The 57,671-nt window shown below is 68.1% G+C and carries 38 protein-coding genes and 2 pseudogenes (1 of these 40 running past the window's edge); 17 read left to right on the forward strand and 23 right to left on the reverse strand.

Annotated features, from left to right (window positions below):
* The 4 genes from AOK08_RS00830 to AOK08_RS00845 form a co-directional block, all read right to left on the reverse strand.
* Window positions 1-626: SCO6881 family protein (locus AOK08_RS00830; protein WP_422125713.1), on the reverse strand; the 626-nt coding region annotated here is incomplete at its 3' end.
* Between the two features lie 27 nt (window positions 627-653).
* Window positions 654-1,343, reverse strand: a complete 690-nt coding sequence (locus AOK08_RS00835; protein WP_055522606.1) for a hypothetical protein — start codon at window positions 1,341-1,343, stop codon at window positions 654-656.
* Window positions 1,343-1,651 (reverse strand): DUF6112 family protein, encoded by a 309-nt coding sequence (locus AOK08_RS00840; RefSeq protein WP_055522607.1) that lies wholly within the window; start codon window positions 1,649-1,651, stop codon window positions 1,343-1,345. The genes AOK08_RS00835 and AOK08_RS00840 overlap by 1 nt, the downstream gene beginning before the upstream one ends.
* An 86-nt stretch (window positions 1,652-1,737) precedes the next feature.
* Window positions 1,738-2,883: a C40 family peptidase gene (locus tag AOK08_RS00845; RefSeq protein WP_055522608.1), complete on the reverse strand. Its 1,146-nt coding sequence runs from the start codon at window positions 2,881-2,883 to the stop codon at window positions 1,738-1,740.
* Window positions 2,884-3,462: 579 nt separating this feature from the next.
* On the opposite strand from AOK08_RS00845, the gene AOK08_RS00850 reads away from it, so the two are divergent.
* A complete protein-coding gene (locus tag AOK08_RS00850) occupies window positions 3,463-4,221 on the forward strand; it encodes a DNA-methyltransferase (RefSeq protein ID WP_046704351.1) in 759 nt (252 codons plus the stop codon).
* Between the two features lie 177 nt (window positions 4,222-4,398).
* Here the strand turns inward: AOK08_RS00850 and AOK08_RS00855 are convergent, their stop codons facing one another.
* Window positions 4,399-4,890, reverse strand: a complete 492-nt coding sequence (locus tag AOK08_RS00855; RefSeq protein WP_055522609.1) for a hypothetical protein — start codon at window positions 4,888-4,890, stop codon at window positions 4,399-4,401.
* 250 nt (window positions 4,891-5,140) lie between these two features.
* Window positions 5,141-6,259, reverse strand: coding sequence for a 3'-5' exonuclease family protein (locus tag AOK08_RS00860; protein WP_046704349.1), 1,119 nt, complete (start codon window positions 6,257-6,259; stop codon window positions 5,141-5,143).
* 198 nt (window positions 6,260-6,457) lie between these two features.
* On the opposite strand from AOK08_RS00860, the gene AOK08_RS45390 reads away from it, so the two are divergent.
* From AOK08_RS45390 to AOK08_RS00885, 6 genes are all read left to right on the forward strand, one after another.
* The gene (locus tag AOK08_RS45390; protein ID WP_157876507.1) at window positions 6,458-6,604 is read left to right on the forward strand and encodes a hypothetical protein; all 147 of its coding nucleotides are present in this window, start codon (window positions 6,458-6,460) and stop codon (window positions 6,602-6,604) included.
* 137 nt (window positions 6,605-6,741) lie between these two features.
* Window positions 6,742-7,911 carry a protein kinase domain-containing protein gene (locus tag AOK08_RS00865; protein ID WP_055522611.1) on the forward strand — a complete coding sequence of 390 codons (1,170 nt, stop codon included), beginning with the start codon at window positions 6,742-6,744 and terminating at the stop codon, window positions 7,909-7,911.
* A 95-nt stretch (window positions 7,912-8,006) separates the two neighbouring features.
* Window positions 8,007-11,099 carry an SNF2-related protein gene (locus tag AOK08_RS00870; RefSeq protein WP_241826749.1) on the forward strand — a complete coding sequence of 1,031 codons (3,093 nt, stop codon included), beginning with the start codon at window positions 8,007-8,009 and terminating at the stop codon, window positions 11,097-11,099.
* Complete coding sequence (locus AOK08_RS00875) at window positions 11,096-16,630, forward strand: hypothetical protein (protein ID WP_055522613.1); 5,535 nt, start codon at window positions 11,096-11,098, stop codon at window positions 16,628-16,630. The genes AOK08_RS00870 and AOK08_RS00875 overlap by 4 nt, the downstream gene beginning before the upstream one ends.
* Window positions 16,627-23,373, forward strand: a complete 6,747-nt coding sequence (locus AOK08_RS00880; RefSeq protein WP_055522615.1) for a DEAD/DEAH box helicase — start codon at window positions 16,627-16,629, stop codon at window positions 23,371-23,373. Before AOK08_RS00875 ends, AOK08_RS00880 begins: the two co-directional genes overlap by 4 nt.
* On the forward strand, window positions 23,370-25,676 hold the full coding sequence (locus AOK08_RS00885) for a UvrD-helicase domain-containing protein (RefSeq protein ID WP_046704345.1): 2,307 nt from the start codon (window positions 23,370-23,372) through the stop codon (window positions 25,674-25,676). The genes AOK08_RS00880 and AOK08_RS00885 overlap by 4 nt, the downstream gene beginning before the upstream one ends.
* Window positions 25,677-25,706: 30 nt before the next feature.
* On the opposite strand, the gene AOK08_RS00890 is transcribed toward AOK08_RS00885, so the two are convergent.
* The 3 genes from AOK08_RS00890 to AOK08_RS00900 all read right to left on the reverse strand — a co-directional run bounded on the left by AOK08_RS00890 (window position 25,707) and on the right by AOK08_RS00900 (window position 30,239).
* Window positions 25,707-26,750: a PDDEXK family nuclease gene (locus tag AOK08_RS00890; RefSeq protein WP_241826750.1), complete on the reverse strand. Its 1,044-nt coding sequence runs from the start codon at window positions 26,748-26,750 to the stop codon at window positions 25,707-25,709.
* Between the two features lie 290 nt (window positions 26,751-27,040).
* Window positions 27,041-27,967 (reverse strand): DUF5655 domain-containing protein, encoded by a 927-nt coding sequence (locus AOK08_RS00895; RefSeq protein ID WP_046704343.1) that lies wholly within the window; start codon window positions 27,965-27,967, stop codon window positions 27,041-27,043.
* Between the two features lie 307 nt (window positions 27,968-28,274).
* Window positions 28,275-30,239, reverse strand: a complete 1,965-nt coding sequence (locus tag AOK08_RS00900) for an ATP-binding protein (protein ID WP_046704342.1) — start codon at window positions 30,237-30,239, stop codon at window positions 28,275-28,277.
* 249 nt (window positions 30,240-30,488) lie between these two features.
* Between AOK08_RS00900 and AOK08_RS00905 the strand changes: the two genes are divergently transcribed.
* From AOK08_RS00905 to AOK08_RS45395, 3 genes are all read left to right on the forward strand, one after another.
* The gene (locus tag AOK08_RS00905; protein ID WP_157876508.1) at window positions 30,489-31,544 is read left to right on the forward strand and encodes a hypothetical protein; all 1,056 of its coding nucleotides are present in this window, start codon (window positions 30,489-30,491) and stop codon (window positions 31,542-31,544) included.
* A complete protein-coding gene (locus tag AOK08_RS00910) occupies window positions 31,541-32,638 on the forward strand; it encodes a hypothetical protein (protein ID WP_055522621.1) in 1,098 nt (365 codons plus the stop codon). Before AOK08_RS00905 ends, AOK08_RS00910 begins: the two co-directional genes overlap by 4 nt.
* 95 nt (window positions 32,639-32,733) lie before the next feature.
* Window positions 32,734-32,910 carry a hypothetical protein gene (locus AOK08_RS45395; protein WP_157876509.1) on the forward strand — a complete coding sequence of 59 codons (177 nt, stop codon included), beginning with the start codon at window positions 32,734-32,736 and terminating at the stop codon, window positions 32,908-32,910.
* Between the two features lie 101 nt (window positions 32,911-33,011).
* Here AOK08_RS45395 and AOK08_RS42510 read toward each other — a convergent pair whose 3' ends face one another.
* From AOK08_RS42510 to AOK08_RS00925, 6 genes and pseudogenes are all read right to left on the reverse strand, one after another.
* Window positions 33,012-33,251: a DUF397 domain-containing protein gene (locus AOK08_RS42510; protein WP_079053732.1), complete on the reverse strand. Its 240-nt coding sequence runs from the start codon at window positions 33,249-33,251 to the stop codon at window positions 33,012-33,014.
* Complete coding sequence (locus tag AOK08_RS00915) at window positions 33,251-35,659, reverse strand: tetratricopeptide repeat protein (RefSeq protein WP_198539063.1); 2,409 nt, start codon at window positions 35,657-35,659, stop codon at window positions 33,251-33,253. The genes AOK08_RS42510 and AOK08_RS00915 overlap by 1 nt, the downstream gene beginning before the upstream one ends.
* 77 nt (window positions 35,660-35,736) lie before the next feature.
* Window positions 35,737-35,817 carry a hypothetical protein gene (locus AOK08_RS48635; RefSeq protein WP_338400106.1) on the reverse strand — a complete coding sequence of 27 codons (81 nt, stop codon included), beginning with the start codon at window positions 35,815-35,817 and terminating at the stop codon, window positions 35,737-35,739.
* 82 nt (window positions 35,818-35,899) lie between these two features.
* A pseudogene (locus AOK08_RS48640) lies at window positions 35,900-35,947 on the reverse strand (hypothetical protein); the annotation flags it as partial.
* Complete coding sequence (locus tag AOK08_RS00920; RefSeq protein ID WP_079053733.1) at window positions 35,944-38,334, reverse strand: tetratricopeptide repeat protein; 2,391 nt, start codon at window positions 38,332-38,334, stop codon at window positions 35,944-35,946. The pseudogene AOK08_RS48640 and the gene AOK08_RS00920, both read right to left, overlap by 4 nt.
* A complete protein-coding gene (locus AOK08_RS00925; RefSeq protein ID WP_055522627.1) occupies window positions 38,331-38,750 on the reverse strand; it encodes a hypothetical protein in 420 nt (139 codons plus the stop codon). Before AOK08_RS00925 ends, AOK08_RS00920 begins: the two co-directional genes overlap by 4 nt.
* Before the next feature lie 535 nt (window positions 38,751-39,285).
* On the opposite strand from AOK08_RS00925, the gene AOK08_RS00930 reads away from it, so the two are divergent.
* The gene (locus tag AOK08_RS00930; protein WP_241826751.1) at window positions 39,286-41,313 is read left to right on the forward strand and encodes a tetratricopeptide repeat protein; all 2,028 of its coding nucleotides are present in this window, start codon (window positions 39,286-39,288) and stop codon (window positions 41,311-41,313) included.
* Here AOK08_RS00930 and AOK08_RS00935 read toward each other — a convergent pair.
* Complete coding sequence (locus AOK08_RS00935; protein ID WP_241826752.1) at window positions 41,310-42,923, reverse strand: CDP-glycerol glycerophosphotransferase family protein; 1,614 nt, start codon at window positions 42,921-42,923, stop codon at window positions 41,310-41,312. The genes AOK08_RS00930 and AOK08_RS00935 overlap by 4 nt on opposite strands.
* 215 nt (window positions 42,924-43,138) lie before the next feature.
* Here AOK08_RS00935 and AOK08_RS00940 point away from each other — a divergent pair, with 215 nt between their 5' ends.
* Window positions 43,139-43,627 (forward strand): hypothetical protein, encoded by a 489-nt coding sequence (locus AOK08_RS00940; RefSeq protein ID WP_241826753.1) that lies wholly within the window; start codon window positions 43,139-43,141, stop codon window positions 43,625-43,627.
* A gap of 619 nt (window positions 43,628-44,246) precedes the next feature.
* Here AOK08_RS00940 and AOK08_RS00945 read toward each other — a convergent pair.
* Complete coding sequence (locus tag AOK08_RS00945; RefSeq protein ID WP_157876510.1) at window positions 44,247-44,444, reverse strand: hypothetical protein; 198 nt, start codon at window positions 44,442-44,444, stop codon at window positions 44,247-44,249.
* Window positions 44,441-45,628: an ATP-binding cassette domain-containing protein gene (locus AOK08_RS00955; RefSeq protein ID WP_063793974.1), complete on the reverse strand. Its 1,188-nt coding sequence runs from the start codon at window positions 45,626-45,628 to the stop codon at window positions 44,441-44,443. The genes AOK08_RS00945 and AOK08_RS00955 overlap by 4 nt, the downstream gene beginning before the upstream one ends.
* A gap of 229 nt (window positions 45,629-45,857) precedes the next feature.
* Here AOK08_RS00955 and AOK08_RS00960 point away from each other — a divergent pair, with 229 nt between their 5' ends.
* The gene (locus AOK08_RS00960; protein ID WP_055522638.1) at window positions 45,858-46,310 is read left to right on the forward strand and encodes a hypothetical protein; all 453 of its coding nucleotides are present in this window, start codon (window positions 45,858-45,860) and stop codon (window positions 46,308-46,310) included.
* Window positions 46,307-46,657 carry a transcriptional regulator gene (locus tag AOK08_RS42525; protein ID WP_079053734.1) on the forward strand — a complete coding sequence of 117 codons (351 nt, stop codon included), beginning with the start codon at window positions 46,307-46,309 and terminating at the stop codon, window positions 46,655-46,657. The genes AOK08_RS00960 and AOK08_RS42525 overlap by 4 nt, the downstream gene beginning before the upstream one ends.
* Window positions 46,658-46,863: 206 nt before the next feature.
* Here AOK08_RS42525 and AOK08_RS42530 read toward each other — a convergent pair.
* The 5 genes and pseudogenes from AOK08_RS42530 to AOK08_RS00985 form a co-directional block, all read right to left on the reverse strand.
* Window positions 46,864-47,502: pseudogene (locus AOK08_RS42530) on the reverse strand (ABC transporter transmembrane domain-containing protein); the annotation flags it as partial.
* Window positions 47,480-48,094, reverse strand: a complete 615-nt coding sequence (locus AOK08_RS00970; protein WP_055522642.1) for an RraA family protein — start codon at window positions 48,092-48,094, stop codon at window positions 47,480-47,482. The pseudogene AOK08_RS42530 and the gene AOK08_RS00970, both read right to left, overlap by 23 nt.
* A gap of 16 nt (window positions 48,095-48,110) precedes the next feature.
* The gene (locus AOK08_RS00975) at window positions 48,111-48,368 is read right to left on the reverse strand and encodes a beta propeller repeat protein (protein ID WP_055522644.1); all 258 of its coding nucleotides are present in this window, start codon (window positions 48,366-48,368) and stop codon (window positions 48,111-48,113) included.
* A 205-nt stretch (window positions 48,369-48,573) separates the two neighbouring features.
* Window positions 48,574-51,144, reverse strand: a complete 2,571-nt coding sequence (locus tag AOK08_RS00980) for an ABC transporter permease (RefSeq protein WP_198539064.1) — start codon at window positions 51,142-51,144, stop codon at window positions 48,574-48,576.
* 5 nt (window positions 51,145-51,149) lie between these two features.
* Window positions 51,150-51,914 carry an ABC transporter ATP-binding protein gene (locus AOK08_RS00985; protein ID WP_055522649.1) on the reverse strand — a complete coding sequence of 255 codons (765 nt, stop codon included), beginning with the start codon at window positions 51,912-51,914 and terminating at the stop codon, window positions 51,150-51,152.
* A 120-nt stretch (window positions 51,915-52,034) separates the two neighbouring features.
* Between AOK08_RS00985 and AOK08_RS49085 the strand changes: the two genes are divergently transcribed.
* The 3 genes from AOK08_RS49085 to AOK08_RS00995 all read left to right on the forward strand — a co-directional run.
* Window positions 52,035-52,199, forward strand: coding sequence for a class III lanthionine synthetase LanKC N-terminal domain-containing protein (locus tag AOK08_RS49085; protein WP_479683309.1), 165 nt, complete (start codon window positions 52,035-52,037; stop codon window positions 52,197-52,199).
* 604 nt (window positions 52,200-52,803) lie between these two features.
* A complete protein-coding gene (locus AOK08_RS00990) occupies window positions 52,804-57,279 on the forward strand; it encodes a LamG-like jellyroll fold domain-containing protein (protein ID WP_241826754.1) in 4,476 nt (1,491 codons plus the stop codon).
* A 137-nt stretch (window positions 57,280-57,416) separates the two neighbouring features.
* Window positions 57,417-57,671, forward strand: partial view of a polymorphic toxin-type HINT domain-containing protein gene (locus AOK08_RS00995; protein WP_079053738.1) — the beginning only. It continues 6,567 nt past the right edge of the window; only the first 255 of its 6,822 coding nucleotides appear in the window; it begins with the start codon at window positions 57,417-57,419; the stop codon falls past the right edge of the window.

The raw sequence follows: 57,671 nt of genomic DNA on the forward strand, positions 1-57,671 counted from the left end.
CGGTCTTCGCCGGATCCGGCGAAGACCGCGAGGGCGACCATGATCAGGACGCCGACCTTGCGGGCGACCATCACGCCCCAGTACATGAACGCGCCGATTGCGCAGCCGAGGGCGACCAGGGCTGGGACTGTCCAGCCGAGGCCGTACATCGCCCCCAGGTTGTTGACCTTGATGACGCGGCGGATCGCATCGTCGACTGAACTGTTGGCTGCTTGGAACAGGCCGTCAGAAAGGGCGTCGACCACGGTGATGGCGACGGTGGTGAAGGCGACGGCGCAGAAGGAGAAGAGGACGCCGGTCATGGTGCCGATCGCGGCTTGGGCGAGGGCGCGTTCGTCCCGTCGCCAAGCCGCGGACATCAACTGGATGCAGAACGTACCGACGGTCAGGGCGAGTCCGATAGGTAGCAGCAGCTCGTAGTTGTCCCGGAACCAACCGGCGTTGAGATCGATGGCGGTGGTTTCGTTGACGGCCTTGGCGGCGAGGTCGGCTGCGCTGGCGGCCAGTTCACCCGCTGACTTCGCGATCCACGCCCCGATGCCGTCGGTGACGGTCCCGGCGGGGTTGGTGGCGAAGTCGACGGTGTCGCAGACGGTGCCCATCAGCGGAAGGTCGCAGACTCCCATGGCGGTACCTCCTTTCTGGGGTGGGGGTCAGGGCGCGACGGTCGGCAGGACACCGGCCAGGGCACAGGGCTGGGAGGGGCGGCACTGGACCGCGAGGGTGGTAAGGCGGTTCTCGGCGCCGCCGTGCGGCGAGCCTTTCCAAGCGATCGACTGTTTGCCGGAGACCGTCACGGCGTAGACGTACGCGGTGGTGATCGCCCCCGGGTCCGCCTGCAGGGCCTGGGTGAACGAGTCGGGGAAGTGCGCCTCGTTCACCGTGGCGGTGGCGAACTGGCCGTTGGCGGCCATCTCCTTCCACAACACGGGCGAGGGGACCAGTGCGTCGACCGAGGCGGCGTCGGCGTACTTCTTCTCGCTGGTCAGCCACTTGTGCAGGGCGGCCAGCAGCTCATGCTGGGAGTAGGCGCGAGTGTCGTAGGACCACAGTGCTGCGGCTGCCGCCTTCCCGAAGGTGATCGGGTCGTGCGTGGACGGGGGAACGGGCAGGGCACTGCGGCTCCCGTGCGGTGGTGACGAGGCGGAAGCGGAAGCGGTCGGGGAGGAGGGGGAAGCCGAACTCGCCTGCGGTGCAGGAGCCTTGGAAGAGGTCCTGCCGTCGCGGGTGAGGTAGGCGGCCAGGCCGGCGAGGGCGACGAGCACCACTAGAACAGCGGTGCCGAGCAGCGCCCGGCGGCGCACGCGCGATGCGCCGCCGGGGTTCGTGGAGCGGGGGGACATCAGTGGACCTGCGTCCCCAGCGTGCTGAAGAACGCCACCACACCATTCGCGGCACCCAGCAGGAGGGCCGCGCCAGCGCTGACCAGCACGCCCTTCTTGCCGCTGGCCTCGGCCTGGTGTCCGCCGGAGTGGTGGCCCCAGGCCCATACGCCGGCGCTGACGGCAAGCGCGCCGACCACGGCGATGATCCCGAAGAGGTTGATCGAGCCCATCACCTGCTTGAGGACCGAGAGGCCCGGCAGCCCGCCCTCGTTCGGTTTGATTCCGGGGTCGTAGGCGAGCTGGACGACCTTGTCGGCGAGGTACATCGTTGTGAACTCCAGTTCGATTTAAGGCACACCAAAGCCCGCGAAGGCGAAGTGGCAGTGCAGGAAGGGGGAGGGGGAAGCGCCGGTCAGACGACCCGGCGGGCCGCGAGAATCTGCGGCTTCCAGGACGCGAGGGTCGCGAGGCGGACCACGTCGCCGGTGTGCGGGGCGTTCACGATCAAGCCCTGGCCGACGACCATCCCGACGTGTTCCGGGACTTCGGCAGTCCCCTCGGTGAAGACGAGGTCACCGGGCTGGAGAGCGTCAACCGATACCGGCTTGCCCTCCTTGACCTGCGTGTACGTCGTCCGTGTGAGGGTGACGCCGGCTGCCTTGTACGACTGCTGCATCAGCGAGGAGCAGTCGCAGCGGCCCATGGGGTCGGGCCCGTGGGAGTCGGTGCAGCTCCCGCCCCATTGGTACGGAGTGTCGAGCTGGCCGAGCGCCCAGCGGATCGCCGTCTGGACCTTGGGCGGAGCGTCTGCCGGGATCTTGTATCCGGCCGGCAACGCGCCGGGCGGGATGGTTCCGAAGTCGGTTCCGTCCCCGTCGGCCGTACAGCTGCCTGCGGTACTCGGCGGAGGACTGGCCGTACTGTCCGAGCCGGATGGCGAGGGGCTCGGCGACGTGTCGTCGGCCTTCGGCAGCAGCGGCTCGATCGCCTGATGCAAGGCGGTGGCCAGGGGCTCCCACTTCGCGTAAGCCTCGCGGAAGCCGGACTTCTGCACCGCCTGGGCGGCCTGGGTGACGGAAAGGGACTGCCAGCCCGAGACCTTCTCCAGCGCCTCGTAGAACTTCGTCGAGGCGTGCACCGGGTCGAGGATCTCATTCGCGGTGCCCCATCCCTGCGACGGACGCTGCTGGAACAACCCGAGGCTGTCGCGGTCGCCGTAGGTCAGGTTCCGCAGGCCGCTCTCCTGCAAGGCGGTCGCCAGGGCCACGATCTGGCCCCGGGCCGGGATGTTCATCGCGACACCGGTGGCCTGGATGGTTTTGGCGTTGGGCACCTGCTCGGCCGGGTCGTCTAGGCCCGGCACAGAGACCGTTTCCTTGCCGCTGCCGTCCAGGATCGCCTTCACCTGAGTGGCGACGGCCGAGGTATCCACAGCCTGTGCACCGCCGGTCGAGCAGGAAGCCGAGGCACTCCCGGCCGCGATACCGAGGATCGGAACGGCCAGCAGCAGTGGACCGGTGGCGACGAGACCGACGACGGTTCCGGTGGTCTTCTTCATCGCCGCTGCCGTTCGCCGGGGCGGACAGCCCGGCCGGGCAACGGAGTTAGGTCAGGGCGTGGGCGTATCAGGGCGTGCTGCATCGCAGCGGCTCCTCGCGGTTCGTAGGAGGCGCGGTGCCGACTTCTCGTGCAAAGCCGTCGGCACCGCGCCGATGTGAATCCGCCTCTCAGGGCGGGCCCGGGTCAGGGGAGTTGGTAGCTCCCGGACGCCGGTCTCAGGTCATGCGCGGCAGCCGGCCGCGCTTGTAATCTCAGGCGGTGCACCGGGTCTCCTCACGGCTTCGGGAACGGGGGGCCAACGTGCCCTCCGGACCGCGCTATTGGACGCGGCAACACGGATCAGCACAGGTCAGCGGGGGTAGAGCCGGGCTCCGCCTCGGTGACACGGCGAGACAGTAGATCGGGATTCCGGCCGCACCAAACGACCGCCGAACCCAGGCCCGGAGTACGACACGGGCTCGTTAGGCGCGGCCGAAAAACGCGGCTAATCTCCGGCGCAACCCAGCTCCGAACGGCCGATGTTGACCGCCGTCCGGAGCGGGCCCAGTCCCGTCGTGCCCTGAAAGAGGCCCCGCACATGAGCTACACGCTGCACCGAGGCGACGCCCTCACCGTGCTGAAGACCCTCCCGGACGAGAGCGTCAACGCCGTCATCACCGACCCCCCGTACAACTCCGGCGGACGCACCAGCTCGGACCGCACCGGCCGCACCGCCCGCGCCAAGTACGTCACCAGCGGATCGGCGCACGACCTGCAGAACTTCCCCGGAGAAAACCGCGACCAGCGGAGCTATCGAAGCTGGCTGACCGCGCTGCTCACCGAGGCGTACCGGGCCGCGACCGAGCACTCCGTCGCCATGGTGTTCTCCGACTGGCGACAGGAGCCGACCACCAGCGACGCCCTGCAGATGGCGGGCTGGACCTGGAGCGGCACGATCCCCTGGATCAAGCCCGCCAGCCGGCCCCGCAAGGGCGGGTTCAAGCAGTCGGCCGAGTTCATCACCTGGGGCGTCAAGGGCAGCCTCGAAAAGGACCGGGACCTCTACCTGCCCGGCCACTTCATCGCCTCCCAGCCCCGCAAGGACCGCGTCCACATCACCCAGAAGCCGGTCGAGATCATGCAGCAGCTCGTGCAGATCTGCCCCGAAGGCGGCACCGTCCTCGACCCCTTCACGGGCAGCGGCTCGACAGGCGTCGCCGCCCTGCGCGAGGGCCGGCAGTTCGTCGGCGTCGAGCTGTCCTCGCACTACGCCGACGTGGCAGAACAGCGACTGTTGCAGGCAACGCAACACACTCTGACTCAGGACGACTTCGTCCTGGCCGGGCCGGAGGCATGAGCATGAGAGCGACCAGACCAGGGCCGACGGACCGCAGACGCCAAAGGGCGGCTGGTACATCGAGGAACCGATGCACCAGCCGCCCTTCCGCTTGCGTCAGGCCGCCTCGAACGCCCGCCGAATCAGCGGCCCCGCCTTCTCCAGGTCGGCCGCCGAGGCGATCCGCACCTCGTGCGCTCAGGCAGCGTACATATCTCTCATGGGTGCGATGTAGGCGGCTTCGATGAAATCGAGGAACTTCGTGAGGCCCTCGTCTTCGAGCATGTGCCCGATGCAATACATCATTTGATAGGTGACGCTCAGTTCCTCGCTGGGTTCTTCCCCGAGGTGCTTGTCGGCGGCTCGCATCTCTCGGTGCGGAGTGCGATCAAAGAGAGAATTCCTTTCCTCCTGTTCTGGGGTCCGGGGGCCAAAGGCCGCGATGAAGAAGTCCAGTGCCCTCCTGAAATCGTCCGCGCCGAGCAGGTTCTGGATCGTCCGCATCATCTGGTAAGTGGCTTCGAGCGCCGCGCCGCTGTCGCTGAGGTGCTCATAGGCAAGGGCGGAGATCCGAAGCGAGTCCTGGCGGCGGCTGCGCCGGCGACGAACAGGAAGCGGCTCGGACGGTGCCTCGGAGTGCTCCGTGGTCAGGTGCGCGAAAGGCATGCTGTTGGCGATTTGGGACGTCATGCCCCTTCGATATCGCCCTGCCACTCTTGTAACGGGGTGTTGAGGCCTATAGAGCTGCGTGTCTCGGGCCGGTTCGTCCATCCGGTGTCGGCGTCGGCTGAACTTGGCCGTCGTCGAGATCCGGACCCGTGCATGCCCCACGGCAGAGGCTGACGCACAGAGCACGAGGCCCGGCTCCCGGTAATGCCCCGGGTCACCTGGCCTCACTTCTGAGAGCCCGCGGCCCTCAGCATCTCGACCACCGTAGCGGTCAGCCGACGAGGGCGCCGAGGCGTCCGCGGATGCGTGCGCGGTCGTTCTTGAGCTCCTCGAAGCGGATGAAGCCGGTCGCGGAGCTCTCTGATTCTCGCCGTGCGAGGCGGTAGGCGGTCGTCCACTCAGGGTGGGTGTGCTGCCAGAGGGCCCATGCAACGGGTTCGCGCAGGGGCTTGGTGAGCTTCTTGCCGGTCAAGCTGCGGTGGCGGACGTCCGTGTTCTGCTGAACGCCGAGATATTGGCAGGCCATGTAGAGGTCCTCGGCCTTCAGAACTCGGTCGGCAGGGATCTCGCCTGCGTCCTGGAGTTTGTCGGCGATGAGCCGGACCGGCTCGGGGGCAGGGATGTAGGCGGCGGCCAGGTTGGCCAGTACCAGTGCATCTCTGCTCGGGACGGTGGGCCGCATGATGAGGCCCTCCGCCCGGATGCGGTCGGCCCATTCGGTTGCCTCGACCTGGGGCTGGTCTCCGGTGAGTTCGGCGATGTGCTCGATGCCGAGGTTCGCGGAGCCGGCGGGGGCGCCTGGGCGAGTGTCGCCATCGTGGTGTGTCCAGGACGGCTTCCCGGGTCCCCAGGCGAGGGTGCGGGTGGTGACCATCGCCTCCCAGATCCGGGCGACCAGTGCGGCGTCCTCACGCGGGTCGGCGTCGTGCCGGTCGGGCGACATTCCTGTGGCGCCGGGCCGCAGGCCAGGGGCGGAGGTGGGGAAGCGGAGCTTGCGCCGTGTCTCGCCCAGGTTCTCCTTCGCGAGGTCGTCAAGGTTGCAGCCGTTGGGGAAGGGGCCGCCGCGGACTCGGTGGGCGAAGACGAGTGTGTCGATCGTGCGGTCCAGGAGCTGGCTGGGGATCGGGGTGACCATGGCGGCGGCCCGCAGGTCAGCGGTGAGGATGCCGTGCCCGACGACCAACTGTTTGCCGTGGAGCGCGTTGATCAGGGCGCTTGCGGGGTGCGGCCCGGTGATCAGTTCGTCCCCGGTGATCCGGAGGCGTTCGCCGTCGAAGTCGGCGTGGACCAGCCCGGAGCGGCCGATGAGCCAGCCCTCGGGTGGGGCGGCGGCGACGCCGCGTCCGTGAGCGCGGGAACCGCGCTCGTAGTCGACGTCGCAGAAGGTCAAGGAGATAGGGCGCCGACGCCGTTGCTCTGGTCGTCCGGCCCGTCGGCGTTGTGCTGCTTTCCCCACTCTTGCTGCCCCTCTCGTCCGTTCTCATCCGTAGGGGCATGGTTGCAGCCGTCACTGACAACGAGATGTCGATCAGGTCGGTCGATGTCAGCGTGGGATGCCAGGCCGGCCGGGAAGGGAAAGGTGAGAGTCGTGCTGGATCTGGCGGATGGCCGGGTGCTGGTGCGCGGGAGTCACCGCTGGCCTTGGCCGGCGACGGTCGAGACGGTCCTGTACGGGCTCGCGGACCGTTATGACGAACGGCTCGTGGTGATCGATGGTTTCCCAGCTACTCCTTGATCAGGGCCTCGAACTCGTGATGCGTCGAATCCAGCCACGACAGCCTATGGCCCAGACCGTGAGCGACTACGCTTGATAGGCGCCCCGGAGCCTGACTGGTGGCTGTATGGGCATGCATGAGGAGTGCTGAACAGAAGATGACGGGGACGCCCGAGCGGATCGGCCGATACACCGTGGCCAAGGAACTGGGCTCGGGCGGAATGGGGGAGGTGTACCTCGCCTACACCCCGGGCGGTGACCCGGTGGCGGTGAAGCTGATCCGGAGCGACAAGCTGGATCCCCTCACGCGTGCGCGGTTCGAGAAGGAAGCGCTGATAGCGCGCACCGTGATCGGCACCAACAGGGTGGCGCGTTTCCTGGACGCCGACCCGTTCGCGGACCGGCCCTGGCTGGCCATGGAGTACGTGGCAGGGCGCACCTTGTTGTCCTGCGTCGACGAGGACGGTGTCCTCCCGCTGCCGCTGGTCGCCAGCCTCGGCGTGCTACTTGCCGAGGGACTGAGCGCTGTGCATGCCGCTGAGCTGCTGCACCGGGATCTCAAGCCTCAGAACGTGATCATGGGCAAGGAAGGTCCCATGATCATCGACTTTGGGCTCGGCGCGTTCATGGACGCCGCGAAGGAGTCCCTGTCGCACAGCGGCATGATCATTGGAACGGTGCGCTGCATGCCGCCGGAGCAGGCGAGCGGGAATCCGAAGGTGACACCGGCGGCAGATGTCTATGCGCTGGGGACGGTATTGCTGTATGCGGCGGCCCGCCATTATCCGTACGACGGCGCGGCGTGGGAGGCCGTGGCCGTGCAGGTGGCGAACCCTGACATCGGCCCGGACCTGAGTGGCGTGCCGGAGGGGCTCAAGCCGCTGATCACCTCGATGCTGGCCCATGCTCCAGAAGGCAGGCCGACGCTCGGCGCCGTGGCCAAGGCGTGCGGGTCGTTGCTCAAGTCCGCCGGGCTGGTGCCGGCCGACGCGCGATTGGCGTTGATCGCGCAGACTACTGCGGGCGGTACCCCGGATGCGGCCAAAGAAGCGTTGTCTCCGTCGTTCGAGAAGCTGCTTGAGGACCAGGTCAAGATCGTCGAGGGTGGTGGCCCGGACTCACCGCTTGATGGTCCCCCGAGTGTTGCTGAGGGCGGCGAGACGGATTCGGAAGGCGCGGATCAAGGCGATCCCGAGCCCGCGTCTCCTGAGCCGATTCCGACCCCTGAGCCAAAGCCGAAGGCCCGGTCTGCGGGCGGGCGGCTCCCGGCATCGAAGCGGGTGGCGGATGAGCTGCGGGCGGCGTACGCGGTGGATACCGCGCTGTGATGGTCACGCTGTCGGTGCCTGGTGAGAAGCTTGGCGGAGGCGTGTATGGGGCGAGCCTGGGCGCCGCTCGTATATCTCGTTAGGAAGCGAACGGCGTGGGACGCGCCGTGTGTGAGGAATCGGAGTGGACGTTGGGCGTCGAGGCGGAAGCCGTGGGCAGTCAGAGCGATGCGGTGAAGGATGCCCAGGAGCCCGCCGAAGCCCTACCGGAGGAGTGGTCTCCGGAGTCGGGCGGCTACGCGCCGGGTGCGCAGGTCTTGGTCCGTGACGACCTCTGGCTCGTGCGCAAGTGCACGCTCACGGAGCACGACGGGTGGATGGTCGAGGTCACCGGTATCTCCTCGTTCGTCCGTGGCATGGACGCCGCTTTCTACGACCGGCTGGATGCGGTTCAGGCGCTGGACCCGCGCGAGACCGAGCTGGTTCCGGACGACTCCCGGAACCACCGCCGGTCCAGACTCTTCCTTGAGGCGATCATGCGGAAGACGTTCTTGCCGCAGACCGAGCACGGACTGGCGCTGGCGGACAACTTCCTCATGGACCAGCAGGTTCACCAGCTGCGGCCGGCGGAACTGGCACTGTCGATGAAGAACCCGCAACCGCGGATCCTGATCGCGGACGTGGTGGGTCTCGGCAAGACCCTGGAGATCGGGGTGCTGCTGGCGGAGCTGATCCGGCGCGGTCGCGGCGAGCGGATCCTGGTGGTGACGCCGCAGCATGTGCTGGAGCAGTTCCAGCGGGAGCTGTGGACCAGGTTCGGGATTCCGCTGGTGCGCCTGGACTCGACGGGCATCCAACGGGTGCAGCAGGACATTCCCGCGGGCCGTAACCCGTTCGCGTACTTCAAGCGCGTGATCATCTCCGTGGACACGCTGAAGAGCGATGTGTACGCGCACCACTTGGAGCACACCGACTGGGACGCCGTCGTCATTGACGAGTCCCACAACCTCGTCAACCGGGGTACGAAGAACAACGCGCTGGCCCGTCTGCTGGCGCGCAAGACCGACGCACTGGTCCTGGCCTCGGCCACCCCGCACAACGGCGACGCCGCCTCGTTCGCCGAGCTGGTCAGGATGCTGGACGAGGCGGCGATCGCCAACCCGTCCCAGTACGAGGTGGAGGACCTCAAACACCTTTACATCCGGCGTACGAAGACATCGGACGAGGTGCGGGAGTCGATCAAGGACGACGTCTGGGCTCGGCGCGGTCCGTCCAAGCCCATCCCCGTTGCGGCCACCGAGAAGGAACTCGCGGTCTTCAAGGAACTGGCTACGCGCTGGATTCCTGCCAGCACGTCGGAGCCGTCGGCCAGCAGGCATCAACTCGTTCCGTACCGGCTGCTGAAGTCGTTCCTGTCGTCGCACAAGGCCCTGCTGGCGACGATCAAGACCCGGATCGGAAACCTCGACAATCCGCCGCCTGACAAGCCCAAGAACGGCGCTAAGAAGTCCCGGCCCGAGGACCCGGCGGTACGCGAAGCGGCACGGAAGACCGAGCGGGCCGCGCTCGTCGACCTGCGGCACCTCGCCGAGCAGATCGAGGACCAGGACTCGGCGAAACTGGCAGCGCTGCTCGACGAACTGCGCGACATGGAAGTCGGACCGGGCTCCGATACACGAGTGGTGGTGTTCTCCGAGAGCATCCCCACGTTGAAGTGGCTTGCCGAGACCGTGCCGACCGCGCTCGGCTTCAACCACACCACCAGCCCGGATGAGAAGAAACCTTGGCTGGGATTCGGCGGAGCGGTGCAGGTCATGCACGGCGAGGCCAGCACCGATCAGGAACAGCAGGACATCGTCGAGAAGTTCGGGCTCCGCGACGATCCCGTACGCATCCTGTTCACGGGCGATGTCGCCTCCGAAGGCGTCAACCTGCACCAGCAGTGCCATCGCCTGGTCCACTACGACCTGCCGTGGTCCCTGATCCGCATCGAGCAGCGTAACGGTCGTATCGACCGTTACGGGCAGGAGCACCGACCCGAGTTCCGCGCGCTGATCCTCACGAGCGACATCCCGTGGCGCACGGACGAGACGACCGGGCAGCCGCGAACCCTGGACGACCGCCTGGTGGGTGAGAAACTCCTCCTGCGTGAGGCGGAGGCCCACAAGATCGAAGGGTCGGCCGAAGCGGTCACCGGCCTGTACCGGGCCAAGGACGAAGAGAACCGCCTCACCCAGGACCTGATCGCGGGCCGCACAGTCGAGGAGTCCATCAAACAGTCCCAACAGGGCGGGGCTGCCTTCCTCACCGGGCTCCTCGGCCAGGTGGGCGCCGTCCACGAACACCCCGAAGTCGCCCGAGCAGTGGTGCCCAAGCTCTTCCGGTCCACGGCCGACTACTTCGAGGAGGCGCTGCGGCAGGTCTGCCACCCCAATCCGGAGGATATGTTGTCGCTACGGCGCGACGACGACGGCACCATCGCCTTCGAGCCTCCGCGGGACCTGCTGTACCGGCTCAAAGCACTCCCCAAGTCGTACCTGGACGAGCAACAGATTCTGCCGCGCAAGACCGAGCCGGGACGGGTGCGCATCACCTTCTCCAAGAAGCTCGCAGGCGCGCGCCTGAAGGCGGCACGGGAGACGACCGCCTCCCAGTGGCCGAACGTCTCGTACGTCACCGACGTTCACCCTGTCCTGGACTGGCTCACGGACAAGGTGCTCGTCGAGATCGGCCGGCACAAGGCCCCAGTGCTTGCCGCCACCGTGGACAGTCCGACCTTCCTTGTGCAGGGCATCTACTCCAACGCGCTCGGCAAGCCCACCATCGTCGAGTGGATGGGTGTCTCCAACCTGCACGACAACCCGGTCGTGGACACGCTGACCGCGGATGTGCTGGAGCGCTATGGCGTCGGTCCGAACATGCCCGGCCGCGCCGAGCCCCGCGACATGCCCGGACTCAGCGCGCTCGTGCCCGATGCGATCGAGGCTGCACATCGTGAACTCGTCGCTCTCGAAGCCGAGTACCGCAAGCAGATCGAGGAGACCCTCGATCCTTACCGCAAGCGGGTAGCCGATTGGAAGCAGGAAGCACTCTTTGCCAGTGCGCGCCCGAACGAAGCAGAGCTCGACCGGACGGCCGGGCGGCGGCTGAAACTGGTCAAGTCCCTGCAGACAGCGGGCGAACCGATGTTGCGCCTGCTCGCCGTCCTCGAACCAATCACCGCCGCTGAAGAAGGCACCGAACGATGAGTACTGACTTCGACTCCTTCACCAACCGCGGCGAGTACCTGTCCGCGCACTACTTCGCCGATCAACTCGGCGCCGACTTGAAGAAGGGCCTGTTCGCCACCTGGGCACTGCGCGAGGGTGACGAGAACGACCCGCGGAAGACGCCGCGTGAGTCGCTGCGCGCCCTGCGTACGCCCTACCTCAGCGAAGAACTGCGCGGCTACTTCGTCAAGACCACCCAGGCCGACGCCGGCGACGAAATTCGCCTCGCCACGTACAACAACCCCGAGTGGACCAAGCGGCTCGCCGAGTGGCACCAGATGGTCCTGCGCGCCCTGGGGTACGACACCACACCGGTCGAACTCACCGTGCACCGCGCAGGACGCGATCACACCCTGCCCGTCGCTTACCACGGCCACGGCATCGTCGCTCTCGACTGCGGCTGGTCCCCCGACAATGACGCTGCCCTTGACACTGACGGCGCCGGACGCCTGCTCTGGCCTCTACGCGTCAGCGCCAGCGAGTCGTACGAGGCGGGCGCGGCTCTGGTCTCCTGGCTGTTCCAGAGCGAACTCGGCGAGGCAGGCGGCCCGCATCCACGATTCGTCCTGCTCATGTGCGGCGGCGTAATCCTGCTCGCCGACCGCCAGGCCTGGAGCGAGGGCCGCTACCTCGCGGCCAATCTCGACGCCGCTCTGGAGCGCAACGACCGCACCCAGCAGGGCGAACTCGCCACCATCGCTGCCCTGTTCAGCATGGAGACGCTCCGCCCCGGCGAGAACGACCAGAGCCGCGCGATCGACGGTCTACTCAAGTCTTCCAGTGACAGTGCGGCCGGTGTCTCCAGCGAACTCCGCTACGGCCTGCAGCGTTCCGTCGAGATCATCGCCAACGAAGTCCTGGCTCGGATGGCTGAGCCGAAGAACAACGTCACACCGGCCGACATCGCGAGTACCAAGATCCCCTTTGCCCGGGAACTCACCCGAGAATCCCTGCGCTATCTCTACCGCATCTTGTTCCTCCTCTACGCGGAGGCCCGCCCCGAACTCGGTATCCTCCCCGCCGATGACGGGACGTACGAGGCCGGCTACTCCATGGCCCGCCTGCGGGAACTGGTGGAGCGCGACGAGGAACTCGTCGAGGAGGAGGCCAAGAATGGCTTCCATCTTTTCCAGTCCCTCGACGTCCTGTTCAACAAGGTCAACTTCGGGCACCGCGCGTACGGCACCGAACCCGACGACGACCAGCCCGGCGACGATGAGGAGACCCGCAAGGCCAAGGCGGCCCGCCGCAGCGAAGACCGTGGCCTGCGCTTTGAGCCGCTGCGCAGCGAACTCTTCGAGCCCGCCGCTGTTCGCCTCATCGGGACCCGCGTCATCGACCCGCGCAGCGACGAGGACGATGACCCGCGCTGGCTCGACCTGCAGTTGCGTAACTCTGCTCTGCATGAGGTGCTGCGCCTGCTGACCATGAAGAAGGGCAAGCGCGGCGAACGCGGCGGCTTCATCTCTTATCGCAACCTTGGCATCAACCAACTCGGCGCCGTCTATGAGGGGTTGATGTCATATACCGGCATCATCGCAGAGGAACTACTGTGCGAGGTGGCCAAGGGGGGCGACCCGGAGAAGGGTTCCTGGCTCGTCCCTGCGGACAAACAGAGCGACTACCCGGAGAAGGCCCTCGTCCACTACAAGGATGAGGACGCTCGCAAGGGCCTGCGTGGCGTCAAGAAGTACGAGAAGGGCTCCTTCGTCTACCGGCTAGCCGGCCGCGACCGGGAGACCTCCGCCTCGTACTACACCCCCGAGTCACTGACCAAGGTTACGGTCGAACTCACCCTCAAGAACCGCCTCGACCAAGAGCGCGACGAGCACGGCAAAGTCATCAGGACGCGGGCGTCGGAGCTGCTCAAGTACAAGATTTGCGAGCCCGCGCTCGGCTCTGGCGCGTTCTTGAACGAGGCAATCAACCAGGTCGCCGACGAATACCTGCGCCGCCGCCAGGACGAACTCGGGACTGCTATCCCCACCGCTGACGCGGTCACCGAGAAGCAGAAGGCCAAGGCGTACGTCGCGTTGCACAACGCATACGGCGTCGATCTCAACGCTACCGGCGTCGAACTGGCCGAAGTGTCGCTGTGGCTGAACACCATGCACCCCGGCATGCGCGCCCCCTGGTTCGGCCTGCACCTGCGCCGAGGTAACTCGCTCGTCGGCGGGCGGCGTGCGGTCTACGCGGGCGACGACGTCTCCGGTACAGAGAAGGCGTGGCTGAAGGCGAAGGGCGCTATGGCGCCTGCTCCGCTCCCGTTCCTCAAGGGCGGCGAGCCACAACCGTTGCCTCAGGACGCGGTGCACCAATTCCTGCTGCCGAGCCCGGGCTGGGCTGCGGTCACGGGCTCGAAAGAGGCCAAAGAGCTTGCCAAGGACGGCGTCGAGCAACTCGCTTCCTGGAGGAGGGGACTCCTGAAGCGTCCGAAGCGCAGTACCGCCCATCTCAACAAAGACGGCAGCCATACCCGGCTCCCGGGCGGGAGGCTGAAGCCGGAAGCGACCTCGCAGTTCACGCGGCTGAGGGATGCTGCCCGCAGAGTGGAATTCCTCTGGTCGGCCGTCATCAAGCGCATGGAGCTCTCCGAGCAGGCGATCGCACGGCGCATCGACGTCTGGCAAGCCGATCCGAATGACCCCGAGTACGCCTTCCTCCGACGCCCTGAGCAGGCCGTACCGAAGGAGAGGGTCCTTGAAGACCTCTTCAACGCCATCGACACCCCGTACTGGCGGCTGAAGACGGTCATGGATGCGTGGTGTGCCCTGTGGTTCTGGCCCGCAGACAAGGCCGGACTGCTGGACGGTACGGACGGTGAATACACGCCACGGGAAGTGATCGACGGCGCCGACGTCCTCAGTGAACTCGGGGGAGTACCGCTGGTCGGTGGAGAGGCTACAGACGAGGCGTACGTCGAACCGCGCGCGTCGCAGAAGGTCCCCGCGGCGACGGCTCAGCCGCGCTTCGTCGAAGCTACGGCGACGGCGTTGTTCTCGCTGGGCGCTGAGCAGACATCCTTCGACGACCTCGCCGAGGCCGAGGAAGCGGAGCAGGCTGCCGAGCCCAAGGAGAACCGACCGAAGTCCAGGAAGAAGACCGCGCCGAAGCCCAAGGTCGTAGTGCGACGGCAGATGATCCCGCTCAAGGACCTGGGTGACTGGCTGGACTTCCTGGAATCCATGCTAGGAACCGCCGACCTCCCTGAGGGCACACTCTTGGACAGTTTTGACTCCTTGGATGCTCTCAAGGAGTTCGAGGAGACCCTCCCGGGCTTCATGGGCATGGACACTGCCAACCCCGAAGATCGCTACCCGTGGCTGCGGGTAGTCAAGGACATCGCGCGGGAACAAGGCTTTCTGCACTGGGAGTTGGAGTTCGGGCTCGTCTTCGCGCGGGGCGGAGGATTCGACCTTCAGGTGGGTAATCCGCCGTGGGTACGGCCGGAGTGGAAGGAGAACTCCGTCCTTGCGGAGTACGAGCCGTGGTTCATGCTCACGGAGAAGCCTCCGGCGGCGGAGAAGAACCGGCGACGCTCAGCCGAGCTGGCCAAGCCCGAGGTGCATTCCTACGTTCTCGGCGAGTTGACCGCCACGGCCACCACGTCCGACTATCTGGCATCACCACAGGTGTATCCGCTCATCGCGGGAAGCCAGCCCGATCTCTATCGCGCGTTCATGTGCCAGACCTGGGACCACACCGCTGCGGGCGGCACTGTCGGACTCGTCCATCCGGACACCCACTTCAGCGGTGACAAGGAAGCGGGCCTCCGGGAGGCGGCATACCGGCGGCTGCGGGTACACGGAGACTTCGTGAACTCGGGCAACCGTTTCTTCCCACCTCCGGTGGGCCGGTCCAGCCACTTCGGGGTGCACATCTACGGCGAGCGCGGTGAGATCGACTTCGACCACCTGTCCTGGCTGTTCTCCGTCGACGCACTGCGACTCTCGAGCACGCACGACGGTAGTGGCGACGCGCCTGGTGTGAAGTACGCCGGCGACTGGGACGAACGCCCACATCAGCAGCGCGTCGTTCGGGTGACGCCCCATACCCTTGCGCGGTGGCTGAAGCTGTCCGGTGAGCAGGATGTGCCCGTCGCGCAGGCGCGGCTGCTCACACCCGTGAGTACGGCGGAGGACCCGGCCGTTGACGCCTTGGCGGCGTACCCGCTGCGGCTGGGGGCACTCGACCCGCGTATCACTGGTGGGTTCCACGAGACGGGTGCCAAGAAGTCCGTGTATGGCCCCGGCAAGAACAAGCCGCTCATCGACTACAACAAGAACAGGGAAGGGCGCGAGGACTACCATGCCGACTCCTGGGACGAGGTCATCCTCAAGGGTCCGCAGCTGGGCGTCGCCAATCCACTCTTCAAGCAGCCGAGCCAGGGTGGCGGCGAAGTTCGGGGGCTGAACCACCTAGAAATCCCGTCGGACGCGGTGCCGGAGTCGGAGTACCAGCAGGTCGCGGATGACGCGACGTATGTGGGCGAGCAGGCCAAGTGGCTTGATCACGAACTGCTCGCTCGAATGCGCTTGGATGCCGTGGTGCACTTCTTGGCGCGATCGGAGATCGCGTTCTCCTGTGGCCGCTCCCCGAGCGAGGTGTCGGACGTGGAAGTGGACCGCCGACTGGTCGCGAAGGCAACTAGGCCGTACACCGAGTTCTACCGGCTGGCATGGCGCGAGCGGATCGCGGCCGATACGGAACGTGGTTTGTACGTTGCGTTGATTCCGCCAGGAGCCACGCACGTCCATTCAGTCCGTTCCGCTGCACTGGACGATGTTCGTAGCTCAACGCTGATGGCTGGCTACTGGGCCGCACTGCCCACGGACTACTTGCTCCAGACAACGGGTGTGGGGCACCTCGACGTAGCGCAGGCCCGTCGTCTCCCGGCGCTCGTCGCCGCGCACCCTCTAGCCCCTGCGCTGCTCCTCCGCACGCTTCGACTCAACTGCCTGACCACTGCTTATGCCAGCCTCTGGGAGGAGCTTTACGACTCCACCTGGAATACCGACGAGCCCTGGGCCCACAATTGGGCTGGCATGAAGACGGAGCTCCACGCCGTAACCCCTACTTGGCAGCGTGACACCCCCCTTCGCACTGAATACGCCCGTCGTGCCGCGCTGGTGGAGATCGACGCTCTGGTCGCTGTCTGGCTCGGCATTGACGCCGACACTTTGATCATCATGTATCGGGCCCGTTTCGACATCATGCAGGGCTTCGACCTGGTCACCTGGTTCGATGCCAACGAGCGCAAGATCGCTGGTGACCGCTACACCTACGGCCATGGCCAGGAGAAAGAGCACTTCACTCAGCTCCAGACGTACCTGGCCGACAAGGCCGATCCCAAGACCGCCCCCGTACCCGACGGCTACAGCGCCCCCTTCTACAAGGCGAACCGCGAGGCGGAGATGCGTGAAGCGCACGCCTACTTCCAGAAGCGGCTCGACGATGCGATCGCCAACGGCAAGTGGGACCCGATCAAGCAGGAGGTGCCGACGCCGTGAGGCCGACGCTTCAGGCGCGGGGGCTCAAGGAGAGCCTGCTGCAGTACCTGTCGACCACGTACGCCCTGACGGACGAGGGCGCGCGCGAGGCGCTGCACCGGTTCCTCGGGGACGAGACGTCGGGGATGTTCCGGGGGCCGTATCTGCGGATCCGGACCCCCTTCACCACTGACGGCGACGAGTGGCGCAAGCACCTGGAGTGGCAGCGCGAGGGGTTCACGCCGTACGCGCATCAGGCGGTCGCGTTTGCGCGGCTGACGTCCGCGAACGAGCACACGCCGCAGCCGACCCTCGTCACTACAGGTACGGGCTCCGGCAAGACGGAATCGTTCCTCTACCCGGTGCTGGATCACTGCCGTCGTGAGCGGGAAGCAGGAAAGACCGGCGTCAAAGCCGTGTTCCTGTACCCGATGAACGCGCTCGCGACCGACCAGGCGCAGCGCATCAACGAGCTGCTTACGCAGAACAGTGAGCTGGGCAAGCTCTGGGCTGGTTTGTACATCGGGGACCAGGCGGCGACGCGGTACGAGAAGGTGCGCACGCGGCGCTCGGACATGCAACTGGCGCCGCCGGACATCCTGATCACCAACTACAAGATGCTGGACCTGCTGCTGCAGCGCGAGGACGACGCCCCGCTGTGGCAGGAGGCGGACATCCGATACGTCGTGGTGGACGAGTTCCACACGTACGACGGCGCGCAGGGCACCGACGTGGCGATGCTGCTGCGACGGCTGGCGTCCGCGATCGGGGCGTCCGAGAAGGGGCGCCCGCTGGGGACCATCTGCCCTGTGGCGACGTCGGCAACGCTCGCGTCGGGGACGGATGACGACGGCGTGGCGCGACTGCTGGAGGTGGCGACCGACGTCTTCGGTACGGAGTTCACGGCGGAGTCGATCGTCGGGGAGAACCGGCTGTCGGTGGAGGAGTTCATCCCACTCACCGATGTGAAGATGCAGGGGCTGCCCACGCCGGATGAACTGCTCGCGCTGCCCGATCCCGCTACGGGCGAGGAGGCACTGCTCGACCTCATCGAGGCGGTGACCGGGGTTCGCGACCGGGATCCCTTCCTGCTCGGCGAGAACCTGAAACGCCACCTGTTCACCCGAGCGGTGATGCAGGCGCTGGACGGCGAGGTGAAGAGCGGCCCCGAGGTGCTGGATGTCATGTGGCGGGCGGGCGCGGCCGGTTGGGCGGAGGCGGTGGCCCGGCAGCCGGAGAAGGCGGCCGAGGCGCTGGCCCGGTTCGTGGCGCTCCTGTCGTACGCGCGCGACCCGAAGTCGTCGTCCGGGGAGCCGCGCCCGTTCGTCCATGTCGAGGTGCACCAGTGGGCCCGGTCGGTGTCCCGGCTGCTTCGCGGCGTGCTGCCGTGGCCGAAGGCGGAGTTCCGCTGGGACGTCGCCGGGATGGCGGACGCGAGTGCGACGGACAGCGGCCGTTCTGCGCCGGTGACCACGGCCACGTCTGGGCAGACCGCCAATCTGTTCCTGCCGGCCGTCTACTGCCGGGACTGCGGGCGGTCGGGCTGGGCGGTGTTCTCGCCGGAGAGCGACGACCACGACGTCCAGTTCGACACGTTCAAGATCCGGCGTGCCTCGCTCGGCCAGGACAAGGCCCGGGTACGGAACCTGGTCGCGGCGACCGAGCGGGAAGCCAAGGAAGGTTCCGGCGCGGCCCCGATGTCGAGCGCCGGCCGGGGTGCGGGCGGCGCCTCGGCGGGACAGGGCGCCGGCGGCACGCTGATGGTGATGGACGGCGCACGCAAGCGGCTGCGACTACCCGATCCCCTCAACGACTACGACAAGGACACCAAGGAGCCCCGGCTGACGGCCCGAGACTCGGCGTTCGTCCTGGTCCACTTCGGCGGCACGGTCGCGAACACCGCGGCCAAGGAGGACTGGTGCCCGGCGTGCGGCGAACGCAACGCGATCCGTTACCTGGGCACCGGGTCGGCGGCGATGGCCGCTGCGTCGATCACGCAGCTGTTCACGGGCGGGGAGCTCGTCAAGAAGCTGCACGAGGACAAGACGCTGATGTTCAACGACTCGGTGCAGGACGCCGCGCACCGGGCCGGATTCGTCGCCAACCGCTCGTACACCTTCTCGCTGCGCGCCTTGCTGACAGGGCACCTGCGCCACGACGAGCCGACGGCCCTCAACGACCTCATCGCGAACGTGGTCGAGGCCACCACGGATGAGGAAACCCTCGCCGCGGTGGTGCCGCCGGATCTGCACGTCTACAAGGGAGTTGACCGGCTGCTGTCCGGACAGGGACGCGGCGGCAGCATGCCCACGTGGCGGCTCATTGGACAGCGCCTCGCCTTCGAGGCCCTGATGGAATTCGGGTTCCGCTCCCGCAACGGCCGCACCCTGGAGCTGACCCGCACCGCCGCCGCGCAGGTGCGCATCGACGATCCGGAAGCCGTGGTGGCGCTGGTCCGGCGGATCCACGAGGAGTGCGTACGCGACGGGGTGCCGCTGATCGCGCAGGACGACGCGCGGTATCTGGCCTTCGTACGAATCTTCCTGGAGCGGCTCCGCACCCGGGGCGCGGTCGCCCACAAGTGGCTCGACAAGTACGTGGACGAGGCGGGCACCAGCCGGTACTTCATCTGGGGCAAGCGGGCACCGGGCATGCGGGCTTTCCCGGCGCGGGTCGCAGCCCCGGTGTTCTTGCTCAGCCAGCCCAAGAACGGCAGCGAGTTCGACTCCGCTACCGGTCGGCTCTCCTGGTACGAGCGCTGGGCCGGGCGCTGCCTGGAGCTGCCGCGCGAGATGGCGCCGGAGTTCTGGTCCCGGCTGCTGCCTGAACTGGCCGCGCTGGGGCTGCTGTCGGTGCGGACCCCCCGCGACACCTCGCTCAACGTCTACGGGCTCAAGCCCGGCAACATCGAGGCGCAGCTGCTGGACGACGAGCAGGTGAGGCACGCGTACGTACGCTGCCCGGTCTGCTTCTGGGAGCAGACGGTCCACCCGTCCCTGCTGGACCAGTGGCACCAGCAGCCCTGCCCCTCCTACCGCTGCCGCAGAGGCCGTCTGGTGGCCGGCGACCGGCCTGAGGGGCTGGGGGTGCACCACCGCGATCGCGATTACACCCATGACTACTACCGGCGCCTGTACCGCGGCGCGGGCACCTATCAGGTGGTCACCGCCGAGCACACAGGCATGCTCACCCGCCCGCAGCGTGAAGAGGTGGAGAAGGCCTTCAAACGGCGCGAGGGCTTCAAGGACCCCAACGTGCTGTCCTGCACCCCGACGCTGGAGATGGGCATCGACATCGGCGACCTGTCGGCGGTGGTGCTGGCCGCGCTGCCGCGTCGGCCCGCCTCCTACGCCCAGCAGGTGGGGCGGGCCGGGCGCCGTACCGGCAATGCGTTCTTGCTGACGATCCCGGACCGCAGACGCCGTGACCTGTACTTCCTGGAGCGCCCCAAAGACCTGATCGCCGGCACCATCGTGCCGCCGGGCTGCTACCTGTCGGCCATCGAGATCCTGCGCCGCCAGTACCTGGCCCACCTGCTGGACCTCACCGCCGCCGGACGGCTGGTGCGCGCGGACGGCATCGTGCTGCGCGCCCTGCCGCACAAGGCCCCCCGTCTGTTCGGGCCGTCGGGCTACCTGGCCGACCTCGTCGATATGGCCCTTGCTCAGGGCGAGGAACTCGCCGACGGGTTCCTGGAATTGTTCCCTACCGGGGTCAGCGACCAGGCCAAGGCCGATCTCCGGGCGTACGCCACACACGGGCTGCGCGCCGCTGTGGAGGAGGCCGAGCGGGAGTGGTTCCGAAGCCAGCAGGCGCTGCGGGCTCGGCTGAAGGAGATCGACGAAGCCCACGACGAATTGCACGACACTGATCCGGACCAGGCGCGGCAGAAGGCCGAGCTGGACGCCGAACGGCGCGGCGTCGGGCGGCATCTGATGAACCTGGGCGAGACCACGGCGCAGACCGCGCTGTGCGACCTGGGACTGCTGCCCAACTACGCGCTGATGGATTCCACAACTGTCCTGTCGGCGACCTTGTACGGGGAAGAAGGAGTGGACGCCAAGACAGGAAAGGTGAAGTACAGCTCCGACACCTACGCCTACGAGCGGCCCAGGCGTATCGCGCTGGAAGAGCTGGCCCCCGGCAACACCTTCTACGTCAACGGCTACAAGCACCAGATCAGTGGTCTGGAGATCGCCACTGGCGGCCGGCAGGAATGGCGCACCTGGCGGGTGTGCCCCGGCTGCGGCTACGTACGCACCGAGGACGCGGCCGAGGACCGCTCGCCGTGCCCGCGCTGCAAGACCGCCCACATCGCGGACGACGGCTCGTGCCTGTTCCAGATCGTCGAGCCGGCCACCGTCACCTCGCGCGACAAACGGGAAGATGCCCACATCCGCGACGACAAGGACGACCGCGACCGCCGCTCCTACAAGGTCGTGGACGCCGTGGACATCCCGGTCGAGGACATCGAACCCGGCTCGTGGCGGCATGCATCCCAGACGTTCGGCGTCGACTACTGCCGCAGCGCCATGATCCGGCGGATCAACGTCGGACCGGTCCGCTATGACGCCCCGACCCGCGACGACTTCGCCGGACAACGCGTACGGCTCAACCCGTTCCACGTGTGCACGGCGTGTGGGGCGGCCAGCGCGGACGGACAGCCCGTCTTCGACCACGACACCGACGCCCTGGACTCCCTTGCCGCCCGCAGCGGGCGCCTCAAGCACCACCGCCCGTGGTGCCCGCTGCGCCGCGGAAAGAAGACCGACGCCCGCGAGGAACCGGTGCTGCTCGCCCACCGGTTGCAGACCGAGGCGCTGCGGGTGCTGATCCCGGCCGCCACCGCGGACGTCGACTCCAAGGTGCATTCCTTCAGGGCCGCGTTGCGGCTCGGCGTGGACCTGCACTTCGGCGGTGACCCGCAGCACCTGGCCACTACCGTGGCGTCGATGCCGGACAACGAGAGCGGGGAGCGCCGCTGGTTCCTGGTGCTCTTCGACTCCTTGCCCGGCGGCACCGGCTACTTGGACCGGCTCACCGACCCCACCGCCTTCCGCGACACGCTCATCAAGGCGTACGAGATGCTGAAGGACTGCCCGTGCGCAGAGGAGCAGCGCAGGGCCTGCCACCGCTGCCTGCACCGCTATACGCCGGAGCCCCTCCAGGACATCGTCTCGCGCCAAGCCGCGCTGACCATGCTGGAGTCCCTGCTGTTCACGAACGACGGCGAGGACGGGTGGGAGACCACCGAGGTCGAACACACCGGGCTGGTCGGCCTGGATGCCCAGGTGGAATCCGACCTGGAGGCTCGTTTCCTGGCCGCGCTGAGGGACTGGGTGAAGGTCACCGGCGATGCCTCCTTGGACGAGGACGGTCACGCCAGCGGGCATCTGCGCTTCACCGACGGCCCTGGAGTGATGCACTGGCGGCTGACCGCGCAGCAGCAACTCCGAGGCACCGTCACCGATTTCACCTTCACCCGCATTGACGGCCCGGCCCAGAGCGTCAAGGTCTACCTCGAAGGCTTCCGCTTCCACGCCAGCCGTGAACACAACCAGATCGCCACCGACGCGGCGAAGCGCACCCTCCTGCGCGCCGAAGGGGAGACCGTTTTCCAGATCACCTGGGCGGACATCGATCTCTTCGAGAAGCGCCCCACTCGTACGCAGCCCGTATGGCCGCCCTACCGGGGCACGGCTCAGGAAGGGGCCAAGAGTGCGTACGAGCAGTACGGCGGACAGCGCGCCCACTTCGCCAACGCCGTCTTCGCCAACCCCATCGACACCTTGATCGCCTATCTGCGGGACCCGGATGCCGACCGTTGGGCCCGCCAGGCCCGCGCCCTGGTCACCGGGCTGACGGCCCAGCCGGGCACGGTCCCGGTCGCGGCGACCGGTCGCCGCAGCGAACTGGTTGCAGCCCTGCGCGGCGAGCTGGCCACTTTCTCTGCCGCCGAGCGCCACGACAAGCCGGTCGTGCCGGATGCCGCAGGTATCGGCCCCGTCCACGTCTTCCGCACGCAGGATGAGAGCGGGCTGCCGATCATCTTCGCCCTGGATGCGGCCGATCCCGAGGCTCTGAAGTGGACCGCGCTCGCCGTGCTTGATGATTCCGCGGCTGTGTTGGACACGGACGAGCACAAGGAGCGCTGGCGGTCCTGGTTGTACTGGACCAACCTCACCCAGTTCCTGTCCCTGGCCGGCGGTGATGGTGTCCAGCTCGCCACCAGCAAGGCGGCCGACTTCGAGGTTGAGGTCCTCGCGGTCTGCGGCGGGCTCGGTGAACTCGACTCACTCATTGGCGCCCCCTCACCCGCCGTACCCAAGGCGAACGCGGTCGTGGTCAAGCCCGTCGACCCCGACCCCGTCCAAGACTCGGCCGCCGAAGCCGCCGTTGCCCAGGTCCTCCGCGACGCCGTCTGGGACGAGGACATCCTGGAGATCCTGCGCGAAGACCCCGACGAGTGGCCCGACCTGCTCCGCCTCGCCGGGATTCTCGCCGACCGAGGCAAGAAGGCACCTGTCTTCGGCTACGAACTGGGCAACAGCAGCCGCTGGCCAGCTGACTTCGCCTGGCACACCAACGGCATCAAGATCGCCGTAGTCTCCGCCCACCAGGGCGAGGACGACGACGAGGCGCAGCGACGCGACGCCGCGTACGCCGAGGACGGCTGGACAGCACGCACCGCCGCCGAATGGCTCGCCCGCCTCGACGAACTGCTCGACCAGCTCCCCGACACGGAAGAAGGCACTCCCCGATGACGGCCCGGCTCAGCCTGTACCGCAAAGCCGAACAGGAGCTGTACAAGCTCGACCGCTCGGTCAAGGCCCAGTTCTACGACTTCTGCCACGACTTCCGGAACAAGCCCGACCTGCCGGGACTGAGGAAGAAGAAACTCAAGGGCGACTCCCGTATCCACTCGGCCCGTGTCTCCCAGGACTACCGGGCCCTGCTCACGCAGACCGGAGTCGACGCGGACGGCACCGAGAGCTGGCTGGTCATCGCCGTCCGTCACCGCAAGGACGTCTACGAAGAGCTTCAGGTCGCCGTCAACCGCGTCACCGGCGAGATCGAGTTCGTCGACCTCGCCGTCGTCGGCGACAGCGCCCTCCGCCGGGCCGGCATCACCCTCACCCCGTCTGAGCCGGAGGCACAGGCCCCCAAGCCCGCTCCCAAACCGGAGCCCGAGCCGACGGTGCCACCGCTGTTGGCCGAGTACGACGCCGAGCAACTGCGCGAACTCGGCGTCGCCGAGCAGCTGATCGAGCTGGCACTCACGGTGACCATCAGCGCCGAACTCGACCAGCTCGTCGAGGGCGCCCCGCTGCTGTCGAAGGACATCCTGTACGGCCTCGCCGCCGGAATGGGCATCGACGACGTTCGCAAGGAGATCACCGGGCCGGTCGAACTCGACCAGCGTCCCGATCCCGACGACTTCGCCACCGCCCTCTCCCGCACCAAGGTCACCACGGTCGACGACGCCGTTCGCGTCGTCATTGAAGAGGGCGACTTCCGTGCGTGGAAGGTCTTCCTCCACCCCACCCAGGAACGCATCGTCCACCGCCACTACACCGGCCCCGCCCGTGTATCCGGCGGCCCCGGCACCGGCAAGACCATCGTTGCCCTGCACCGCGTCAAGCACCTCGCCGAACAACTGCCCCCCGGCCACAACAAGCCGATCCTGCTGACCACGTTCACCAAGAACCTCACCACTGATCTGCGGCTGCGTCTCGCCTCCCTCATCGAACCCGACCTCCTTGCCCGCATCGACATCGCCCACATCGACCAGCTCGCCGCGCGTGTCCTAGGCGAGAACACCGCCCCTGGACGCGGCAAGCAGCGGGTCTACGATCATGTGGCCCTGAACGAGATGCGCCAGCTCCTGGCCGAACTCGACGACCGACGCTTCGAGCCGGAGTTCCTCCTGGAGGAGTGGGAACAGGTCATCCTCGGCCAGTCCGTCCCCACCCGCTCCGACTACTTCAAGGCACGCCGCGCCGGCCGAGGGCGCGCGCTGACCCGCCCCGAGCGCAACCACATCTGGAAGCTCATCGAGCAGTTCACCGCCCGCCTCGACAAGCTCGGCGTCGAAACCTGGGGCCAGGCCGCCGAGCGCGCCGCCCGCTTCGAGATCGAGCGCGCCGCGAAGATCAGGAAACGCCGCGAGTACAAGGAAGAGATCGGCGGCAAGGACCTCATCCACCGCGACGCCAGCTCCGGCATGCGCTACATCGGCTACCGCTACCGGCACATAGTGGTTGACGAGGCACAGGACCTGCGCCCCGCGCATTGGAAGATGCTGCGGGCCATGGCCGACCCCGAACAGCCCAACGACATGTTCGTCGCGGGTGACACCCATCAGCGCATCTACGATCACCAGGTCGCTCTCGGGGCCCTCGGCATCAACATCCGCGGCCGAGCCTCACGGCTGACCCTCAGTTACCGCACCACGAAGGAGATCCTCGCCGAGGCCCTCCGCGTCGTCGAGCCCAAGAGGAAGAACGAGAAGGTCACGTACGACGACCTCGACGACGGCACCGACACGCTCGCCGGTTATCGTTCCGTTCTCCACGGCCCCAAGCCGGCCTTCAGCCGGTACAACACCTGGGACGACGAACTCGCCGGACTCGCCACCACCCTGAGCACCTGGCGCGAAGATCTGTCCACCGACGACAAGGGCGCCCCCCTCGACCCCAGCGGCCGGATCGCCGTGTGTGTCGCCGACCGCGACATGGTCAGCCAGACCATGTACTACCTGGCCACCAAGGCGGGCATCACCTGTGCCGAACTCACCAAGGACGGCCCCAAGGGCGACGGTGAAGTCCACGTCGGCACCATGCACCGCTTCAAGGGACTCGAATACCAGCGCCTTGCCATCGTCGGCGCGAGCGACGGCATCATCCCGCGCACCAGCGTCGTCGAGCGCTACCGCGCCGAAGACCCGCCCCGCTACGAACGCGAGCAGCGCAAGGCTCGCTCCTTGCTATTCGTCGCCACGACCCGGGCACGCGATGCCCTGAACATCAGCTGGCACGGCAAGCCCAGCCCGTACCTGCCGATCTGACGCGACGTACGGCACACCCGGGCCGAATGCCTACGTGGCCCCGGCCCGGGACAGGGAACTCGCCTCATAGCGCAGCTGGTAGGCGCGTACGCCGGTGCCGTTCATGCGGTAGAGCGTGATCGCCGACAGGAACTGCTCCTTGACCTCCGCGGTGCGACGGCGCTCCTTCTCTCCGATGCCGCTGATCCACTCCTCGATGTGCTCCGGGAGCTTGAAGGTCAACTCATAGGCGCCGACCGCGTCCGCGGGTGACAACGTCCACTCCGCCGCGGCCCCCATGCCCCGCCGCCTGATCCGCACCGTATGGTCGGGCTTCGCCTCCGCGTACTTCAGGAACTCTCGGTGATCATTGGCGGCGAGCGGCAGGATGAATGGCGCGGCAGGGAAACCGAGCAGCAGCTCCGCGTCACTGTGTTGCCGCAGCACAGTGGCGAACTGCTCAATCACGGTGCCGGCGGCCTGCTTGAACTTCCCATCGGGGATCGAGACCGATGGCAGCAGGTCCAGCGGGGACGTCGCCAGCGCCTTTCTCAGCTCCGCGCGCATCCAGTTCAGTGGAAAGGGGGCCGACTTCGGCAGATGCTGCTGTGCCGCGCACAGACTCGTCGCCGTAGCTCCGATGTGGCCGAGCAACCAGGCGAAGGAAGCACCCGACAGGTCCACGAGAGAGATCTGGTGGGCGAGCGCGTACTTCTGGGCGTCGGGGGTGAATCCGCTCGCGGAGAACAAGGCGTACGAGTACTTGTACCGCTGCCGGGGCCGCGTCCCGGCGCCTGTCATGAAGTTCTCGTTCACGTCGTGCATGACACCGTGGGCGTTCCGCACGACCTCCAGCTCGCAGCGTGTCTGGTAGTACTTGGCTTCCAGGAACAGCCGCACCGGCATGGAGAACGCCGGGGTGAAGGCGAACTCCCCGAGAACGTCGACCTGGTGGAGCGCGCCCCGCCCTCGAACCCGGAGAGTCTGGCCCTCCGTCACCAACTCGACCGGGTCCTGATCTTCGTGAACGAGAAGCCGATAGCCGCTGAAGCGCAGCAGCCAGGCCAGTGACTCTTCCAGTAAGTAGCCCCGCAATGACGAGTCCTTGAGCACCCTTGCGCTCCCTTCCTCTGAGCCGATCATGCACAGACAAACGTGATGATCTCATTCGGCCGGTGGGAAGAGACGGTCACGTTATGGGGGACGAGTACTGGACTGCACCAGTTGAGTGAAGGCTCCAAGCGGAGCTGACCCAGGGCGACTTCGCCCTGACCGGGCCGGAGGCATGAGCATGAGAACGACCCGGCCGGTGCCGACGGACCGCAGAAGCCAAAGGGCGGCTGGTACATCGAGAAACCGATGTACCAGCCGCCCTTCCTCTTGCGTCAGGCCGCCTCGAACGCTCGCCGGATCAGCGGTCCCGCCTTCTCCAGGTCGGCAGCAGAGGCGATCCGCACCTCCAGGTCACCCGTGCCGAGGTGGCCGATGCCGCGCATGTCGCGGGAGAAACCCTCCTCCAACTCGACCGTGTCCGGGTCGACTCTGAGATAGACGAGGATCACCTCGTGCTTCGGGCGGAAGATCACCGAGGCGAGGTTCACCATCCGCCGGTAGGCGATGTAGTGCAGCAGCGGAGCCACCTCGACCTCGCCCCACGCGGTCAGGGCCTCGTCCAGCTCGCCGTACAGGTCCCGCAGACAAGCGGGAGCCGCGCCGGGGGTCGCCTGGACCGACGGCTTCCCGGCACCGGCCGCCACCTCCCGCTCCCGACGCTGCCGCCGAGCCGGAGCCGGGCTCGCAGACCCAGGGGCAGACTCGATTAGCAGCAGGCTCAGCAGCCCGCCGTCGAAGACGCGGTAGCGCACCAGGTCGATCCGCTCGCGGAGACGGTGCACCGCGACCCGGTCGTGGTGGGAGAAGCTGGCCGCGATACAGACCATCCGCGGGTTGCGCCAGTCGATCGCCTCGGCCGCCTCGGCACCCAGCTTCTCCTTGACCAGGGCCTCGAACTCGTGACGTGCCGAGTCCAGCCACGACAGGTAGGAGACGGCCTGCGACATGACCCCGCTATCTGCACCTTTCTTGTACTCGATCAGCACCGCGGTGTTGTTCTCGTCGAGCCCGAGCGTGTCGATCCGGCCCCGGTGCCAGGGCCCGGTCGGGTACTCCGACGCCAGGAAGCGGATGCCGAGCATCGCCTCCATCCCCGCCTCGATCCGACGCTGAAGCTCCACCTCCAGCGCCACCGTCGAACCCCGCAGCTCGACGTCCTGGCCATCGGCATCCAGCCGGAACAGCTTCAGGTCGGTCACCAACGTCCCCCTCCTGCGATCACTACAGGAGGATCAATCGATACCGGTACCGCACTATTCCGGCCGGAAGAACGTTGGAGACCGTATCGACCCAAGGATGACGGAGCGGTCGGGCGGCACGCACCGTTCAGGGGACGGCTCGCCGGTGTCAGTGTTGGTCCATCCGGTGTAGGGCCAGGGCTGATATGTCCTCAGCTGGCGGGATAGGCCGGTTCATCGGCTCTGGGGCCTGATAGGCCGTTTGTCGGAGTGGAAGCTCGTGGCACCTCAGGAATGAACTGTCCTGCGCCAAGATCGACGGGCGGTCTCAGGCGGGCGGCAGCAGGGGCACGATGTCGGCGTCGGCATGCATACGTTCGGCGTAGTCGATGACGTCAGCGTTGCTGGATGCGTAGTCCAGGCGCGACTGCTGAGCTCGCAGCCGTGCCTCGCATTGGTCAATGACCTTTCCCCAGCGGATGACCCAAATCCCGACCCGGCCGTCGTCGACTAGGCAGTCCTCGGGCAAACTGTTGCCAGCCACCTGCCATTCGACATCCGGGTGGATGTCGTTGCCAACGAGCCAGAAGTCCCAGCGGGTGCTCTTGTCGTGCTTGTAGCGCTCATCCATGATGACCGCGCGTGCGTAACTGGTGACCTGCTGGACCTCTGTAGGTCCGAGGACGACGTTGGGGCGCTTGAGCTCGACCACGAGATGACGGTTGGAAGAGCCGTCTCCGCCGACGCAAGACAGCATCAGGTCCAGACGGCCGCTCTGTCCGTTGCTGCGTACGGCCGGCGTGCGGCGCGAGCGCGGCACCCGGGAACCGTCCAGGAGATGCCGATGCCGCTCCAGGGCTTCGGTGAGACCGACCTCCGAAACGGCGGAGGTGTACTCGTCGCCGAAAATCCAGAGCTGCTTCTCCAGCATCCGGTGGAGCTGGTCCTTCTCGCGCAGCGCTGCGCGAGAGACGTACTCGAACAGGAGCTTGCGGATGGTGGCGAGAGTGTCGATCCGGTCGACGAGGAGGGCGTTCGCCGCGATGAGGTTCGACAGACCGGCGCGGTTCACCAACGACTCCAAGCGGTCCTTCTGCTCAGTAGTTAGGGCGAACAACTCGTCCATGACCCGGGGCATCGCGGCCGGCTGGCGGCGCAGTGCCTCACGCAGCAACACCAGCTGGGTGTGGCGTGACTTCTTGGAAGCTTGGTTGATATGCCGACTGACCAGAACGGCGACCTCGTTGAAGACCTGGCGCTCCGCGGCTTCCGTTGCCGTGCCCGGTTCACCGCTGTAAGGGTAGGTCTGCTCGTCGATCCATTTTTGCACCTGCTCCAGGGCCCGCTCGTGCTCGCGCTTCTTGAAATGCCTGCGCATCTGGTCGCGAGCAGCGGCGACGACCAGGCCCAGCGGTGAGTCGGGGTGCTCCCATTCTCCCTCCATGGTGTCCAGTTCGGAGACCATGGCGGCACCGGTCCACAGGATGTAGGCGGTGAAGTGGAAGTCCGGCGCCTGGACGGCGGTGTTCAGCGTCGCGCGGTGGACTCCCTCGGCGTCACAGACCAGTAGCTCGCGGCGGGCTGGCTTGGTCTTCCACTCCACGACGCGCAGAACTGGACCCGCGCTCGCATCCGCCTCCTGGCGCAAGCCCGGGACGGACAGGGGATAGGCGGCCTCAAGCTCAATGGCCTCCTTCGGGTTTAGCGCGACGTCCTGCCAGGTGATGGCGACACGCGGATACTTTTCAAGGTACATCGCGAATTGGTTGGTCAGGGCTGAGCGCACCGCCGCGGTGTCGGTCAGACGCGTCTTGCGGGGAGCCTCGCCGATGATCCGTACCACGGTGCACAGATCGTCGCTGGTCTTGCCACCGTCGGTGGTCTCGAAAGCGCTTAGCTCGCTGAAGGCGACCGAGGTCCGGTGCCGGTCGACCGTCCCGTCAGCGACGGTCTCCCATACCGCCTGAGAGCCCAGCGCCAGGACCCGGAAACGGCCGTAGCCGCGCCGGCCGTGAAGTTGCCGGCCGCCCTGGGTGCCGAGGGCGTTGCGCTTCCACGAGCCTCCCATCCCCGAGAACGCGGAGGGCACAGCTTCGCTGGGGATGCCGTGGCCGTTGTCCCGTACCTCCACCGCACGCACGCCGCCGAACTCATCGCCCTCGACCGAGACGGCGACCGTCGTAGCATCGGCATCCAAGCCATTCCAGATGAGCTCGGCTACTGCACCGACCGGGTCGGAGCGTCGTGCGACGTGCTCGATGAAGTCGGGCTTCACCTCGATCGGAATCCGCATCCCCGCAGCTTCCCACGCACAGACACGAGTTGGTCAGCGTCATGCACGTCATGGCGCGCGAACCTTCCACTGCGGCTGCTCAGTCCAACACTGCTGCCGGATGCTGGACGAAGCTGTCAAGCATGCGGCGCGGGCGAGAGCTGCGACCTCAGGTGGCCCTTGAGTGTCACACGTCACACTTCTTTTCTGCTGTTTGGGGCTGCTCCCACCGCTAGAAGGTGAAGGGAAATTCAGCAGGGAGGTAACTCGGTGGAGTCCGGTTTCGATGAGGGGCAACTTCTGAGGCGTTGGGCGGTGACGCGCCGGTTGCGGACGCGCCCGGCGGTAGTGGTGGAGGCTTGCGGAGCCTGCGGTGTCACTGCGCCTCTGGAAGTCCACAACCCCGAATCGGCGCACATCATGGCTTCGGTGCCGGTGGAGGGCTCTGCGGCCCATGCGGAATACACCGACAGACTCCTCATACTGTGCGCCAACTGCCATGTCCTCATGCACTCCCCGGTGCGTGTCGAGGAAGTGGGCGAGGAAGCCCTGGCCTCGAACGACCAAGCGCTTGAAACGCTGTCGGGCCAGACACGCGAGCGTCTCGGCCAACAGGTGTTCAGCCCGGTCTGTGTGGCAGGGGTGGAGGCACTTCGGCGCTGGTTCAGCGGTGACCAGGAAGCCGTCGTGGAGTTCGGTGCTGTCTGGCTCGGGCTGGGTGCGCAGTACAAAGAGGCAGTCGAGACGGCCCTGATGGGCGATTGGTTGGTCGACGTCGATGTCACGGACACCGATGCGGTGGTCTCTTCGCTGAAGCGGGAGGTCTCACGAGCACGAGATGCTCTGAAGCCCTTGTGGGACCGCATGGTCGGTGGCCAGTCCGTTCGTATGCTCGGGGCGGACTGCCTCCGTGGTGACCGTGGAGCGATGGCCGACTCGCTCGTTGAGGATCGCGCTCTCTCGCCGGATCTGCAGGTGATCCATCGCCTGCTTCCCGTGGGCCACGATCCGTGTGCCGCGGAGCTCCTTGAGACGCTGAAGCCCGGGGATCGGAGTGTTGCTCTGATGTACGCCCAGGGCGCCGGCACGTGGGCGGAGGTGGGTGCACTCGTCGGGACGGGTTTTTCCGGCGGGTTGGGGGAGCGAGTGCGCCGCATGCTGAAGTCCAGGGGAGACGAACACGTCCGACGGGCACGCGAAGTCCTTCGGACGTCGGGCGCGTGCCAGTGCAGGCACGCGGGATCCGATGCCGATGACTCGGGTGGGAACGTTGGCTGGCGGGGCGAAGGCACCGGTGCCGGCCGCGCAAGGGGGAGGGGCGTATGAGCGAGGTAGAGGTGGCAAGGGGCCAACTCGCGGATGATGCAGCACTGTTGATGGGCTGCGCGATCTACTGCGTGTTCCTCGCGCCGTTCATCGTGCGGCTGGTCTGCCCGATCGGTCTTCGCTGCGCGTCGTCGGTCCGCGATCGAAGGGACGGCCGTCGAGGGGGCGGAGGCGTCGTTGCCACCTGTGGGGTGCTGCGTAGATTGGACGAGGCCGTGGAGGCGTTCCAGCTTCCCTTTACCTGCAGACAGACGGTCAGGGACCGATTGCTGGAAGGGTGGGTGATGGCCGGTACCACGGTGGTCTTCATCGGTGTGCCTATGCTGGTTCCCTTTGCGAGGGCGACCCACGATGTTCAGGCGCTGACGACCTCGGAGCAAGGCGGGGCCGATGGGGCTCTGGCCGTCGCCTTCGTCGTGTTGGTCTTCTTCCTCGGAGCAGTTGGGGGCGCCGCGCGGTTCTTTGCTCCGCGCCTTGAAATCCCTGCGGTTCGGTCGGCGTGCAATGCGTTGATCACCGCCCATGGGGTGCACCGTGGCCGGGCGACCTCGAAACAACTGGACGCTGCGGTCAGCGGTCTGAGCCGGATCCTGGTCCATCGGGCGCAGAAGGACGAACGTCGCTGGCTGCGCGCCGAGATGACGGTGCACGCGAGACGGGTGCGGGAGACGCTGCGCGCAGGCAGCCGGGAACTACTCACCGACGGCACGCCGGCGGCAGCCGCGTTGGCAAGGGAGCTCGGCAAGATTCTGCATGGCCTCTCCGCCACGACGTACGAAATGCTGCTCGACGAAGAGGACTTTGTGCCCCGTACTGAGCGAGCCGAGCCGCCCAGAAGACAGGCTGCTCTGCTCATGGGGTCGGGCATCGTGGCCGCGGTGGGGCTCGCCTGGGCGCTGTCGGTCCTGGGGCTACCCGAAGAGGTGACCGTGGTTGTTGCCTTGCTGGCTCTCGCCGCGCCAGCTCACCTCTGGGGTAGCCCAGGGTCGGCCCGAGTCCGTGACCTGCTGCGGCTGGTTCTGGGAGACCCAGGGCAAATGCCTGCAGATCCTCCGCCGCCGTCGCAGTCGACTGCACGGGACACCCAGAGCTGACGGGCTAGGTGCTCTGATCAGTGAACCCTTGGGAGCGGTAGACGGAGCGTCGGGGCTCTCCGACTCGAGGAACTGGTTCTGCGGGGACCCGGACGATGGTGGACGTGCTGCTGCGCTGGACACGGATCCGACGTCGTACGCCGACGCGGGACATCGCCGACTTCGACGGTGGGCAGCCGCTGCGGGTTGTCGGGTTCACACAGAGTATCGGTGGGAGGGTCGAAGTCTCGGTCGGCAAGGGCAAGCAGGTCGCGCCGCTCAGACAGGGCTAGCTGCGACTCGCCGTGGATGCGTGGTGAGGCGCTTGTAGCCCTGCTGAGCTGAGCGGCGTCACAATCGCAGCACAGGAATCCTCCGTACTCCACAGGCATGTCTACGGTCTACCGGCCCGCCCTAATGGGTAGGTTGTCGCCTTCACCAGGCCGCCCGTGCGATAGGCGTGCACGAACGGGACCCATGATTCGGCTTGGAAGATGATCATCCGGCGATGCGGATCTTTCGAATCGCGGACAACGGCTTTACCCAGCGGGGGGGGGGTGAGAAATTCCATGCAGTTGTTGTTGTGGCCGCTGTAGCTGCTCTTGATCCATATACGGCCCGGGGCGGTGTCCATCAGCGCTGCACATCCTTATCATGCCCGGTCCCGGTCCCGGGCGCGTCGTCGTCTTCGGAATTCGGCCCGAAGGCGTCCTGGTGGGCTTGTCGGCAGGCGCGTGTGTCGGGGTGTTCGTCGCCCAGGATACGGATGCACGCCTCAAGGTTCAGTACGGCCAGAGGGCGTGCGGCGGCCAGGTCGCCGGCGCCAGTGAGGATCCGGATCAACTCGGTGCGCATGGCCAAGGTGTGCGGGTGCTCGGGGCCGAGGACTTCCTCGCGGGTGGTGAGAACGGTGCGAGCTGCGGTTTCGGCCTCCGCCCAGCGTTCCTGGCCGAGCAGGATGCTGGCGAGCAGATCCCGGACGACCAGCGCGCGCGGGTGCGTGGATCCGAGAGAGTTTTCCCGTTCGGTGAGAGTGGCGAAGGCGAGGGCCTCGGCTTCGTCGAGATGTCCCAACTGGTAAAGCGCCCAGGCCAGGGTGTGTCGTGCCGCGAGCGTGTACGGACTGACAGGACCGTGGGCTGCCTCACTCGTTGCGAGGTTGGTGCGGGCGAGGGCTTCGGCCTCCTCCCAGCGCTGCTGCTCGCCGATGGCTTCAGCCAGGCAGGCGGTGCTCATGATCGTGTTGGGGTCGGCCGGACCGAGCACGCGGCTCCGGCCCTCAACCGCGCGGCGCAGGTAGAGCTCGTCCTCCGCCCACTCGCCCAGCCCGTACAGAGCGAGGCCGAGGGCGTGGGCGCTGTCGAGCGTCTGGACATGGTCGGGGCCGAGTTGTTCCTCGCGGTCGCGCAGGATCTTACGGTGCAGTGCGACGGACTCCGCGAAGCGCCCCAAGTCGGCCAGTGAACAGGCAAGTTCGTATCGGTCGGTGAGCAATTCGGCCCCCGTGGCGGTGGACACGGACGGGGATACGCGCACGGCAGCCTCCGCCAGGACGTGTGCGGTGGAGTAGTCACCGCGTTCGCGGTTCTGGTCGCGAAGGTACCGGACAAGGCCGAGTGCCTGCGGGACGGCGGCAGAGTGGGCCGCGGTGGTGCGGTGCAGCAGGTTCAGTGTGTGGGGTGTGAACAGGCGCAGGGTCTGGGTGTCGAGGTAGGAGCCCTCTCCTTCGCCGTGACGCAGCAGGTCGTCCAGGAGCTGGGCTGCGGCGGCGAGGACGGTCTCTCGCTGGTCGAGCGGGATGCGCGCCGCCACGGTGTCCAGGAGGAGGCCGTGCGCCTGGACGGACTGTACTGAGGGCCGGCCGACGTCTCCCGGGACATCGAGGACCGACACCATGGACTGTGACATCAGGCCGCGCAGCGCGGAGTCCGCCTTCTGCGCGGGCAACGGCGGCTCGGCGCCGGCCAGGCCGGTGAGGCGCAGGCGCTGGGAGTGGAGCAGCCCGAGGGGCAGGGGATCGGGCGCGAAGCATGACAGCAGCCACATCAGTGTGGTGGCCTCGGGGACGCCGCGGTCGGCCAGGGCGGTCAGCGAGATCTGCCACGTGGAGCTGATCAGCCGGCGCAGATCACGCTCGTCGGGGTCGGCGGCTTCGTCCAAGGTGCCGCCCGGGTCGTCGCGCAGGCGCTGGAGGAACTCGTCCACGGTCACGGTGTCCAGGAGCCGCCGGCCGAGGTACTTGCCGGCGAGGGTGAGTGCGAGGGGATGGCAGCCGAGGCCACGCGCGAGTTTCTCCAGTGCGGCCTGGTCGTAGCCGGTGACGTTGAGGTCGCGCAGGACGTGTACGGCGTCGTCCAGGCCGAGGGCGTCGAGGCGGCGCCGGTCGGCGTCCTGCCACAGGGAGGTGCCGCCGTGCCGTGTGGTGACGAGCACGGTGCCGCGCCGGGCGGAGCGCAGCCAGATGCCGTCGCTGAACACGGCCGGGTCGTCGGCGTTGTCGAGGACGAGCAGCCATGGTTCGGGGGAGGCTTCCAGGTGCTGCCAGACGAGGTCGGCGGCGGGGCGGCGTCCCTCGCGGGCTGCCTCCACCTGGTCGGGGTCGGCGCCGCGGTCCAGGGCAACGGCCAGCATGCCAGCGCGGAAGGCGACCTCGGCGGCCGCGTTCACCCACAGACCCACCACGCCGTACGTGGCCACGGCCTCGTCGAACATTGTCTGGGCGAGCGCTGTCTTCCCGCTGCCCGCGGTGCCGTGCAGGACGAACTCGTGGGGCGAGTCGTCCGGGTGGCCGATGGCGTGCAGCAGGTCGCGTCGTACGTCATCGCGATCTCTGACGGGAGAAGGCGATCGCGCGGCGAGCGGTACGCGGACCGAGTCCGGTCCCGAGCGCTCGGACGCCGTGCGGCCGGGCTTCCCGCTGTGGTGGGCGACGTATTGGCCGATCTCCACGATGTACTGGTCCCGGGCAGCGCTGACCCAGCGGGCGTGATCCTGTACGGAGACTTCGGCAGCGGCCGGATCCGGCATCGATGGTCTGGGCACTCCCACCGGGTTACCGCCGCGCCGTCGTGTCCGGTGCCCGGCCCGAGTGCCGTGTACGGTCGGCGCCCAACTCGTTGTCAGTGGTCATGGTCGACGAACTCACCTCGCTGCAGGGCCTGGACGAAGGACACCCATGAATGATCCAGAAAGTCGATCACCGGGCCTCTGGGCGTCTTCGAGTCGCGAATCGGAGCCCTTTTCGGCGGGGGGGGGGGTGAGTATTTCCACGCACCCGTTGTCGGCGCCGCTGTAGCTGCTCTTGCGCCATACGCGTATTCGTTCGGTCACGACTCGCCGTCCTCCTGGTCAACTTCCCCGCGGTGAACCGGCGTTCGCCCAGCGGCTTCGAGCGCGGCCTCGTACTCCGTACGACAGGACAGCGTATCCGGATGGTCTTCTCCCAGCACCCGCACGCAGACCTCCAGCGTGCGGGTGACCAACTCCCTTGCCTCGGGTGCGCGTTCAGCACCGCGGAGAATCCGGGACAGCACGATCTCGATGGAGAGGGTGTGCGGATGCTCCGGACCGAGAACGCGCTGACGGACAGCGCGCACCGTCTGCGCCGCGTCCAGGGCCTCCGGCCACTGACCGAGGCGGGACAGGACATCCGCCAACCGTTGCCGGGCGGCGAGTGTCCGCGGGTGGTCCACGCCCAGCACCCGCTCGCTGCCCTCCAACGTGGCACGCGTATGGATCGCGGCCTCCTCCCGCTCCCCGACACCGGCGAGCACCCAGGCCAGAGCGAGCCGACTCAGGAGGGTGTGGGGGTGGTCGTCGCCGAGGGCCTGCTCGCTCACCGCTAGGTTCCCGGCCGCGAGTTGACGGGCTTCGGCCCAGCGCTGCTGCTGCCCGATCGCCTCGGCCAGCCGGCCGCGGCTGTCGATCGTGTCCGGATGCGTGATGCCCAGGACGCGGGCGCGCCCGTCGGCGGCCCGGCGCATGTACTGCTCGTCCTGCGCCCAGTGGCCGAGGCCGTACAGGGCGATGCCCAGGGCGTGGGCGCTGTCGAGCGTGTCCGGGTGATCCGCGCCGAGGAGAGCCTCCCGGGCCTCCAACGTGGCCCGGTGCACCGCGGTCGCCTCGTCGAAATATCCGAGCGCGGCCAGCGCCCGACCGCGCTCGTGCTGGTCGGCAGTCGCGTCCGCAGATTCCTGGCCGCGAGTGACGCGGGCCGCTTCGTCGGCGAGCGCACGCGTCGTGGAGTAGTCGCCACGGACGTACGACTGATCACGCAGATCGCGGACGATGGACAGTGCCGCCTCGGTGGCCGCCTCGGCGTGGCGCGCGGCGGCGTGCGCAAGCAGGGCTGAGGCATGGGGAGTGAACAGGCGCAGGGTGTGCGCGTCGACGTAATGGTCCGAGTCCGTCGAAAGGAGCCGCCGCAGGAGGCCTGCGGCGGATTCCAGCAGCAGCGCCCGCTGGTCGACCGGGATGCGTGCCGCGACCGTTTCCAGGAGGATCGGGTGCGCCTGCACGCTGCGCACGGCGGCACGTTCGGCCCCGGCGGACGCGTCGAGGACCGAGACCAGGGAGTGGGTCACAAGCTGTTCGAGCGCGAGGTTCGCATGTTCGCCGGTGAGCGGTGGAACGGCGTACGCCAGCGCGGTGCCGTCGAGACCGGCCGGCGCGAGCACCCCGACCGGCAGCGGCGCCGCGGCGAAGCACGACAGCAGCCTGAGCAGCGTCGTCGCCTCGGGAACACCCTGCTCGGTCGATGCGTCCAAGGAGATCTGCCACGTACCGGTGATCAGCCGGCGTAGTTCCTGTTCCCCGGGCTCCGCTCCGTGATCGAGCAGCGACGGGTCGGCATCAAGACGCTTGAGGTACTCATCCACTGAGACCGGCTCCAGAAGTTGACGGCCGAGGTAGGCGCCGGCGAGCGACAGTGCGAGCGGGTGACAGCCGAGCCGCCGCGCCAGCAGCTCCAGCTTCGCGAGGTCCTCCGTGCTGACCGAGAGGTCACGCAGCACGTCGACGGCGTAAGAGACGTCCAGAACATCGAGTGCGTGCTTGGCGGCCCCACGCCACTCGGCGGCGTCCCGGAGCCGACTCGTGATCAGTACGATGCCGCGACCGCTGGAACGCAGCCAGGCGCCGTGCCGGAACACGGAAGCATCGTCCGCGTTGTCGAGGACCAGCAACCAGGGCTCGGGCGAGCGGTCCAGGTAGTGCCAGACGAAGTCCGCGTCCGGCCGACGGCCTTCACGTGCGGCATCGACCTCCTGCTGCGCGGCTCCGCGGTCGTGCGCCACGGCCAGCATCCCGGAACGGAAGGACGAATGGTCGGAGGCGTTGACCCACAGTCCCACGACTCCGCAGCCGGTCACCGCCTCGTCGAACACCGTCTGGGCCAGTGCCGTCTTGCCGCTTCCCGCCATCCCATGCACGACGTGCAGACCGTTCGCCGCGGTCGCCGGATCGCGGATGTCCTCCAGGAGTCCGCCTCGTACGTCGAGGCGGTCACGCAGCGGGGAACTCAGCGGAGCGACCAGGGGAGTGCGGACCGACTCGGGGCTCGCCCATCCCAACCCGGCGCCTAGTGCGGGCGGTTGGGACTGCTGGACGGCGTATTCCACGATGATCTGGTTGCCGGCGGCCTGGTACACGCGACTGTGGCCTTCGGCGACAGCCCGCAGCACATGGTCGCCTTGCGGAGCGTCCGGATGTTCCCTCATCGCTCGACGATGTGCTGGTCGCGGCCGGCCTGATAGACCCGCGCGTTCCCTGAGGCCTGTGCGTGCATCCGCACGGAGGGAACAGACGGCTGCTCGACCTCGGGCAGAGACGCACGTGCCTGAGCCAGAACTTCCTCAAGTTCCCGGGCGACGGACGGGTCGGCGGCCAGCAAACGCCTCAACCTGCGACGCCAGTCCCGCTCCAGGTCCTCAGCACCCGCCGAGTCGCCCTCGCGCCGGGAGGTAAGGATCTCCTCGCGGGTTTCCTCCAGCGCCGTGTCGATCTCGTCGGCCTGCGCGGGGCGCGCACGACGCCACAGTGCCACCACACCGTCGCGTGTCCGCTGCCACGCATCCGTGGCCATCAGCGCAACGACGGTAGTTCCAGCGGTCTGCGCCAGCACTTCCGGATCCATGGCCGCTTCCCCCGTACCTCTTGACACGTGACGACGATGATAGGCATCAACGTGCCGACCGAGAAGATGATCTGGCCCAACGGCACTTGGACAGCGCACAGCTTGGCCGAAACACATGTCTGGCCAGCGCCGTACCGGCGCCGCGCCCGCCACCGACTCGGCACCGGCGGTCCGGGATGCTCGATGTGCTCAGCTCACGGAACTGTGCGACCGACCGGTGCCGATGCTGACATGCCTCCGCAAGCCGCCGTAGAGCGATGGTCGGGCCGCGTTCTTCGTGACGCACGAGTATCCGGACCAGACGGATGTGGTGAATCCGGACGGCAACCCGGCGACGTTCACAACCGAACGTCCGTTGACCTGGCCGTCACCAAGACCTCGACCGCACCATCATCGTCAGCTCGGACTTGCTGTCTCCGTGGCGGTCCGGGGCTCCGGGTCTTCGGGGATGCCGGACACCGGGCGGTGAAAGTCTCTAGAGTGCATGATCGTCGGGCAGTGCGTGCAGGGCACTGCGGATGACCGAGGGGGCCGTGTGAGGGTCGAACTTCCGCCGGAGCCGCTGAACTTCGTCAACCGTGACGAGGAGCAGGAACGTGCCGTGCGTGCGGTGATGGAATGGCGGAGCCGGTCCCGCCCGCCGGTCATCGGGCTGCGCGCTCCGACCGGCCTGGGAAAGACAGAGCTGGCCAACCGGATCGCCCGTACTCTGTGCGACCGTTTCCCGTTCACCGATGGTGTGCTGTCCGCCGACCTCGACGACTTCCGGGTGGACGGCACGCTGGACCCCGGTGATGTGCTCTCCCGGTTGCTGAACTCCCTCGGTGTGAAGCCGGACAAGGTGGAGGCCCAGTACACGGCCCGGTGCGCGCAGTACTGGAATAGGACGTCCGAGTCCGAGGCGAAGTTCATCCTCCTGCTGGACAACGCGCGCTACGCCTCGGAGGTCGTCCCCCTGCTCCCGGCGTCGGGCGGCAGCGTGGTGATCGTCACGAGCCATGGTCCGCTCCACGAGTTCGAGGCCGGTGCCGTGGAGGATCTGCCTCTGCCGCCACTGGACGAGCGGGCGGGGACGGAACTGTTGGAGCTGATCGTCCGTGACAACCGGCTGGCCGCCGATCCGGAGGCGGCACGGGCGGTGGTCCGGTTGTGCGACGGTCTGCCCGCGGCGCTGCATGTGGCGGGCCAGTTGGTGCGTGCCCACCAGCTGCGTCCGCTCTCCCGTCTTCTCGCCGATCTCCGGGCGGAGTTGGACGAGAAGGGCGTGTCCGGCGTGGAACACCTCTGGGACACGGCCTACGCCGCTCTGTCCCGGCCGGCGGCCCAGCTCTACCGGTTGCTTCCGCACCATCCCGGCGGGACATTCACACTCCACTCTGCCACCGCGCTCTTGGGACTGGGACCGGAGGTCTGCCAGGATGCCCTGGACGAGCTGAACCGGACCGGATTACTGGACCTGCGTCTGCTGTCGCTGACGGAGGCCGGCCAGATGAAACTGCTGGGACCGCTGCGCGCACACGCCCTGCGCCGGTCCCGCCGGGAAGCGACGGACGCGGAGGTGGCCGAGGCACAGGTCAGGCTGCTGCGTTGGCTCGTACGGCAGGCTCAGCTGGCCGACCGGTTCGCCGCCGGCCGTCGACTGACCGTCGTGGATGTTCTCGACGAGGTTCCCGGTGTGCCGGACGTTCCGCTGGAGGATCCGGAGGCGACCGAGGACAAGCGAGCCAGGACTGCACGCGCCGAACGTGCTGCCCACTGGCTGTACGAGGAACGTCATGTGGTGTTCGCATGCTCGCGCCTGGCTCACGCGCGCGGGATGGACACCGAGGTCGTGGCCCTGTCCGAGCCCGTGTGGACGCATGCCCTGGATCATCCCCATCAGTCCGAGGTGACCGAGGTGTTCCGGCGTGCCGTCGACTCGGCGGTCCGGCACGGAGGGAACGCGGGATGGCTGGTGCGAACGCGCTGCCAACTGGCCAGGCCGCTGTGGGAGTCGGGCGAACTGAGCGAGGCCCAGGTCCAGATCGACAGGGCGATGTCCGCTGCCGATCTGCTGGGCGACTCCGAACGTGACCGGAAGCTCGCCGCGTCGGCCGTCGAGCACCGCGGCATGCTCAAGGGCGTGCGGGGTGAGTGGAGTTCTGCCCTGGACGACTTCACGGGTTCCCGCGATCTGCACCGGGCGATCCCCAATCCCTACGGCATCCTGCTTCAGACCTATCGGATGGGCGAGGCGAGTGCGAAGACGGGTGACCTTGGGACGGCGTGTCGTCTGCTGTCCGAGGCACATGCGGGGTTCGTGGCGATGAAGAACCGAGAGAGGCTTGTTGGGCGCTCGGCGTTCGCACTTGCTGGCGTCCTGCACCAGCTCGGCCGGACGGACGAGGCCCGTGCGCTGTACGACGAGTCGCTCGGACGTGCCGACCGGCGACGTTCCGGCTTCGACCTGGCACGCGTCCACGACGCGCTCGCCGAACTGGACACGGCCGAAGGGCACCTGATGGAGGCCGAGGCACACCGTACGACGGCCCGGACCCTCCGGCGGCGCAACGGCCTGGTCTAGATCGTCTGGGTTGCTTCGGTGTCCGTGGACGGCCGGAGGACGACGCGGAAAGTCCGCACTCCGACGAGGCAGTTCAGCACGGTGCGGCTGTCCGGGCCGGGCTGGAGGGAGACCAGCCGGGCGTGTACGGCCGACAGCGCGACGGCCGGGTCGATGCGTACGACCCGGCCATCCTCGGACCGGGGTTCGGCCTGGACGGCGTACGTCCGCTCATGACCGCGGACTCTGAGCAGGCACCCGCCGGACGGCAGCAGGGCCGCGGCCGAGCGGCAGCCCGGGTAGGTGGCCAGGGTGTGCCGGGTCCATCCGTCTGCGGTCCAGGCCAGGTCCACGGGGGCGGCGGTCGCCGGGAGCGGGCGACGGTACAACAGGCCTGCGGAACGGGCGAGTTGTTCGCTGGCGGCGCCGTGCTCAACGGCCAGGTGGTGGCCGGGTGGGCCGGTGCCGGCCGGGTGCCGGGTGATCCGGACGCCGTCCACGGTGGTCTCCACGTGGACGGCGAACGCTGCGGGGACACGCGCGGCGGGCGCGGGCAGGGGAAGCGGCCGGGGGGTGATGGCGTGAGCGGGTGGCGTGACACCGAGCAGGGCGTAGACCTCGGTGCGCAAGCGGTTCACGGCATCACCGGGGGGCGCGAACGCGGCCTGGGCGGCGGTACGCCCGGGACCCGGCCGGTACGCCCGCAGTGCGTCGATGATGTCCTCGGCGCGTCCCAACTGCGGTATCCGGTCGAGGAGTACGCCCATCGGGCTGTTGGGGATCAGTTCTCCGCCGCCCGGGTGGACGCTCACGACGGGGCGGTCCTGGGCGGCGCAGTAGTAGAGGGCGGCAGATCCGTGGTCGGTTATCAGGGCGTCGGCGGCTATCAGGACGGAGGCCCACTCCTCGTGTGAGTCGGGCAGGATCATCCCCGCGTCGAGGGCCGGTGCGAGGCGCTCGGTCAGCTCGTACGTGCCGAGCAGGCTGCGTTCGTTGGGGTGGATCACGAATGCCAACTGGTGCTCGTCATGCGGTAGTTGGGCCGCGAGCAGGGCGGGCAGTCCGGGGTGTCGCCGGATGAGGGACTCGGGCCCCCAGGTGGAGGCCAGGACCAGTAGCTTGCGGGCTCCGGTGCCCAACGCGGCCCGGTAGCGGTCGCGTAGCGGTGTCGAGGCGAGGACGCGTTCCAGAGTGAGATCGCCGATCACCTTCGCGTGCCGGGCCGCCCGCGGGTCCGTGGTGGCCACCCTGGCGACCTGATCGGGATGGGCCAGAGCGTGCAGCGCTATTGGCGCGTGGTGGTCGGTTCGTCGCAGATACGCCGGGTCCAGTCCGGATGCCGAATCGGCCGAACCTTCATCGGGGATCGACTTGTTGAAGCCCGCGCCGTGCGGCAGGAGGACGTGCGGGCCGTGCAGCAGCCTCAGGTCGCCCTTCGGGCTCGCGGCCAGGACCAGGTCGTAGGTGCGACTGCATGCTTCGCGCCACGGCACCGTGCGGCCTCCGAGGGCGGCGATCGCGGAGAGAGCGTCCGTTCCGAAGTCGGAGCCGGGGACGAGGGTGAACAGGCGGGTGATCCGATCGTCACCGGAAAATATCGGGAGAACGTCGAGCAGGCGATACAGGGCCACCGCCGACCTGGCCGCGAACAGAACCGCTCGCCCGTCGCCCGTCGCCCGAAAGTATCCAGTCTATCGGGGATCGGCGTGCGGCAACAGCTGTTTCCGCAGGTCGGGGCGGTTTTTTCCGCGTCGTCGGGCGACATGGCCTGATCCTATCGCTCGGCGTTCGAGGGTTGTCGGGAGTGATCCACGCCGCACATTCGGCACGGGTGGTGTGGCAGGCTGTGGCTGATCGCGAAGATGGCTGCATGAGTGACTGGGGAATCGCATTGATTGCCGCGGGATCGGCGATCGCGGGCAGCGTCGTCACCGGCTGGTACGCCCGCAGCGCCGGCATCCGGCAGGCCGTTGCGGCACGGCACGCGGGCGACCGTCAGGCGGACGCGCTGCTCGAATCGGTTCGCATGACGCTTCGCGCCGAGTCCGGCCACCGTGAGTTCGCCCTCCGCCGCCAGATCTACGCGGAGTTCCTCGGAGCCGCGGACGCCAAGATCCTCACCGAACGGAACGGGCGGGGCCAAGCAGAGGACGACGTCCTGCTGCAACGCACCTTGGGCGGAGTACTCCTGGAAGGTCCGCCGACTGCCGCCGCCGCTGCGCAACACCTCGTCGATTGCCTGCGACGCCATGAGAGACCCGACGAACTCACGCGCGCGAAGCTGGCCTTCGTCTCTGTTGCGCAGGCATGCTGCCGGTCCGGTGACCTCCCGTAGAACTTGCCCAGGTCCCCTGCCGGGTAAGGCGTGTCCGTGGCTGGGTGACAAGGGCTTCGTGAGCGGGGTGCAGGACCCGGTCACGGGGCTGACGCGCCTGGGGGCGCGGGAGTACGACGCGACGATCGGGCGCTTCGTCGCTGAGCGCACGGTTCCGGTGCCGAAGCAGCGTCATTGCGGCTGCCCTGTCGGAGGGTGACAATGGCATTCCGACCGCCCGGAACACCCGTGGGTGTTCCATGTGCGGCCACAGTGCGGCCGGACGCCTTTGGACCGGATAACACGGGGTGTCACGGTGGAACTGGTCGCATGTGCTCTGATCAGGCAGAACAGCACCGGGCGGCACGAGCCGGAACCAGCCGTCACGAATCCCCGTGGTCTCGTAATGCGTAGGTCTCGGGTTCGAATCCCGAAGGCGGCTCCGAGGAACCCCAGGACTCACTCGCCGTGACCTGGGGTTTTTCCCTGTTCGGGGGCATGATGCATCACACGGCCGGGGTGTGGCGAGATGGCTTGCGTGAGCGGAGCGTCCGGTGGCCTATTTCCCGGGCCTCTTCCGCTTAGAGCGCGGTGCTGCGGGCCTGGTTGGGCCGGATCCCGAGCTGGTTCAGGCGCTGGGTCAGCTGTGTGGTGCTGATCGGGCGTCCGGGCTGGCCACGATGCCGAGGACCACGACCCAGACGAGCGTGATCCAGTGCTGAGGGGTGTCCGGGAGCCTGGCCCCAAGCAGTACGCGTCCGCCCAGCGGTAACAGGGCTATGGACACGGTGATGTTGACGAGGACGAAGAAGACCTTGCCGGTCACGTAGGCGGTCATCGCGCCAGGCACGCCGCGTAGCCGTAACAGCGTGCCTCGTCCTCGCGGTCGCCGAACAGGAACTGGGGGACGGTCAGCAGGCCGAACATGAAGATGGTGGAGCCGATGCCGCCGGCCAGGGACAGCTGGGTCATGGCGTCGTCGCCGTCTCGCGACTGCCCGTAGGAGACGCCGAGGAACAGGAGCGGCGTGGACAGGTAGGCGCAGATGTCCTTGCGTGTATGCAGTACTTGGCGCAGTTCGATCGCGCCACGTGACAGACCGAGTCGGTAGGGGTTCACGCGGCGGCCTCCTCGTGGCGCGGGGCGGCGGCTTCCGTCTCGCGCCCACCCTCCTTCGTTGTCCGCGCGGCTTCCTCGTCGCCCTCCGCGACCATCTGCAAATACATGTTCTCCAGGGTCGGACGGCGTACCTCCAGATCGGGGATCGGTCGGTCCCTGGAACTGCTGGTGCAGTTCCCAGACGACCTCCGACGGTTCCGCGGTGAGCCGTCGTCGCGGGATGCCGTCGGCGTCCGTCCAGGCGACCTCGGAGCGGGTCTTCGCGGCGGCGGAGAGTTCGGCGAGAGTGCCGCAGGCGGTGAGGCGGCCGTACTGCAGGATGCCGATGCGGTCCGCGAGTTGCTGGGCCTCGCTCATGTCGTGGGTGGTGAGCAGCATCGACGTGCCGAGGTTGTCGCGCAGTTCGCGGATGAGGTCGTGGAAGTCGCGGCGGGCCTCGGGGGCAAAGCCGGTGGTCGGTTCGTCGAGGAAGAGCAGTTCCGGGCGGCCCACGATGCCCAGGGCCACGTCGAGGCGGCGTCGCTGGCCGCCGGAGAGGGTGCTCACCTGCTGGGCCGACTGTGCCGTGAGGCCCACCAGGCCGAGTAACTCGGACGGTTCGAAAGGGTTCGCGTAATAGCGGGCGAAGTGGCCCAACAGGTCGCCCACCCGCCAGCGGCCGTGATCGCGGTTGGCCTGTAGGACGATGCCGAGGCGGGCCCGCCAGGCGGGGTCCTCGCGTGCGGGATCCTGGCCCAGGACTTCGGCGTCGCCGCCGGAGCGGGTGCGGTAGCCCTCAAGGATCTCGATGGTGGTGCTCTTGCCCGCGCCGTTGGGGCCGAGCAGCGCGAACAGCTCGTGCCTGCGGACCTCCAGGTCGAGTCCGCTCAGCACGTTCAGCACGTCGCGGGTGCCGTAGCGCATCCGTAGTCCGCGGACGCGGACTGCGGGCGTTGGCCCAACGATGTGACACACCTCCAGTGCCGTTTCCTGCGAGGTCGTCAAAATCCCCCTGAATGCCGTCGTACGGCCGGATTGGCGGCGGGTGCATTGCCACCTCGGCCTATTCTTTCCAGAAAAGTATTACTTGCCATAGTGGAAAGTAAGTGCAAGGATCGCCACAGGACGACGACCCTGATGTTCGGAGGACCTGATGCCCGGCACCCCTGCTCTCGACGCCGCTGCCGCGCTGCGTGCTGCCGAGGCGGCGCACGACGCGGCTGCCCGGCCAGGTGTCGTCCCGCCGGCCTGGTATCCGGCCGTCAACGGCGGGCTGATGGCCGCCGGGCTAACCCTGATCGGCCTCCGGTGGGCCGTCCCCGACTCGTGGCTGTCCGTCGCGCTGCCGCTGGTGGGAGCCCTGCTGGTGGCTGCCCAGGTCGTGCTTGCCCGGCGCTTCGAGCACCGGCCGGGCATCATCCAGGCCTATCCACGCCATACGGGCCGACGACAGGTGACGCTGACCTACGCGGGTGTGCTCGTCGTGGCCGCGGGCGCGGGCGGGTTCTTCGGGCTGGCGGGGCTGTACATCGGCGGCGGGATCAGCGGCGGGCTGGCCAACTGGTGGCTGCTGACCCGCGAGCGGGCGGGAGACGCCCGGCCATGAGAGGCGAAGAGCGGGTGTCCCCCGCGTTGGACGAGCGCATCCATCACCCCACCCGGCTCGCGGTCATGGCGTTCCTCTCCGGGTGCACCGAGGCCGAGTTCCGTGCCGTCCGCGAGGGGTGCGGGATCTCGGACTCGGTGCTGAGCAAGGTGGTCGGCGCGCTGGAGGCCGCGGAGTACGTCAAGGTGCGCAAGGGGTACGTGGGCAAGCGCCCGCGTACCTGGTTGCGGCTGAGCCCGGAGGGCCGCCGTGCCCTTCTCGCCCACCTCGTGGCCCTGCGTGACCTCGCCGCCCAGGCGGCGGCCCTGGGCGCAGCGGCCGAAGAGGCCTCGGCGGCGGAGGCATAGTCCTTGGCCACCGGAAAGACGGTACGTGGGCCCAGGGCATTGGTCCCGCCGCGTCCGCCCCGACTGCCGCGCCCGTTCGGGGCGGGACGCGGGCCGAGTGTCACTCCTTGCGGATGAAGTCCGGCCAGCAAATGAGCGGTCGGCCTTCCGCAGGAACTAGGCATGAGCAGATTGAGCAGCGTCGTCCTGCCCGCCCCGGACGCTCCCACCACGGCGACGGTCTGCCCCGGTGGCACGGAGAAGGAGATCCCCTCCAGGAGTGGGGCGGACTCGTCGTAGCGGAAGGACACGTCCTCGAAGGCGATCCCACCGCGTACGTCGGTGGCTGGAACGCTCGGCAGGGCATCCTGCGGTTGTTCCTCCTCCTCCAGGAACTCCAGCACCCGGCGCGCGGACGCAGCCCCGGACTGCACCAGGCTGGTCAGCGTCGCCATCTGTGTCAGGGGCTGGCTGAACTGCCGTGCGTACTGGACGAAGGCCTGCGCATCGCCCAGCGAGAGCGAACCCGACGCCACCCGCAGACAGCCGACGACGGCGACGAGTACGTAGTTGACGTTGGAGGCGAAGACGGTGGCCGACTGGATCACCCCGGACGCGACCTGGGCCTTGAAAGCGGCCGTGCTCAGTGCGGCATTCTCCGCGTGGAAGTCCCGAAGCGCGCGCTCTTCCTGCGCGTACACCTTCACCAGGGCGTGTCCGGTGTAGGTCTCCTCGACGTGCGCGCTCAGCCGGCCCGTGTGAGGGCGGAAAACAGCGGCGCACCCCGGATGGGATTCCGGGGTGCGCCGCCGAATGGGGTGCGGTGGAAAGGATGGTGCGCGGTCAGCCTGTGAAGCCCTGGTCATCCAGCGCCTTCTCGATGCGTGCGCGGTGGTTGGCCTCCCAGGCGTCGAGGGACTCCTCGGCTTCCTTGGCGAGCTTCGCCCGCGCGGTCGCGAGGATCTCCTCCTGGCGGGCGGCGGGGGTGACGACGATGCCCTCCTCGTCGGCGACCACGATGTCGCCCGGGTGCACCAGCACACCGCCGACGCGCGCCGGCTCACCGAGCGAACCGATCTTTTTCTTGGTGCCGGGGATGGGGATGACACCGCGGGAGAAGACCGGGAAGCCGGCCTCGCGCACCTCGGCCAGGTCGCGGATGACGCCGTCGACCACGAAGGCCGCGACACCCCGGCGCTGGGCCACCGCGCACACGTTGCCGCCGGCCAGCGCGTAGTCCACGTCGCCCGACTCCACGACGATGACCGAGCCCGCCTCGGCGCGGTAGATCGCGGTGTGCAGCATCAGGTTGTCGCCGGGCTCGCACCGCACGGTGTACGCGGGTCCGGCGACGCGCGGCGAGTCCCACAGCGGACGGATGCCGATGTCCATGACCTGCTCGCGGCCCAGCAGGTCGGCGAGGGTGGTGGGGGGAACGTCCTTGAATGCGTTGTCCATTGCTTCCTCTGTTCGGTCAGCGGCGGGCGGCCGCGTCCTTCTCCGGGCCGTAGAAGCGCTGGTCCCAGTGGGCGGCGCCGTCGGCGGTCGACAGTACGGTGCCCTCGTCGCCGACGACCCATGAGTCCCGCTCGGAGAGAACCCGCACGTTCCACAGGGACATGCCCGTGCCAGTGGTGCCGACCTGCCAGATGGTGCCGCTGTCGTACGAGGTCATGACGGTGTCGCTGCGGCCGATCACGCAGCCGAGCCGGCCGTCGGGCGAGAAGTGCACGGCGGTGAAGTTCTGCCGGGTCGGGCTCTCACGGCGCTTCCAGGTGCGGCCGCCGTCCCGGGTGCCCAGGACGGTGCCGCCGGGCGGGAGTCCTTCGGTCGCCGGCGTCCAACGGGCCCTGGCTGAGCAGGCCGAGTACGAGGCGTACCGGTCGGGGCGTACCGGCTCGGCGTGGCCTGCGCGTCCCCTGTGTCGTCGGGTCTCCTCATCGTCCGGTCCCGATGGCCTGTGCGGGGTGGGTGCGCAGTGCCAGGCGGGTCGTGAACAGCACCGTGACCAGGCCGAAAGCGGTTGTCCCGCCGAGTACGGCGAGTACATGGCCGGCGGAGACCGCCGGTACCGCTGAACCCGTCAGGGCCAGGGCGATCGGAACGAGTACGGCGGCGCAGACCAGACTTCCCAGTGCCACCGCCAGAGTGACGGTGATGCCTGCTTCCCAGAGCATGATCCGCGTGACGTGGCGACGGGTGGCCCCGATCAGCCGGAGCATGGCGAACTCCTGTGTCCGTTCCATGGTGGACATCGTGAGGGTGTTGGCGACGGCGATCGCGGTGAAGGCGGCGATCATGCCGAGCAGAAGGAGGGAGAGCGAGTTCGAGGATTCCTGGCGGGCGTGTCGTGCCTCGTCGTACGCGGCTCGGGGGATGGGGTCGGCCATCGGGTACTGGGCGGTGAGGGCTTGGAGTGCCTTCTGGACCGCGTTGTCGTCCGCCGTGGGGGAGGTGCGCAGCAGCACGGTGTCGTCCAGCGGATCGGTGGAGTGCCGTTCGGCGAGTTCGCGGGGCAGCACCAGGTCGGCGAAACCCTTGTCGCGGGCGTACAGGGCGACGACGCGTGCGTCCGACCGGGTGCCGTCCTCCCAGTCGACACCGACCGTGTCCCCCACCCTCACGCCGAGGGATTCGGCTCGGCGTTCCCCCAGAGCGACCGTGTCCCGGCGCAGCCGGGCGAGAGAGCCCGCCCTGATGTCCAGGTCGAGGAGGGTCGGCAGCGTCTCTTCGTCCACGGCGTAACCCTGGCCGCCGTGAGTCTGTGTGTCCCCCTCGTGCCGGGAGGTGAGCGTGGTGCTGACCGGCATGAGTCCGGTGACCGCTTGGACACCGGGAATCCGGCTGGCCTCGGCCGCGTAGTCGGCGGGCAGCCCGATCCCGGAGCTCCGGACCACGTGGTCGGCTCGGAGCCGTTGGCTGTTCTGGGTCTCGGCGGCCCGCGTCTTCAGTTCGGGCACCGCCAGCAGCGTGCCGGAGAAGGAGATGGCCAGGACGAGAGGGGTCACCGCGGCGGCCAGCCGACGGTACTGGGCACGGGTCCCCGCGCTTGCGAGGAAGCCCGCCACGGGGAAGAGACGGGCGATCGGCGCCCCGAGCACGGTGCTGCCGACGCGCGCGGCCAGCGGACCGAGCAGGGCCACACCCAACATGAGCACCATGACGAGGCTGTCCGCCGCGCCTGTGTCCTGCGAGCCGCGGCCGCGGGCGACCGGTGCCAGTGCGACGGCCGCGATCACCAGAACGACGATCCCCGCCAGGGACCGGATCAGCCCCGTACGCGGTGGCGGCGTGGAGGCCTCACGCAGCACCTGGGTGGGATGGACGCGCGACGCCCGACGAGCGGAGACCGCCACCGCGAGCTGAGCCGCCGTGACGACGAGCGCCACAACCGTCAGGAGGGTCGTGGGGCCGACGTGCAGCGGGAAGTACTCCGGGATCAGGCCCCGGTCGGCCAGAACGGCGCGCAGCAGAGCGGCCAGCGCGATTCCGGCTGGGCATCCGACGGCGCACGCGGCCAACGAGACAAGCAAGGTCTCGGAGGCGATCATCCGTCGTATCTGCCTGGGTGTGGCGGCGATCGCCCTCAGTGTGCCGATCTCCCCCATGCGCTGCTGCACCGACAACGCGAGGGTGGCGGCGACCACGAACAGTGCGACGAAGAGAGAGATCGCGCCGAACGTGCCGGCGAAGGAGCCCAGTGCCTCACCCGGGTCCGGACTGTCCGCGAACTCGAACTCGCCCCGCTGATCGCCCGTCAGCACATCGGACGCGTACAGCTCGCCGGCCTGGTCCGAGGCGTTGGAGGCGTCGGAGGCGTCGGCGGAATAGAGGGTCTCGATGGCCTGCCGTGCCTGCTCGGCGAGTTCGGCCGCGGATACCCCGGACCTGGCGCGCACACCGATGGCGTCGACCGGTTGCTTTCCGCCGGCGAGTCGGACAGCCTGCCGCGGGGAGAAGAACAAGGCGGCCTGGCGGGTCGGGACGAGAGGTGACCTGGCCACACCGACCACCATGTACACACTGGGCGGGCCGGTCGTGGCCAGTTTCAGCCGGCTCCCTGGTCGAGCGCCTGCCCGGTCGGCCAGCGAGGAGTCGAGGACCACCTCGTCATCGGTGGCCGGCGGCCTGCCTGCTTCGAGGGTGTACGGAGCCAGCGCCGCGCTGTCCCACGCATGCCCCAGCGAAGGCCCGCCCTCCGGGCCGCCGACGATCTCACGCCCGTCGGTGATCACCACGGCGGGAAACGAGACCTCCGCGGTCACCTTTTCGGCCCCGGGCAGCGCCCGCAGCCGTCGCAGGACCCGCTCCGCGGGAGTGATGCGCTGCTGCCCGGCGATCACGACGTCGGCCGCCGCGTACCGTTCGGTCGGCGCGCCCGACCTCAACGCTGATTCCAGCAGCACTCCGCACGCCGTGATCAGGACGAACGCCAGGGCCAGAGCGGTGAAGGCGCCGACGAATCCCGCTTTGCGCGCACGCAGGGTGAGCCACGCCAGTCGTAACACCCCGGTCACCTGTTCCCGAGCTGGGCCATGCGTTCGGCCACCGTGTCCGGCGTGGGCGACGGGAGTGAGCCCGCGAGCTGTCCGTCCGCCAGGAAGAGCACGAGATCAGCGTAGGAAGCGGCTACCGGATCGTGCGTGACCATGATGAGCGTCTGCTGCAGAGACCGCACCGATTCCTGCAGGAGCAGGAGGATCTCGCGACCTGTCGTGCTGTCCAGGGCGCCGGTCGGCTCGTCGGCGAAGACCACTTCCGGCCTGGTGACCAGGGCTCGGGCAATGGCGACCCGTTGCTGCTGGCCGCCGGAGAGCTCCGACGGACGGTGCGTGACGCGGGTTTCGAGCCCTGTCCGCTTCAGGATGCGAGCCAGCCACTCGCGGTCGGTTCGACGGCGGGAGAGCCTCAGGGGCAGTGTGATGTTCTGTTCCACCGTGAGGGAGGGAAGCAGATTGAACGCCTGGAAGACGAACCCGATCCGCTCCCGTCGTAAGACCGTGAGGGCGTTCTCGTCCAACCCGCCGATGTCCGCTCCTGCCAACCGCACATGGCCGGATGTCGGCCGGTCCAGTCCGGCCGCGCAGTGCAGAAAGGTGCTCTTGCCCGATCCGGAGGGCCCCATCACCGCGGTGAAGCTGCCCTTCGCGAACGACATCGAGACGTCGCGCAGGGCTTGCACCGCGGCGGCCCCCTTCCCGTACGTCTTGCTCACCGCGTCCAGCCGGACGGTCGCCTCCGGCGAGGCCGCCGAGGTTCCTGGGCCGTGCCCACGCATCGGTCCTGGGTCTTGAGCGGACACTTGGTTCTCTCCTGTCTGTACTGGCCGGGCCGCCGTGCCGTGCGGCACGGCGGCCCGGCCCCTTTCGGGCTCGGAGCATGCAGCGTTGAGGCCGTGATGGGGGGTCGGGGACAGGCCATCGAGGGTCCGGACGGCAACCTCGTCCCCGACCGCAGGGATCCTGCTTTCCACGTTCCGTCCTGGGTCACGCCTCCTGATTTCCTCAAACCGCACCTTGTGGCCGCAACAACGCCAGCGTCGCGGACATCCCCTGCAAATTGAAATGTGCGTGTTGAGGGCTATTTGAGGCTGTGCATGTAATGCGCGGGTCGGAGTTGCACTCTCTGGTGGCGGCTGCGCGCCTGCGATGTTCAAAAGTGGCTCTGAGCTGTGGTTTTCTTATGCGCTGCTGAATTGCTGGACATCACCCTGCCCGCCCGACGCATACGGCTGCGCCGCCTCCAGGATGGTTTGGGGCAAGGCTTCCGGCGGCACTCGGGCCGCCGGAGCGTGCCGTTGCCCGCACCTCACCCCACCTTGGTGTCCACGGCCTCGATGGGCGAGACCGCGCGGCCGATCGTGACCGGCGGAGGCTGGAGTTCATCCACGCAACCTCTGCCGTGCCGGCGAACCGTCCTCCGCAGAAGAGGGGATGGTTGGGTGAGTGCATGACAAAAGAGGCTTAAGTTCTGAAGCTTGGAGAAATCGCCAAGTGAACGTGAAGTAATTCACGCACAACTTCCCTCGATTGGTGAATCTTGTAGATTTTGTCTGCTTGTGAGTCTCTGGTTAACAGGGTGGCGGCGCCCGTATGTTGCGATCCGACCTCTTGACCGAAGATGACCAGCCATAGCCCAACGTGGCTTGGCGGGGGAGTAGTTCACATATGAATACGTACGGGGGAAGGCGTCGGCTGCGCACAGTCGGCGCGGTGCTCGCCGCCGCCTTGGCGTTGGCGGCGAGCACATCCGATGGCGCCATGGCGGTGACCGGCGAGAGGGCGGACACCTCGGCCGTCGATACCGCCAAGACCGCCGGGACCACTGAAACGAGTGGGCCGGCTACGGCCTCAGGAGACCAAGGAGCGGGCGAGGACGCCAAGGCGCTGGCCCAGGCGGCTCGTACCGGCAAGTTGGTGGAGATCACCTCATTGCGCGGTGAGAGCAGCGAGGTGTACGCCACTCCGGAGGGGCACTTGGAGGCCCGGGAGCATCTGCGTCCCGTACGGACCCGGGTGGACGGACAGTGGCGGGACATCGACACGACCCTGGTTCGGGGCTCGAACGGAACCGTGGCGCCCAAGACCACGACGGTCGGGCTGACGTTCTCCGGCGGGGGCTCGGATCCGTTGGTGCGGATGATGAGGAACGGCCGTGAACTGGCGCTGTCCTGGCCCGAGAAGCTGCCTGCCCCGGAGCTGAACGGGAGCACCGTCATCTACCCGGATGTGCTGCCTGGCGTCGATCTGCGGATGACGGCGCAGCAGGACGGCTTCACCCAGCTCTTGGTCGTCAAGTCGGCCGAGGCCGCGGCGAGTGATGAACTGAGCCAGTTGCGGCTGAAGTTGGACGCGGACGGCATGCGGGTGAAGGAGACCGCGGGCGGCGGACTGGCGGCGATCGACGAGGGCGCCGGAAGCGCTGTGTTCGAGGCACCCCGCCCCGTGATGTGGGACTCCAGCACCCAGGTATCCGAGACCGCGGCGAAGTCCACGGCCAAGGCCACGGCCAAGGCCACGGCCAAGGCCACGGCCAAGGCCACGGCCAAGGCCACGGCCAAGGCCACGGCCAAGGCCACGGCCAAGGCCACGGCCAAGGCCACGGCCAGGGCCACGGCCCAGACCACGGTCAAGACCACGGCCAAAATCACCGCCAACGCCGCAGCCACAGGAACCGCCACGGGAGACGGGGGCGAACCGGGTGCCCCCGAAGCCACCGCCGCCGAGTCGGGAAACGTCGCGCCGGTCGGCGTGGACGTCCCAGCCGCGCAGGACGCGCTGGTGCTGACACCGGACAGCCGCGTGCTCACGGGCAAGGACACGGTGTACCCCGTGTTCATCGACCCCCAGTGGTACTCCCCGAAGGCCTCGGCGTGGACGATGGCCTCCAAGTTCTGGGCGTCGTCGCCGCAGTGGAAGTTCAACGGTGACCCGGACGCGGGCCTCGGCTACTGCAACTGGTCCTACTGCGCGCCGAACGACACCAAGCGGCTCTTCTACCGAATCCCGACTTCGAGGTTCGCCGGCCGGGACGTGCTCAACGCGGAGTTCGTGGTCCGCAACACCTGGTCGGCGTCCTGCTCGGCTCGGAGCGTCGAGCTGTGGCGTACCAAGGACATCTCCTCGTCGACGACCTGGAACTCGCAGAACGCGGACGGCTTCTGGATCGACCGTCTCAAGACGGAGTCCTTCGCCTACGGATTCACCGGCTGCGCCGCGAAGGACGCGGAGTTCGACGTGAAGTCCGCGGTGCAGCTGGCGGCGGACAAGAAGTGGTCGACGATGACCTTCGGTCTGAAGGCGGCGAGCGAGACCGACGAGTACGCCTGGAAGCGGTTCTCCGACGACGCCTATCTGCGCGTGCGGTACAACCGCCCGCCGCCCCAGCTCAAGATGTCCCAGCTGACCATGGAGTACGGCGGAATCTGCAAGAAGCCCGCCAGTGCCCCGCGGGTACGCACCCGGGGCAAGATCTACGCCAACGACGTCACCGACCCCGACGGCGACAACGTCTCCGTCGAGTTCTGGGCGAGCTGGGACACCGGTGACGGCAAGGGCGTGATCACCCGCTGGAAGTCCGGTCGGACGTCGGTGAAGAAGTCCGGCTCGGACTTCGCGATCACCCTGCCGTCGTCCATCCCCGCCAACAAGACAGTGAACTGGTACGTCCGTTCCAACGACGGCGGGCAGTGGTCGCCGTGGTCGTCCGCGGGCGACGCGACCGGCTGCTACTTCGTGTACGACACCAGCGTGCCCAAGGCCCCGACCATCTCCTCCGTCCTGTACCCGGCCGCGAACTCCGAGGACCCCGACGACCCCTGGTACGACGGAGTGGGCCAGTACGGCTACTTCGTGATCACCGGTGCCGTCAGCGACGTGACGAAGTACTGGTACGGAGTCAACGGTGACCCGGTTTCCGCCAACACGGTCACCACCTCGGCGGGAGCGGCCAGGACCGTGCCCGTACTGCCGCTCAAACCGGGGCTCAACACCTTCACGGCGCGTTCCTTCGACGCGGCCGGCAACGGCTCCGAGCCCTATACCTACCAGTTCCGGGTCAAGCCGGGGCAGTTGGAGCGTGCCGACTGGTCGATGGACGAGGCGGCCGGAGCCACCCAGGCGGTGGGCAGCGCGTCCGAGGAGCCCGCGGTCACGCACGGCGGTCCGACGCCGAACGTGCCGGGCAGATTCGGCAAGGCCGTGCGGTTCGACGGCGTCGACGACTACGCCGACACCGACCTCGCGACCGTCAACACCGATGTCAGCTTCTCGGTGTCGGCGTGGGTGAAGCTGTCGGCGATGCCGTCGGGGCCGGCGATCGTGGCCTCGCAGCGGGGCAACAACCAGCCGGGCTTCGAGCTGTACTACTCCAAGGGCTACGACCGCTGGGTGTTCAACCAGTACAGCTCCGACACCGCGTCCGGGACTCCGGTGCGGGCCATGTCGTCCGCCGCGGGCGGCGTCAAGGTCGACGAGTGGACGCATCTGGTCGGCGTCTACTCCCTGGCCGAGAAGCAGCTGAAGCTGTACGTCAACGGGACCCTGGTCGGGACCACTGCCTACACCACGCCGTGGAACGGCCGGCGTGGCATGGTCATCGGGGCCAGCACCCCGGGCGGCATCCCCACGTCGTTCTTCCCTGGCGCCATCGACGAGGTGAAGACCTTCGAGAAGCCCCTGACGGCGGCCGAGGTGTCGAGCCTCTACACCTCGAACACGAGCGGCGGCCGTCCGGCCCGGATGGTCTTCCACATGGACGACCCGGCCGACGCGACCCAGCTGAGCGCGCGGGCCGACGTGAGCCCAGCGGTCCTCAAGGGCGGCGCCGTGACGGGCGCGGACGGCGTGGACGGCAACGCGCTGACCCTGGACGGGACCGACGACTACGCCACCACGGGCAGCCCGCAGGTCAACACCACGTACAGCTTCGCCATCGCGGCCTGGGTGAAGCTGCCGAAGACCAAGCCCACGCACGCGGCGGCCGTCGCCGCGCAGATCGGCAACGTGGTGACAGGACCGGCGCTGTACTACTCCAGCTCCTACGACCGCTGGGTGTTCAACCAGAACAGCGCCGACACCACCGACTCCACCGTGGTGCGTGCCCTGCAGCCCGAGGGCACCACCGCGCGCGGCGGTGAATGGACACACCTGGTCGGCGTGCAGGACACCGTCGCCGACAAGCTGTCCCTGTACGTCAACGGCACCCTGGCCGGGACCACCGCCCTGTCCTCGACCTGGTCCGCCGGGGGCGCGTTCCAGATCGGCGCCGGCGCGTTCCAGGGGGCGCCCACCTTGTTCTTCCCCGGCCAGATCGACGACGTACGACTGTTCGACCGGCCGGTGTCCGCCGGTGAGGTGCAGCAACTGTTCAAGCAGCGCGCGCTGGTCAAGGGCCGCTGGAAGTTCGAGACGGCCACCGGTACCCCGGCGACCTCGCCCGACGCGTCGTCGGCCGGCAACGCCATGACCCTTTTCAACGGTGCGCAGATCGGCTCGGGCTGGGTCGACGGTGCCGTCTCCCTCGACGGCACGAACGACTACGCCGCGGCCTCCGTGGTGCCGGTCGACACCAGCGCCAGCTTCACCGTCAGCGCCTTCGTCCAGACCGCCGCCGTCCCGACGAGCCCGGTCACCGTGATGAGCGCGCCCGGGACCAGGAAGAGCGCGTTCGCGGTGCGCTACGAACCCAGCGCCACCCCGTCCACCGATCAGGGCCGCTGGCGGATCGTCACATCCGACTCCGACAGCGACACCGCCACCACCTCCGACGTCGGCAACGGCATGTTCTACAGCCCCACCGACTGGAACAACGTGGCAATCGTCTACGACGGTTTCGCCAAGGAGATCCGTCTCTACGTCAACGGCGAGCTCCAGGAGACCGCCTGCGCCGACGCCGACGACGACGGGGTGAAGGACGACGCGAGCTGCGCCGACATCGTCTCGTGGGCCGACGACGTACTGACGTACAAGGCCACGAAGACCCTCCAGCTGGGCCGGGACACGACCGGGACCACGTCAGGTCAGTACTTCCCGGGTTCGCTCTCCGACGTCTGGGTCTTCCAGGGCGCGTTGACCGAGACCCAGATCGATCACCTCGCCGTCGGCATGCCGGGCGTGGAGACCGCTGTCCCCAGCGGCGACTGATCGGTCCAGCCACGGGGAACGGGCCGGCCGCCACCTGCGGTCGGCCCGTTCCCCGCCCACCTGCTTCGCTCCGCCGCGCGCGGTATCCCGCCGCCCGCGGAGCACTCGACGGGAGGAAGACAGACCCCATGAAGACCATGAAGACCAGAACACGAGCAAGAACAGGCAGGCCCTGGCGCCGGGTGGCGATGGCCACGGCCACCGTGCTGACCGCGACCCTGCTCCAGGCGTCGGGCGTGCCCGCCGTCGCGCAGGGGTGGGTGAAGCCCGGACTGCCGCAGGCCGAGTCGCCGGTCGCCGGTGGCCCGGCGGGCAAGGCGGTGCCCCGCAGGGTGACGAAGGGGCCCCGCACGCCCGCCAAGGCGCCGGCCGCCGCCTGGCCGAAGGCCACC

Source organism: Streptomyces graminilatus, assembly GCF_001418565.1.
In the GTDB taxonomy this organism is placed as follows: Bacteria; Actinomycetota; Actinomycetes; order Streptomycetales; family Streptomycetaceae; genus Streptomyces; species Streptomyces graminilatus.

Coding starts and splice junctions, on each gene's coding strand:
- AOK08_RS00970 (WP_055522642.1), bottom strand. CDS start 48,094: ATGGACAACGCATTCAAGGACGTTCCCCCCACCACCCTCGCCGACCTG.
- AOK08_RS00865 (WP_055522611.1), top strand. CDS start 6,742: ATGACGGGGACGCCCGAGCGGATCGGCCGATACACCGTGGCCAAGGAA.
- AOK08_RS00845 (WP_055522608.1), bottom strand. CDS start 2,883: ATGAAGAAGACCACCGGAACCGTCGTCGGTCTCGTCGCCACCGGTCCA.
- AOK08_RS00885 (WP_046704345.1), top strand. CDS start 23,370: ATGACGGCCCGGCTCAGCCTGTACCGCAAAGCCGAACAGGAGCTGTAC.
- AOK08_RS00910 (WP_055522621.1), top strand. CDS start 31,541: ATGAGCGAGGTAGAGGTGGCAAGGGGCCAACTCGCGGATGATGCAGCA.
- AOK08_RS00920 (WP_079053733.1), bottom strand. CDS start 38,334: ATGAGGGAACATCCGGACGCTCCGCAAGGCGACCATGTGCTGCGGGCT.
- AOK08_RS42510 (WP_079053732.1), bottom strand. CDS start 33,251: ATGGACACCGCCCCGGGCCGTATATGGATCAAGAGCAGCTACAGCGGC.
- AOK08_RS00955 (WP_063793974.1), bottom strand. CDS start 45,628: ATGCGCTACGGCACCCGCGACGTGCTGAACGTGCTGAGCGGACTCGAC.
- AOK08_RS00925 (WP_055522627.1), bottom strand. CDS start 38,750: ATGGATCCGGAAGTGCTGGCGCAGACCGCTGGAACTACCGTCGTTGCG.
- AOK08_RS00855 (WP_055522609.1), bottom strand. CDS start 4,890: ATGACGTCCCAAATCGCCAACAGCATGCCTTTCGCGCACCTGACCACG.
- AOK08_RS00900 (WP_046704342.1), bottom strand. CDS start 30,239: ATGCGGATTCCGATCGAGGTGAAGCCCGACTTCATCGAGCACGTCGCA.
- AOK08_RS00875 (WP_055522613.1), top strand. CDS start 11,096: ATGAGTACTGACTTCGACTCCTTCACCAACCGCGGCGAGTACCTGTCC.
- AOK08_RS49085 (WP_479683309.1), top strand. CDS start 52,035: ATGGGGGGTCGGGGACAGGCCATCGAGGGTCCGGACGGCAACCTCGTC.
- AOK08_RS00985 (WP_055522649.1), bottom strand. CDS start 51,914: ATGCGTGGGCACGGCCCAGGAACCTCGGCGGCCTCGCCGGAGGCGACC.
- AOK08_RS00945 (WP_157876510.1), bottom strand. CDS start 44,444: ATGACCGCCTACGTGACCGGCAAGGTCTTCTTCGTCCTCGTCAACATC.
- AOK08_RS45395 (WP_157876509.1), top strand. CDS start 32,734: ATGGTGGACGTGCTGCTGCGCTGGACACGGATCCGACGTCGTACGCCG.
- AOK08_RS00835 (WP_055522606.1), bottom strand. CDS start 1,343: ATGTCCCCCCGCTCCACGAACCCCGGCGGCGCATCGCGCGTGCGCCGC.
- AOK08_RS00840 (WP_055522607.1), bottom strand. CDS start 1,651: ATGTACCTCGCCGACAAGGTCGTCCAGCTCGCCTACGACCCCGGAATC.
- AOK08_RS00850 (WP_046704351.1), top strand. CDS start 3,463: ATGAGCTACACGCTGCACCGAGGCGACGCCCTCACCGTGCTGAAGACC.
- AOK08_RS00960 (WP_055522638.1), top strand. CDS start 45,858: ATGCCCGGCACCCCTGCTCTCGACGCCGCTGCCGCGCTGCGTGCTGCC.
- AOK08_RS00990 (WP_241826754.1), top strand. CDS start 52,804: ATGAATACGTACGGGGGAAGGCGTCGGCTGCGCACAGTCGGCGCGGTG.
- AOK08_RS42525 (WP_079053734.1), top strand. CDS start 46,307: ATGAGAGGCGAAGAGCGGGTGTCCCCCGCGTTGGACGAGCGCATCCAT.